We start from the raw sequence: 57671 nt of genomic DNA, 5'->3' as shown, positions 1-57671 counted from the left end.
TCCTTACCGAATGTGAACGAACCGCCATCGCTGTAAGTAGAAGAAGGGGTGATTACGTTTTCCATCAAACCGATCAATACCGACAATGGCTTCACTGTCGAGCCCATGTAGACCAGGGAAGAAGGATGCTTGTTGCGCTCTTTTTCTGGATAATCAGGATATGAGGTCGTTATAGTGCCATTATTGATAAAAGGCATAATCTGGTTGTATTCTTCCGTGCTCATTCCGCCTGTCCACGTGTTTGTATCATAGTCCGGCATACTGGCCATCGCTACAATCTTACCCGTTTTGACCTCCATTGCTACTGCATAGCCCGAACGTGCATTAGGTGCATAGGCGAAATCGCCTGCTAAACGCCGATTACGAATGAAATTCAAATGATCGGTAATGGCCTGCTGGGTGACCAGCTGTATATTTTTATCAATTGTCAGATGCAGATTGTGTCCTTTTTCCGGTGGTGTGAGCGTGGCAGGGCCAATAATTTTTTGAAGTGCATTGACCGGATACGATTTGACTCCTTTTTGCCCGCGAAGCTCATCCTGATACATCAGCTCCAGCCCGTCAAACCCCACATCCTCCACCTCGAGATATTCGTCTCCCTTATTCTTGTAGAATTCTAGTCCCGAAACGGGATTCCTCGCAGCATTGTACCTTTTCATATAACCGACGAGCTGAGCTGAAATACTTTGCTTGTCATATACACGAATACTGTCCTCGAACACTTCAATGCCACGGAGCTGATCGCGGTGCTCTAATAAATAGGCAATTTCCGTATTGGTCAGATCCGTTTTGATTCTGCGGGGGACGGAATAATAGCTGGGCTCCTTCGTCTTGTTCTTGTCCATATCGAATCCGATATCCATCAGTTTAAGAATGTCGCCGGCACTCAGGCGTTTTTGCTCTGGTTTACCGTAGCGGGCAAAGATATCTTCAAGTTCTTTCGCAAGGCGAATAATATCGTCCTTATCCGTTGCACGGCCCTCTACACGATAATATACGGATTGCATGGATCGGGATTGTGCAATGGGATAACCCGTTCGATCGTAGATGGTACCGCGGATGGGGGCGATAGGACTTTTGCTCTTGGTAATTTCTGTCGTTTCTTCCTTCAGGTACTTGCTATCTACAAACTGTAAAATGGCCAACCGTACAATCAGTACAGTGAAAATCAAAAAGGTAGCGAAAAAGAATATATTCAGCCGAATAGAAAAATGCTTCTGAATTCTGCTCTTTTTCTGATCTGGCGGTTCATCCGTATATCGAGAAAAATGGTTTGCCATCCGTTCACTCTCCATGCCCTATCAGTTAGTTATACTTGCATTTGTTGGTAAAGCTGCCCACAGCACAATCACCCAGAAAAGAATGCCACTCAGCAGTCCCAGCATGAGGTAAACGATAGCCCTTCGCCATTGATAGCCCTTGTGCTGACGGATTTCTGTGTTTCGCATCCATGACTCTCCTTTTTTCTTTATTTTACCACGGGAATGATCGATATAGTGAAAGATTAATTATAAAAAATAGCTTTTATTTTCGACGATTAAGTTTCTCGGCGATTGCATATCGGAATGCCGCAGCGTCCTGCTGATACTCTTATTAAACTTTATAAGATGAACTAAACATCATGACAGCAAAGAGGCGCTGCGAAAGCAGATCCCTCTTCCAATCGCTGTTGCAGCCAGATTCTTTCGATTCTTAGCCCCATAGGGTTAAGAATCCGTCAGCAAAGGCGAACACTTTGTTTCTCCAGAAGGGTCCGCTTTCTCCGCTCGGGCTGTGTGTTTCTTTGGTTCATCTTATATAGCAGGGCAAAGTTTTTCTGATCAAAAAATTGGAAAAGGGAACCTTTTAATCGTTGGTTCGTCCAATTGTCTGAGAGGTGAACAAGGGTGGCCTTTGAATATTTAAAATCGCTCTCCAGCGGCATGGATAAAAATGTCATCTTAGAAGATTTGATGGTGGCTTACGGAGAGGATGTATGGAATTATGCATTTTTTTTGACGAGGCAACCGGAGTTGTCAGACGATATTACACAGGATGTGTTTGTACGGGTATATGAACGCTTATTTTCGTATAGGGGAGAGGCCTCAGTAAAAACCTGGATGCTCACGATTACGCGCAATTTGGTGAGGGATCACTGGCGGTCTGCCTGGTTTCGCAAGGTGATGCCGTTTGGGGCTCCAACGGAAAAAGGAGAGAGCGCACCTTCAGCGGAAACGGAGGCGCTTAAACGACTCGTAAGCGAGGAAGTGTGGCAGGTGGTTCTGTCTCTCCCGATCAAGCTGCGCGAAGTGCTGCTGCTGCATGCCCATCATCAATTGACGCATACCGAGATAGCGCGACTGCTGTCCATATCCGAAGGGACGGTAAAGTCAAGATTGTATCGGGCCCGGGTGAAGGTGGGCAAGCTCATGGAGCTTACGAAGTGAGTTTGCTCCGCAAACCAAGTTAATGCTTACGAAGTAAGTTTGCTATGCAAACCAAGTTGATGCTTACGAAGTAAGTTTGCTATGCAAACCAAGTTAATGCTTACGAAGTGAGTTTGCTCTGCAAACTTTTAGGGGGAGAAGACATGAAGCAAAACGAACCGGAATATTGGGAGAAACAGCTGGCAGATTCACCAATCCCCAAAGGTGAAACGGGCTTTTCCAAGGAGTTAATGCGGAAAATTAAGGAGCGTGTTGAAATGCAGGAACGTCCGAAAAACAGGCGGTGGCTGAGACTCACCCCTTTGCTTGCGATATCTGCTATGCTGGTTTTCGGTTTTTTCCAATGGGAGCATTTAGGTAATATGGTTGGTCCTCTATCCAAGCCCATCATTCCGATAGCCTTGGAGCCTATTGATGCAGAAAAGGAGATGACATTGAAGGTCGCGTATTTTCATGAAAACACGTTCATGATGCATTATGGCAAAGCATACACAATTCGTTACCCGAACGTCGAGGTCAAGGTAATCACGATGGGGGACAATGGATGGAATGGCTATGACGATAAGGAAAAAACCATTGAGATGCTGGAAAAGGAAAAGCCGGACGTCATCTACCTGTCTCCAACTATGTATGGGGAGCTGGCAAAGGAAGGCCGTCTGTATCCGCTTGATGCCGTAATGAAGCAGGACAACTATGATTTGAACAACATATACAGTGGGGTTACGGATGCATTACGAATGGCAGCTGACGGCAAGTTATATGGTCTGTCACCCGAATATGAGATGAACGCGCTTTTTTATAATAAGGATCTGTTTGACAAATATGGTGTACCGTACCCGAAGAGTGGGATGAGCTGGGAGGAGACGCTGCAGCTGGCGGCGCGTTTTCCGGTCAACGAGCAGGGCAACGACCGGATCTATGGCTTGATGCCCCATTATTACGATGATGCCTCACAATTAGCTGAACAAATTGGCAAGACGATGGGCTTGAGCATGACGAATGCGGACGGTAATCAAGTAACGCTGCGGACAGATGCATGGACCAAGACGTGGAGTCTGGCTACGGATGGGTATATCAAAGGCTATGTGTATCAGCCAAAGCAGAGGTCGAATATGCAGGGCAATATCTCAATGGTGGATTTGTATAAAAAGAATCCTTTTATCACCGGCAAGGCAGCGATGGCTTATTACAGCTATTCACTCGCCAGAGACATGGAGATGGCCAAATCGCAGTATAAAATGAATTCGTTTAACTGGGATATCGTCAGTGAGCCTGTCGATCCGTCAAGGTCGAATGAATCCTCATCATTTATGCTGAATGCTGTCTATGCTGTCAATGCCCAGTCCGAGCATCAGCGAGCAGCTTGGGAAATGGTTAAGCTTATTAATAGCGCGGAAATTGTCAAAAAGATGAACCGTTCGGAAGGATGGGGAGGCTTGTCTGTCAGACTTCAATCCATAAAGCCTGAGGATGGGCGCAATTACACGCCGTTTTACAGCATGAAGCCAAGCACGGTAGCGGTAGAATCGGGACTTCATCCCCGTGTACTGCGCAAATTCAAGGAAGCGTACAGCCCATTGGCCGTGCAGCAGGTAAAAGCGGTAGTAGAAGGTCGCTTGAAGCTGGACGAGGCTTTGAAACAGCTGCAGGAAGAAGCACAAAAGGGTCTGATCTCGGCGCTGCTGGACAGTAGGAACTAACACCTGAGCCATCATTATATTAAAAAATATTAGATAAGGAGGAATCGAATATGAAAACAGTTGACACTGGCAGGAAGAAATCAGCACGAATCTCGGGATGGCAATGGGTTGCATTATCCATCGCAGTTTTTGTTCTTGTGCTTAGCGGCTGTGATAAACAGGAAGAGGCAGCCGCATCTCCCAAAGGTGTTCTTCGCATTGCCATAGGCAATAAGACAACCTTTGACTATATGTACGCCGATTATTTTGCCGCCAAGTTTCCTGAGCTGGATGTACAGATTATACCGACTGAAGGTACGTATGGTCCCGGCAAAAAACCGTTGCAGGAGCTAACGAAGCTGATTGATGAGGAGAAACCCGATCTGTTGTTCACGAGTTCTTTTGATTATGAAAAGCTGGCTTCACAGGGCAAACTGTACAACCTGTCTGGGCTGATTGAGAAGGACCGATTTGATCTGAACAATTTGCTGCCGGCCGCTGTAGATTATTTGCGGATCAAAGGACAAGGGAATATTTATGGATTAGCCCCGAAATTCACAAACTCTGTATTGTTTTATAATAAAGAGCTGTTTGATCGCAATCACATCCCCTACCCGAAAGAACGGATGACTTGGGAGGATTTATTCCGTTTGGCTGGGCGTTTTCCGGCAGAGGGTGGTAAAGGAGAAAGGGTATATGGTTTTCATATGGGCTATATGAGCTCTCCACAGGATTTGGCCGATTACATAGGACAAGCTGAGGGACTCGGAATGATGGATGCCGAAGGCAAAAAGCTGCAGATGCAGACCGATTCGTGGAAGCGGATCTACCAGCTCGTTGTTGAGGGCTATCGAAGCGGAGTGCTGCAGTGGAAGTATTCGCCAGGCAAAACCCGTTACGATAAAGAAGATGTAGAAGCAGAGGATTTATTCAGCGCCGGCCGTACAGCGATGACGATTTCCAATGAAGGCCAGCTCAATGCTCTTCGGCAGCGGGGAGCCACGTTCGAGTGGGCAATGGTAGAGACACCGTCGGCAGATCCGGGACATACGCGGAATCCGAATTTTTATTTATCTCCGATTTACAGCATTAACGCTCAGGCCGATAATGTAATGAATGCATGGAAGGTCGTTAAATATTTTAACGGAGCTGAGGCTGCGAGGATTGAAGCCAAAACTTCGAATGATCTGCCAGTTCGCAAAGCGTTCGCCCAAGAGATGGACGGGCATAGTATGGAACCTTTTTATCCGGGGAAATATGAGGAAACCGCACAGAGCAGCTATAATGAAAATGTTCCGAGTACTTTTATTGATCAGTATCGGTCTGTCGCCAAGCAGCAGGTCGATGCCATGCTTAATGGAGAAGTTACCGTCGAGCAGGGCTTGCAGCGAATTCAGGAGCAAGGTCAACAAGCATTGGATGCGGCCTATGCGGCTGAAGTAAAGTAGTTGGCTTGATGAAATCAATAAGGTTAACATCCCTCAGCATAGCTGAGGGTCTTTGTAGTGCCTGCACATGCATTGGACTATCATTATAAATATTGAAATCAGTTGAAAAATAGTTTTTTAGTTATATTTACAGATGACAAATAGTTGATTATTATTTTATTATAGTAGAGTGGTAAAGTGTTAAAGATTTGTAAATAGATTTTGTAAATAGATAATGATCAAAGCTTTATTTTTTAATTTTTATGGTACGATAGTGGTTGAGGCTGCTGATCGCATCATCGATCTTCGCCAATCCTCATGAATTTCCTATTTATTCCTGAAACCTGCAGTATCTTCAGACAATGGAGCTTGTGACCTCCGATAACGATGCCTCTATCCTTTAGGAAAACCAAGGGGTATGTGCAGTAACGATGTTGTGCTGGAGCGCCCCAATAGATTTTTTACATGGGATGATTGAATAATTGAATAATTGTATATGGCATCGTAAATAAGCAAGCATATGAATAGGGGGTTCTTTTATGATTAAGGCGGTTGTATTTGATTTTGACGGACTGATTATTGATACAGAAACCGTATGGTTTGAAGCTTATAATGAAGTGCTGCGAACGTACAATGTTGAATATCCTTTAGAGGAATTTGTGAAGGTTATCGGTACTCACGATGCGCTGCTGAATCAATTTATCGAGGCTAAGGTTGGCTTGGCTGAAACGGCGGTCGTTCGAAAGCTGGCCAAAGAAAGTTATTTATTGAAAATACAATCGACGGAAATTCGGGACGGAGTCAAGGACTATCTGGATTCAGCTCAGGAGCTCGGTTTGAAAATCGGACTTGCCTCGAGCTCTAACCGAGCTTGGGTGGAAGGTTATTTAAAAGAGCTTGGGATCTTCGATTATTTTCAGGTTATTAAAACAGGTGATCAGGTTGAGAAGGTAAAGCCAGACCCCGCGTTATATATAAAAGCCATAGAGGAGCTTGGGGTAGCGGCAGAAGAAGCGATCGCTTTTGAGGACTCATCCAATGGTGCAAAGGCAGCCAAAGCAGCGGGTTTACATTGTGTCATTGTGCCTAATGAAGTAACCAAGTCGATTATTTTTGATCAATATGATTTAAGGATTCATTCCATGAGTGAAATGAGCTTGCAGGAAGTTATCGACGATTTAGAGAAAATTTGTGATTAAGGGGCAGTCTGTCTCAATAGGACTTGTTTTTGCCTACCAAAATGTCCTAAAATAAATTTACATGTATAAACGCGTTATTGACCGTTTATTTTAACCAAATCCATATAAGGAAAGGCCAACATAATGAATGAGACGAGCGCTTTATATCAAGATGCGATGGATGTATTGGCTGAAACCAGCCGAACTTTCTTTATACCGATCAGCCGTCTTGTACCTGGATTGCAGGAGGCTGTAGCTTCTGCTTACCTATGCATGCGAGCAATTGATGAGATTGAGGATGACCCTTCTCTAGCGGTTGAGATCAAGATTACACTATTAAAGGCGATCAGTGAAATTCTCCATCAACCGACCTATGACGAAGCTTTGGCAGCACTGTTAAACCCGTATAAATCGGTTTTGCCTGAGGTTACATTACGCTTGGCGGATTGGGTCCGATTCTGCCCATTGTCGGCGAGCGAAGTGGTGCGGGAATCAACTTCAACCATGGCCAGAGAAATGGCAGACTGGGTTGAAAGGGACTGGCAGGTTCATACCAAAGAGGATTTGGACAGCTATACCTATTGTGTAGCAGGTGCGGTGGGTGTGCTGCTGTCTGAGTTATGGCTATGGCACGACGGCACTGAATCGGATTATACGGAGGCTGTAGCTTTTGGCCGCGGCTTACAGGCTGTTAACATTCTTCGTAATCGTAAAGAGGATCTGGAACGGGGCGTCGATTATTTCCCCGATCAGTGGGGTACGGATGAAATGTTTGCCTACACTCGCGGCAATCTAGCTTTAGCTGACAGGTATGTGGCTAATTTGAAGCCTGGTCCTGTGTTTGATTTCTGCAAATTGCCGTTAGCTCTGGCTCATGGCACACTCTCAGCTCTGGAAGCTGGAGAAGAAAAGCTCAATCGTGCTGCTGTTATTGAAATAGTCAAGCAGGCAACAGCAGAATGATAGTATACCCATCGCATGAATGAAGAGGCTGTCCCGAAGTCATTGACTTGTGGGACAGCCTCTTTGTGTTGGGTGATTTTGATCAAAAGCTCTGATTGTTTCTCTTATAAGCCCATTCGGGTCAGCGCGCCCTCAAATGAGGTGTCAATCTTGTCATCACCGCATAAGAAACGCCAAAACTTGGCGGTTTGGATCTGATTGACACGAGCTTCGTCACCGCACCAAGGGTGGTACGCTTTTTTGAACACATCACGAACCTCATCGCTGTTGTAGCCATCGGTATTGAACAGACTGCGCTGCTCTTGTCCAGGGCGCAGCCGAAGCTTGAACACATAGCGGGTTTCATCTGTATGGTTCGGCTGTGCGCAATGCCAAATACCATGATGGAGAAAACCGATTGTACCGGCTTTGGCTACCATCCGTTTTTGTCCTACGATATTTTTATATCGGCCAATGCTGCCGTTGCTGACCTTACGCAGATGCGAGCCAGGGAGCACAAGGGTGGGGCCCATTTCATCCGGCGCGTCATGGGAGAAATAGAATGCTTGAATATCGTAACCGAATGGGCGTGTATCGATCACGGAATCGGCATGGTAGCCTTGTCCTTTAAGATGCTTGGCGCGAACAATATGCATAAACGAATGGTCATAGATAGGGTATTGACCGACAAAGCTTTGAAGAGCTCCCTTCACCTGCGGCAGATTAAAGATATCCTGAATCACCTTGGATTCATTCCAATAGGTCGAGCCATTACCCTGAAATTCGCGTTGCTCCTTATATGCGGCTTCATTCAGTTCTTGCGGTACAATTTCATCCAGTCTGAGAAAGCCATTAACGGCAAATTCGGCCATTTGCTTGGCGGTCAGTAAATGCTGCTTTTCAATGTTACTCATCGATGGTCACCTTCTTTTCCAATACAGTTTCATAAGGCAGATGTCCTTGTTCATGTTCAAAGCCAGTACGGAAGATCGGCATCGTTGGCAGCTGGATTACGTTCCAGCCGTCGCGCATAGCGTCAAGCACGGAACCGTAGATGGGCTCATTGGAATCGCCCGTGTTCATCTGCAGCTGCCCCTTGGGAATGGTGCTGTCATAGAGCGCCCAGGCTACGGTACGGCTCTCAAGATCGGGTTCACTGGAATGGAGTATCAAAATCTTTTGTCTGGTTGAGCTCATGGATAGTCCTCCTTAAAGTTTGCGAAACCAACTGGCTTCGTAAGCAATCGCTTAGAGATTTGGTGGAAAACTAGCTTCGTAAGCAATATCTTTGAAGTCCGGTGAATACGTCCCGCTGCGCGGCCAAATATCCTTCCGATCACTGTTGAAATCGTGAAATTGGATGAGATTAATAGGTTTATTCACGATTTCAAAGGCGACCGCTGACGCTTCTCCAGGATCATTTGGCAGCGCCGCTCATTATTTACCGTACTTCTAGAGTTTACGGAGCACAATTCTTCTTGGCATTCGCTTAGAATTGGCGAAGCCAACTTTCTCACTAATTGCTGCTGAGTCTTATTTCAGCAAAGTACACTTCATCAACACTGTATTGAAGTTAGCATCAGCACCTTGGCCTCGTATGTGGCATCAAGCTTGTGCGTGAGCAGCTTATGTATGTATTGTAGTATGCAAAAGGCATTCTGAGGATGTATGATAGTAGTATAAATTTACACAATACTAAGGAGTTATCAGTCTATTGGAGGCTAATATGGATCAGGAAAAGCTGCAGCTGCAATTAATACGAAGTTATTTGGAAAATGCGCAAATCATGATGCAGATGGCTCATTATACGAAGGTTGGACCGAGCTGGAGGGATTCATATCGGCTGACGGATGTGAACCGGCTCTATTTTATACGTGAAGGCAGCGGCTGGATACATATTCGCGGGAAAGATTATTATCCTAAGCCGGGTCAGCTGTATCTGCTGCCAGCCGGGATGAAAATGGCCTATGCGCGAGATGATGAGGATCCCCTGGGCAAATATTGGTGTCATTTTTCGGCTACGGTAGGAGATGTGAATTTGTTTCAAATGCTGGAGCAGCCTCATTGGATTCAGGTTCAGGATGAAGCGCGGCTGGAGCAGCAATTTCAGCAATTGGTTGAGCTGCATCGCAGTAACACTGTGACAGCACCGCTAAGGATCAAATCCATCCTGCTGGAGATTATTTCCGAATATATCGAGCAGTCCACCGAGCAGCCGCATTTGGCCGCAACTACAAGCGCATCGAAAATTCACAGCGTGCTGTCTTACATTGAGAGCCACTTGTCCGAGCAGATGACGGTGGATGAGCTGGCCAAGCTGGTGCACTTCCACCCCAATTATTTTATGCACTATTTCAAAACCATGATGGGCCTTTCGCCGATCGTGTATATTAACAAAAAACGTCTGGACATAGCACGCAGGCTACTCACTACAACCGAGCACACGATCTCTGCCATAGCTGATGAAATCGGAATGGAGCTGTATTATTTTTCGCGAATATTTAAAAAACAGACGGGTATGTCACCCTCAGAGTACCGCAAAGCTTCCGGGAAGACCCACTTTGCCGAAGAGGAATCAGAGCAGGAACCAAGCGGAATTTTCCCCCATTAAACAGAGGTAGGTTGTCAGTTATTCCGTGCAGCTGTATGAAAATTTTACTAATAATGGAATTGGGGATTTAAAAATGATTCTCAATTGATTATGATGGGACAGAGAACAATTTTATTCGGATACAGAGAAAGGAAAGTGATTGAGATGATTCGCCGCTTTTTTTCTTATTACCGGCCTTATAAAGGGCTTTTTATTCTCGATTTTGCTTGCGCGGTATTTGCGGCTTTACTGGAGCTCGGGTTCCCCTTGGCCGTTAATCAGGTGGTGGACAAATTGCTCCCAAGCAAAAATTGGACACTGATTTTATGGGCGTGCGTAGGACTCTTAGTGATTTATGTATTCAATATGTGCATGCAATTTGTAATCAACTATTGGGGGCACAAGCTCGGGATCAATATTGAAACGGACATGCGGCGCAAGCTGTTTGAGCATGTACAGAAGCTGTCGTTCCGTTTTTTTGACAACAATAAAACGGGCCATCTTGTTTCCCGCATGACCAACGATTTGATGGAAATTGGCGAGGTTGCGCATCATGGGCCCGAGGATTTGTTCATTGCCATTATGACGCTGCTTGGAGCGTTTGCCATTATGCTGTCGATCAACGTGAAGCTGGCGATTCTTACATTTGCAATGGTACCGTTCCTTATTTTCTTTTCGATCTATTTCAACAAAAAAATGACAGCTGCGTTCCGACGCATGTTTGCCGATATTGCCGACTTTAATGCACGCGTGGAGGACAATGTAGGCGGTATTCGCGTGGTACAGGCTTTTTCGAATGAAGAATTTGAAAAGTCGCTGTTTGCCGTGAACAACGGGCGCTACCGGCTAACCAAGCTGCTTGCCTACAAAATTATGGCTTGGAATTCGTCGATCAGCTACCTGCTGATGCGCTCGGTCTCACTTATTGTGCTCATTAGCGGAACTTGGTTTGTGCTGAATGAGTCGATGAGCTATGGATCGTTTATTGGGTTTGTGCTGCTGACCAATGTCTTTTTGCAGCCCATTCAGAAGATCAATACGGTTATTGAGAGCTATCCGAAAGGGATTGCTGGTTTTAAAAGATACACGGAGCTGCTGGAGACAGCCCCGGATATTGACGATGTTCCAGATGCGGTAGATGTAGGTCCGCTTCGCGGAGATATTCGCTATCGCGGAGTTTCATTCGGCTATGAAGAGCAGTCTCATGTGCTGCACAACATCGATTTGACTATCCATCAAGGGGAAACGATCGCGTTTGTCGGTCCGTCCGGTGCCGGCAAATCCACAATTTGCAGCCTGCTGCCTCGTTTCTATGAGGTACAGGAAGGAAGCATCAAAATTGACGGGATCGACATTCGCCAAATGAAGCTGGCTTCGCTTCGTAGGCAAATCGGTATTGTCCAGCAGGATGTATTTTTGTTCACCGGAACCTTGCGGGAAAATATCGCCTATGGCAAGCTGGGCGCAAGCGAAGAGGAAATATGGGAAGCTGCCCGACGTGCGCGGCTGGAGGAGTTTATCCGTTCGCAGGAGCTTGGCATGGATACGATCATCGGCGAGCGTGGCGTGAAGTTGTCAGGTGGGCAAAAGCAGCGGCTTGCAATTGCCAGAATGTTTTTGAAAAACCCGCCGATTCTGATCCTTGATGAAGCGACCTCGGCGCTGGATACAGAAACCGAAGCGGCTATTCAGCAGTCGCTGACCGAGCTGTCCAAAGGACGTACGACGCTCATTATCGCACATCGGCTGGCTACCATTAAGAATGCCGATCGGATCATTGTCGTTACCGAGGATGGCATATCCGAGCAGGGCCGACACGGTGAGTTGATAGCTGCAGGTGGTGTATACAGCCGGCTGCATCAGGCACAATTTGGTTCGTAAGGTGCGATGGATGTACACCAATTAATAGCTTGATATGGAAATAAATGTTTGACACAATAAAACAAGAACATAAGTTCTTATTTTATTATGATCCACCTACTTATCCAGTAAGTCTCTATGGAAAAAGAGTCATCTCTTTGGTATGCTGTTTGAACATCAATAGTTCGGGAGGTTAATCTGATGAGCGACCTGATATTGCAGCAAATTTTAACAGAATTGAAGGAAATTAAGGTTGAGCAAGTCAACACTACGCAACGTTTTGATCGGTTGGAGAACAGGTTTGATGCATTGGAAATAAGGTTTGACACTTTGGAGAACAGATTCGATGCATTGGAAGGTAGATTTGACGGTTTGGAGCAGAAAGTTGAAAGCAACTCCAAAGATATCTCGGATATCAAGGTTATCATGGCCACGCTGGCTACCAAGGAAGATGTCAAAGAGATTCCATTCATCCGTCAAGCTGTTCTGGAGATCAATGAGCGGCTGAAGCAAAATGAAACAGGAATAGGAAATCATGCAGAAGCTATCATCGACCACGGGCATCAATTTAACATTGTTAACAAGCGTATTTTCGCATTGGAGTCAGACGTCGATCGTTTGAAAAACAAGTAAATCAGAGTTAGATTCTTTACTGTGCTTACAACTTCTTTCAGCATCAGGCAGAGATCGTATCATTCCGTCCCAATGGATAGAATGGTGCGATTTTTTTGATATAAGTAAGCTCAAACGTGTCTAAATTCTATGTTTTCTGTGATTAATAGGGCAGATCAATTTTTGTCTTACCTGTGTAAAAGATGCGCTTGCTTGCGATTATTTTCTCCCTTTTTACGATAAATGAAGGAGTAGACAGTGCTAAGGCTTCCTTGGGATAACAGGTACATAGTATTACCTCCAACAGTGCAAAAAGTGTCTGTTCAGCGCCGCGCAGATCCGTGGTAACATGGGGCCAGTCTTCATAGTTGTTGATCACGCAAGTTATTTTGCACAAGTCATGTTATTGAGGGAGGACAATTCATTGAAGCTGATATACAATCATCGCGATGCTGTTATTCAATTTGGCGTGGAGCAGCTGAAAAATGCTTTGCAGCTTAAAGGTGTTTATTTTATCGAGCAGTTTGAGGGACATGGAACGGTAGTGCTGCCTGAAAACGGTATCCTGATTCGTAAAATCCAGACAGTACGAAACCAGGCTCCTTTATATGCTCAAGAAGCCTTTCGCATTTATAAAAGCGGAAACAGGGTACACATTGAAGGTTCGGATTCCCGAGGCGTCATGTATGGCTGCTTGGAATGGGCAGAAAGGATTGGACGCGGTGCGGATTTGAAGCCGCAGGAGGAAATCAGACGACAGCCTGCGCTTGGGATTCGTGGTATCAAGTACAACCTTCCTTATGTTCCGTTTGATGATGGAGACCCATTCGTTCACAATACGGCTACTTGTATGGATATCGACTTTTGGCGTGCTTATATCGATATGCTAGCGTTGAATCGCTACAATTGTCTCAGTCTATGGTCGGAGCACCCTTTTCATCTGATGGTCGTCTCATCAAAATTCAGGGAAACGAATCCATATAGCGATGTGCAAATTGACCGCAATATTCGTTTTTTCCGTGAGCTGTTTCGTCATGCTACTAATCGTGGCATCGATATTTATTTATTTACCTGGAATATCAGGCTGACGCCGGAAGTGGCACGCGGATTAGGACTTCCCGAAAATGTTGGCGATTATGGTGATATGTATGATGAATTGATTCATCGGGTGGGGCTGCCGCTAAATCGCTTCCGCGGACAATCCGAGGTGATTCGCGACTACATTCGTGAGATGGTGCTGCAGGTGCTATTAACCTATCCGGAGCTTAAAGGTCTGGGGACATCGGCAAGCGAATGGATGGATGGCAGTGGACATGAACGTGAGCAGTGGATCGTGGAAACGTACGTGGATGCAATCAAGCAGTCGGGACGGACGATTCCGTTCATTCACCGCACGAATATGCAGAGCGCAGGCAAGGAAATCAAGGAGCTGGTTCAGCCATTATTCGATCCAGAACAGTTCTATATCAGCTGGAAATATTCGAATGCACACGCCTATTCACACCCGGAGCCGCAGTTCGAGAAGCTGTGGGATGCTTGGGATGGGATTGATTTGTCATCAACCCAGATTCTTTATACAGTGCGTAATGATGATGTATTTACCCATCGCTGGGGAGATCCCGATTATGTGAGAGCGTATGTGAAGGGTATGATCAAGCCCTACATTAAAGGGTTTTATTGGGGCTCGGACGGCTATTTGTGGGGCAGAGATTTTCAACATATCGACCATGGGCATAAAACGTGGAAGTACGATTTTGAACGTCATTTGCTGCAGTTCCAGCTGTGGGGGCGGCTCGCCTATGATCCGGAAACCGATGATACGACTTGGACACAGCTTCTGGAAAAGCCATATGGACCGCAGCATGCTCCAGACTTTTTGCAGGGCTTGAGAGTTGCCTCACGAGTGATTCCTGCAGTAAATCGCTTGTTCTGGATCGATTACGATTTTCAGTGGCATGCGGAGAGCTGCTTGTCTCAGGTAAGCGGGTTCAAGACCATTCTGGATTTTGTCGACGGTGTTCCGATGCCAGGTGTTGGTGTAATGGGTGTGGCTGAGTATGCCCAAGCAGAACACAAGGGACAATTAGATAAATTACAAGCGCAGTACACGGAGACGCCTGTCGATATTATAAGCATTCTTGATGAGTCGGCTCAAGCAACAGAGCTGATGGCTGCACATTTGGATACAAAGCTTGGTGAATACAAAGGAAGTCATGCAGAATGCACATTGCTGGATTTAAAAGCCTACGCGTCGATGGGACATTATTACCGCTGCAAGTTTGCCGCTGCCCTGGAGCTGAATCGGTATCGTCTAAACGGGGAAACATCGCATAAAGAGCAAGCTGTCGTTCTTCTCGAGGAAGCCTGCGGACATTGGGAGCGGCTTGGATTTTTCTGGAGCCAGCATAACAAGCCTTACTTTATGGCGCGGGTGAAGCGAACCTTTGGTTATACCTATTATGCGGAGGATGTTCGCAGTGACGTGGAGCTTGCCAGGTTGTTTGAGCGGTAAGGAATGATGGGTTCCGGTCCCACTGAGCTCGTCTGTCAACGAGTGAATTCGATTCATGGTATACTGTAGAAAAAACGGAGCTCTGGAAGAGCGATTCGGCTCGCTACCCAAGCGGCTATACATGACTCATAATTGAATTCGGGATGGAGGCTTAGCGATGGAATGGAATTATTATAATACGTTCATTACGGTTGCCCCGGATTGTCCTGCTGCGAATGGCATCATACCAACAGATAAGAAGGCGGGCAAAACGAAGCCAGGCATCGAATTTGATTTAGTGTCACAGGCTCCTTATGTGTATACCCAGGAGGAACTGCTATACGAGGTGCATATTCGGCACAAGGAAATACCTGAAGAGGAATTATCAGCCAGAGGAACGCAAATCAGGGATGAATTTTTCCGAAAACCGACGGCCTGTCTAAGGGCGTCGATGCTGCCCAAGAAATACGGATGGGGGATTCATTTTAATGCAGAGGGTAAAATGGCTCTCGTCCCAATGGAGTCTGCCGAGTATCAGCATTTTATGGATGGAAATATAAAAGAAGTAAAGCTGGTTCCCGCCATGCGCAATCGTAAGCCAAAGTAACGTAAATAAAGAGCGATAGATGAAATACAAGGACGCATGGACAACCTGCTTCGGAGTTTTTTTCGTAAATATAGAGTGGAAATTATGAATCCGACCATCCATGGTCATGGATTCAGACTACTACTCTATAAATCTAATAAGCTAAGACCAAACAGCGTATCATCTGTCGGGTCTTGGCTTTTCTCATTTCTGAACCCCGAATTCGTTTATCAAATTCAAGTTGATACCGCAGGAACTCAGCTGTGCAATTAAGAAGAAGGGCGATGTCTAAATCGTACGGGACTAGCAAGCCATTATTACGCTCGAGTGGCTGCTATGGTCTACATGCCGTTTTTGATCGTCTCTGTTAGAGCTGGAGATGCCATATCCCTGCGCATTCAGGCAGTCGGATTAGATTGTGTTCGATGACCTTTTCAGCCAGAGCGTCTCCGAAGAAAAACCGCGTTAGCCGTTCTGCCTGCTGCAAATGATCAAACGTATAGTCGGTTCTAATCCATTGGCGAGAGAAGCCATATTCCTTTTCCAGCATGGCATAATACGGCTGCAGGAAATCAGGAGCGGTCGGTGTCTCATAACCTGTGCCTAACGTTTCGAAAATAATGGCGGTTCCATCGGGACGAAGGACACGTCGAATCTCGCTCATGACCTGATGAATATTTTGCTGCCAGTTCGAAACGTTGGTACTTCCCAAGTAACAAATGCTCCAGCCGGAGACGATCAAATCGACGCTTTGATCCTCCAGTGGAAGCCTGCGATGGTCAGCGGCTTGTGTGCGCCAATTCGTTAATCCAGCTCGTTCCAGTTTGTCAGCTGTAATGCGCAGCATGGCTTCCGATTCGTCAAGAGCTATGATCGACTTCGCTTTTGCTGCCAGCGCTGTTGTAAACCTTCCTGTTCCTGCACCGAGGTCTACAATATCCAGACCGCAGCAGGATCGCAATTCTTGAATCCTTCCCGTTAGATCAGCTTGCTTGGAAATAAGTTCGTGGTAGGTGAGGGCTTCTTTTTCATAAATGGTAGTATGGTCGGGCATGGCTGTTTCCTCCTCTTGTATCGATTGAATGATCGTGAACAATTCCATCGTACAAGTTGACGTAACGTTAAGGTCAAGACCTTTCCGTACATTAGTGAAATTTAGATTCGTCAATTGATGCGTATCTATGTGTAAGCAGGGATCGTACTTTTAAGAACCCGCAGAACGTTTAAACCGATAGGGGCTCATGCCTACGTGCTTTTTAAACAGCTGACAAAAATAAGGGAAATTGCCGAGACCAATCATGAGTCCAATTTCCTGCACGCTCAAATCGCTTGTTTGCAGCAGCCAGCAAGCCTGACGAATACGACGCGCAGTTAAATATTCGGTGATGGTCGTGCCAATCGTTTGTCTGAACACAGCAGAGGCATGATTAGGTGACAAGTGAACCGCTTTGGCTAATGCCTTCAGCTGAAACTCTTCCATATAATGTTCCTCAACCCATTCCATAATCTGCTCCGATGCCGTTGATTTAGGTCGGATCACAGGCTCTTTAAGCCGATCAGGCACCGCATGTCCCTTCAAACAATGCAGCAAGGCTACCAGAAAAAACATTTGTTCCTCCAGCAGCAGCTCTCCTTGGGCAGTATGCGCAATTCGATTTCGATGCTGATGAAGCAGAGGCAGAATCGTTTGCTGAGGAAGTCCGGTAAATATTTGCGGCTCCAGCAGGTCCTTCCATAAACGTTGAAAATACATTTGCAGACTTGCAAACGGACTTAAGTAAGAATCCAATACGGAGGGTTCGAATACAAACAGTGAACGTATATATGGAGCCTCGGGTTGAATATCCATTTGGATACGATGCAGCTGAAAAGGCCGGAAGCACATCAGACTGCCTGGTGCCAGCTCGATAATTTGTTGATTGACAATGACGCGTCCATGTCCCTCGTGAACATACAGAAGCTCCATGCCTTGATGAGCATGATAAATATCGACAAATTCGTGAGTTCGATCTTTGGCAAAAGATAATTGAACCGGATACTGGTTCAGATTCATATAGTTCATGATTTTCATGGCGTAGGCTCCTAGAGTATTCGTGAAAAACATATGCTGCGAATTCGCAGAGAACATATTTTACATCATTCATCGTAAGAATCAATCGTAATATAACAACATTTTATCATAAGGCTGCCAAACATTCCGATGCTATTTTTTGTTAAGCTCTTAAGTAGAAGCACAACGTACTTGAGCATAAATATAACCCTTAGGAGTGGATGGCTTGATTAAGCATCGATTGATTGACAATTGGCAGCATCACCGCGGAAGTCTAGGAGGTCCATGGGAAGTATGGAGACAGGACAAGCTGCAAAATCACTATAATGTACCTTGGCAGCAAGTCGAGCTGCCGCATACCTACAATGGTCTGGACGTGCTGGATCCCGATGGAAAATACTATCAAGGACAAGGCTGGTACAGGACACTGTTGAAGCTCGACAATCCGTACCCGCAGGGACGCACCTTGCTGCATTTTGAAGGGGCAGGACAACGCTCGGATGTTTATGTATATACGAAAAAAGTAGGCTCTCATCTGGGTGGCTATGATGAATTCACCGTCGATATAACCGAGGCTGCTGAGGAAGCGCTTGAGCTTGAGCGTTATCATGGGGCTACACCAATCGCTATCGCTTGCGATAACAGCCGTGATCTGGAAACAATACCTTCAGATGCGAGCGATTTTAACCTGTATGGAGGTATTTACCGCTATCTGAATGTAGTTTATGTGCCCGCAATTTCATTGGAGCGTCTACATGTCGAGACCGCGCTATCGGCAGATTTGGGCAGCTGTCAGGTTAAGGTTCGAGCTTCCTTGTACAATCCGCTTCAACGGGATGAAGAGCTGGAGCTTGTGATTCGCTTGCATGGACCTGACGGAAAAGACATCGCTGAATTTGCCGTAAATACACAAGCATGGGAAGGCATGAAGCAGCTTGCTGCCTATGAATTGAGCGAGCCTTCCCTATGGAAGCCTTCGGAGCCTCATTTGTACAGCTGTACGATTGAGTTAAAGAATGCCCAACAATCCAGTCCAAGCAGTCCAAACAATGCGAGCAATCAGACCAGCATCACGGAACGTTTTGGCGTTCGCAGCTTTGAATTTGTGAAGCAGGGACCGTTCAAGCTTAATGGCGAGCGTCTGCTGCTGCGCGGTACACATCGTCATGAGGACCATGCCGGGATCGGACCTGCTATGACGGAGGCTATGATCCGTATTGAAATGCAGCTGATCAAGGATATGGGAGCTAACTTTATCCGGCTTGGGCATTACCAGCAATCACGGATTGTACTCGATTTGTGCGACGAGCTGGGTATTCTGGTATGGGAAGAAATCCCGTGGTGCCGGGGTGGTCTGGGTGGCGAGCAATACCGTCAGCAATGTCGGGATATGCTGAGCGCGATGATCGAGCAGCATTACAATCACCCTTCCGTTATTTTATGGGGGCTTGGCAATGAGAACGACTGGGAGTGCGACTTTGATTATTTTGATCAGGAGGAAATTCGCAGGTTTATGCAAGAGCTTCACGATCTATCACATAAGCTGGACCCGAGCCGTCTGACGGCGATTCGCCGCTGTGAATTTTGCAAAGATATTATTGATGTGTATTCCCCTTCAATATGGGCGGGATGGTATCGCGGAATTTATACGGATTATGAAGAAAGCAGCAGACAGGCTTTTGAAAACGTCGATGCATTTTTCCATATGGAATGGGGTGCTGACAATCTGGCGACGCGCCATGTGGAGAAAACGTTCACCGGCTTCGAGTTTATTGGACAGGGTGGCGGGAATACCGATGAGCGCGACGGCGACTATTTGCTGACGGGGGGAGAACCCCGTGTATCGCGTGATGGTGACTGGTCGGAAACGTATTTTTGCGAAATGATTGATTGGTATTTGAAATCGCAGGAGCATATGGACTGGCTTACAGGTACTGCACAGTGGTCGTTCAAGGATTTTGCTACACCGGTGCGTCCGGATTCACCGATTCCTTATTTGAATATGAAAGGTATCGTTGAGCGGGATTTTACAAAAAAAGACGCCTATTATGTCTACCAATCGTATTGGACCGATCAGCCGATGGTTCGAATCGAAGGTCATACAATGCCGGTTCGCTGGGGCAGCCTCAATGAAATCAAGCGGATCAAGGTCTACTCCAATTGCTCGGAAGCAGAGCTGTTCCTGAACGGTGTGAGCCTTGGGATCAAGCAGCGCGATTCGCGTAATTTCCCTGCTGCCGGTCTTCGCTGGGATACGGTGCTGCAGCCGGGTATCAATCATGTGAAGGTGGTAGGGACGAAGAACGACATTACCGTCACAGATGAGCTGTCATTTGAGTACCAGACGGAAAGCTGGGGAAGTCCGGTGGAGCTAAGGTTAAACGCACAGGTTCAAAAGGACGGACTCGTGCTTGCCGAGGTTCTGGCTTATGATGCTCAAGGTGTGCTATGTTTGGACGCTACTAACTTTATCCGGTTCGGGCTGACAGGAGACGGAAAGCTGATCGATCATCAGGGCACAGTCCGCGGCTCCAGCTTGATACAGCTCGCCAACGGCCGAGCACGAATCTTGATCGATCCGATTGGCGGAGCAGGCGCCAGTATACAGGTTACCGGATTTGTTTCGGCGAGCGGACCTGCTTCCGGGGGAGCAGGCACAGCAACCGTTACTGCAGCAAATGGAACCAATGATGGTATAATAAATGATAATCAGGCACAAGAAACGATAGCTTCGGTCAGCAAAGCTGCATCAATCGTAAGTGCGGCAAGCGTAGGGATGCCTACCGTATTTATCTCCATTTAATAAGTCCTGCCGTGCTTTAACGGCTGCGATATCGAACTAATAAACCAATATCAGGAGGATGAACAGGATGACATCACCAGAATCAAGAACTTTTATGCAGGCTGATACTTTAGAGGAAGCACTGCCTCAATTATGGGAAGCACTGCAGAATAAGGTTGACCGGATGATTGTACAGATTGGCAGCAAGTCACCACATGTTGCGACCCGGGATGCGGGTATTTATGACGATATGCGTCACGACTGGTGGACGTCCGGCTTTTGGCCGGGAATTCTGTGGATTATGCACGAAATGACAGGCAAGGAGCATTACAAGCAAGCGGCTTGGGGATGGGATGAGAAGTTTGAGCAGAAATCGGTTCAGGAGAGCAACTTTCATCATGATGTAGGCTTTCAATATTTGCCGACTGCTGTTATCAAGTACAAGCTGACCGGGGATCAAGATGGCAAACGCAGAGGTTTGGCGGCTGCGAATTTCCTGGCAGGCCGTTTCAATATCGCAGGCAATTTCCTGCGGGCATGGAATCAGGACAAAACCGGCTGGTCGATTGTCGACTCCTCGATGAATCTGTCGATTTTGTTCTGGGCTGCGGAGGAGATTGCTGACCCTCGGTTTACGCATATTGCCAAGGCACATGCGGACACCGTTGCGAATCACTTTATCCGTCCCGACGGTTCAGTAAACCATATTGTCAGCTTCAATCCGCTGACAGGGGAAGTCATCGAGTCGCTCGGCGGCCAAGGCGCCGGTCCCGACTCGGCTTGGAGCCGCGGCGCCGCATGGGCGCTGCACGGCATGGCTAACACGTATCGCTATACAGGCGATACGAAGTATTTGCACGCGGCACAGCGCGTCGCGCATTACTTCCTTGCCATGCTGCCGGACGACCACGTCGCGCATTGGGACTTCCGCGCGGCCGAGTCGCTCGACGCTGAGCCGCGTGACACCTCGGCGGCATCCTGCGCCGCCTCAGGCCTGCTTGAGCTGGCCGCTGCGCTGCCTCCGGTACAGGGGAACCCGTACCGCAAGGCCGCTGAGCGCATCCTGCTCTCGCTGACGCAAAACTACGCCACATGGGATCGTCCCGATCACGAGGCGATTCTGCTGGCCGGCACCGGCCACAAGCCGGCCAACTCCAATGTCGATGTCTCCCTCATCTATGGAGACTACTATTACGTCGAAGCGCTCGCCAAGCTGCTTGGCTGGAAAACACGGATATTCTAATATCGCGTGGACATATAAAATAAATTTGTACAGAGCAATCGAATGCCCCGCCCCTTCCAACACAGAAGAGGCGGTTTTTTCATATACGCAGCGTTTCTCGGGCTAACCCAATCATTTCCATCAGCTTGTAACCTGCTGGAAAAATCGTTAAAATATATAATGATTATCATTATCATGTCGGCTTTCCGATCTTCATCTTGGGAGCGTAAGAAAGGAGATGTCTATTACTATGCGGCAGCCTGAACTGAACGGTCCTATGACCTTAACCTACAAGAGCACTGAAGAACTCAAAATCGCCAAAGGCCAGCCACTTATCCTACATACAGCAGCCGAGTATGGCTTTGCTTTTGTGATGCAGCACAAAGTGAAGGCGACGCTGCGAACCTCCCGTAAGCAAATGTCCGGTAATGCGCTCAGTGGAGAGATTTTTCTGATTCCTGCCCATTGCCAGTGCAAGCTGGAACAAATAGCGAGTCAGATGGTCACGGTCATCGTCATCCGGTTTACCCAAGATACAACTAAGGCGCACGGTAAAGGAGAAGCTACCCACGAGACCTTGGACTTGCTGCTCTCAGATGACTTCCACCCATTCCGGACGCCGCAGGTCCGCAGTTGGATTCATGATTTTATGAGCGAAAATGAGTACGTGGAAACATCGCTGTACTACCAGCTCCAATCCCATTTATATGCGATTGCGGCCTGTTATCTGGAATCTGTGCAAAAGCCGAAGGAGACGCATACGGATCTGATCATTTTTGTCGAACAGGCGCGACAACTCATGCTGGATCAATACAATCATCCTTTGGACATCGAAGAGCTTGCCAAATCCTCGGGTTCAAGTCCCAGTCGATTTTATATGGCATTCAAAGAGCAGACTGGACTTAGCCCGCACAAATATATGACCAAAATCCGTATGGACGCTTCCCTTCACTTGCTGGCAGGGGGGACCTCATCGATTGTAGAGGCAGCTCATGCTGTCGGTTATCTCGATGAATACTATTTTAGCCGTTTGTTCAAAAAGCACATGGGGATGACACCTACCGAATATACCGCTCGCGCCAAGAAAAAAATAGCTAATCTAAACGGTGTTTTTGCAGGAGATTTGTCGGTTCTGGGCATTTCCTCCTATATATCGTTCGAGCGGAGCTGGCGGGAAAATAATCCGGAGCTTGTACTTGAGCAGCTCGCTATTGCACAGCCGGAACTGATCCTGAGTGGACCGACCACGACCGAGTATTATGAGAAGCTTTCAGAAATTGCTCCGGTTGTTGTGCTCCGTTGGAAAGAATATTCATGGAAAGAGCGGCTGCTGGAAATTAGCGAGCTGTTAGGACTGACATCGATCGCAGAGTGGTGGCTTTCCTATTATGAGTTGAAGGTGGAAAATGCCCGCCGTCATGTGAAAAATGTGCTTGGTAATGAGCCGTTTCTTGTCGTCCATGTGGTAGAAGGCGGGTTTTATTTGTTTGGAATGAAGTCCAGGAAGCTGAGAGGAATTTTCTACGAGGATTTACAGGTGACTCCACCGACTCCAGCCGAGCAGATCAGCCTGCTGAAGGTCGATAAGCTTGAAGAAATTGCCGAGCTGGATTGCGAAAATGTATTGTTTCTTATGCATTCCTCGACAACAGAGGCCTTATGCGTGGAGCTTGAGCAGCAGTGGTGTATCCTTAAGCCAAGCCGTCTCAAAAAACGGTGTCTGTTTCTCCGCGAATACGATTCGCCGCTCTACAATCCGGTAGTCAACGAGAGTCTGGTAGAGCAGATGGTGAAGCAATTGCTCGTCAGAGTCGACTAAAATACCATATAGACACCGATGCACGAACTTTTTACAAATAGGAATATCCAAGCCTGTTACAGAAAAGTCCATTCTCAGTAGAGGATGGCTGTTTTATGATATCGAAGTGAGAATGATTATTACTATCACGATTTTTTATCAACCACTCTTTTAGGGGTTTAGCTTATTAGCAATTCAATCTGATCTTGACTATATGCTGGGGGAAGAAATATGAATTTAGCACAGCTTTTAAAAGAAAGACGGTCCGTTCACAGATTTCAAAGCCGTGAAGTTCCCGTTGAGCTTGTTACCGAGCTGCTAGACACTGCGGTATGGGTGCCAAACCATAAGATGACACAGCCTTGGCGGTTTGTGATTGTCCGTGGAGAAGGGCGCAAGCGTATCGCCGAAATCAGCCGTAACAATGTGGGAAAAAGAGAGAGAGACCCGGAAAAAGCTAAGGAGCTCGGACAAAAATTTTATGATAAATTTATGGCGGTCCCGACGTTCGTTGTCGTTGTGATGAAGGAAAATCCAGCGATTAGCGTTCGTGAAGAGGATTATGCCTCTACAAGCTGTCTGATTCATAATTTTAGCCTGTTAGCTTGGGAACAGGGGATTGGCTTGGTATGGGAGAGCTACCCACTGCTGTCTGACAACGCCTTCCGCGAAGCCTTGGGCATCGAGCCGGGGGAAAGAGCGATAGGCAGCTTGCATGTAGGATATCCGGAGCAAATTCCGAATGCACAACCGAGAATTCCCGCAGCTGAACGCATTACGGTTATCGATCAAGCCTTATGAAACAAAGATATTTAGTCATTGCGATCGTGATTTTATCCTTTTGTTCAGTGTTTATTGGTGTAAAGGATATCAGTCCGCTGCATCTATTCAAATTGACAGAGGATCAATGGGAGATCCTGTTTATCAGCCGCTTCCCACGTTTAATCAGTCTGATTATTGCCGGTGTCAGCATGAGTGTGATCGGTCTCATTATGCAGCAGCTAACCCGTAATAAATTCGTTTCGCCGACAACGGCAGGGACCGAGGATTCGGCGCGATTCGGAATATTGGTTTCCTTAATGGTGTTTACTACCGCCAGCCCGATGCAAATGATGCTTGTTTCCTGTGCTTTTGCCTTGCTGGGGACGTTCATTTTCATGAAAATATTAGACAAGGTTAAGTATAAGGATGTCATTTTCATCCCATTGGTAGGACTGATGTTCGGACAAATCGTCAGCTCGTCGACGACGTTTTTTGCTTACAAGCATGATTTGATTCAAAGTATTTCGGCTTGGCTGCATGGGGATTTTTCGATGATCATGAAAGGCCGCTATGAAATGCTGTATATCAGTATTCCGCTAGTGATTCTTGCCTATATGTTTGCTAACAAGTTTACTGTAGCAGGGATGGGTGAGGAGTTCTCAATCAATCTCGGGCTGAATTACAAGCAGGTGGTCAACATCGGGCTGGTTATTGTGGCCTTGGTCACCTCCGTTGTTATTATTACCGTCGGTATGATTCCGTTTCTCGGGCTGATCATTCCCAATATCGTCACGCTGTATCAAGGCGACCATCTCAAAAAAAGCTTGAGTCATACCGCCTTATTGGGCGCAGCCTTCGTGTTGTTTTGTGACATTTTCGGTCGGGTCATCATTTATCCGTATGAGATTTCGATAGGCCTTACGGTTGGTGTTATAGGGAGCGGGATTTTTCTGTACCTGCTGTTGAGGAGAAAGGCTTATGCATAATAAAGTCAAAATCACGATTTTGGCCGTGGTCGCACTGTCACTCATCATTACGTTTATGTTTATTCAATCCGGCACTAACTGGGGTTATGTGCTGCCCAGACGAGGAATCAAAATTCTAGCAATCGTACTGACGGCTGCTGCCATCGCGTTTTCTACGATGGTGTTCCAGACAATTACGAACAACCGGATTTTGACGCCAAGTATACTTGGACTGGATTCGCTGTATATGCTTTTCCAAACGTTTATCGTCTATTTCTTTGGTTCTGCAGCACTGTCACTGATGAGCAAGCATATGCATTTTGCGGCTTCTGTAGGTTTGATGGTTGTGTTCTCAGGGGTGCTGTATAAGGTCATTTTCAAGAGAGATGGTCAAAACATCTATTTCCTGCTGCTGATCGGCATCATAATGGGCACCTTGTTCCAAAGTGTTTCGTCTTTTATGCAGGTAATGATCGACCCGAACGAGTTTTTGCATGTGCAGGATAAAATGTTTGCCAGCTTTAATCGGATCGGCTCTGATCTGCTTACGGTTTCCTTTATTGTTGTGCTCGGCGTAGCGGTCTATTTCTGGAAATTCGCCAAGTACCTGGATGTGCTGTCGCTGGGGAAGGAGCATGCGATTAATCTCGGCATCAATTACGATCATGTAGTCAAAAGATTGCTGATCCTTGTTGCCATTCTCATTTCCATATCGACTGCCCTGGTCGGTCCGATTACCTTCCTTGGACTGCTGGTAGCGAATGTGGCCCATCAGATGTTCAGGACGTACCGGCACAGCATATTAATTCCCGGATCGATTCTGATCAGTATCGTTGCTTTGGTTGGCGGGCAGTTAATCGTCGAGCGGGTATTTACGTTCACAACGACCGTCAGCGTAGTGATCAATTTGATCGGCGGTATTTACTTTATTTACTTGCTGTTAAAGGAGAATAAATCGTGGTAGATGTAAGACGGGTATCCAAACGATACGGTAACAAAAATGTCGTCGATGATGTATCGGTCCAGATTGCCAAGGGCAAGATCACCTCATTCATTGGTCCGAACGGAGCTGGCAAAAGCACGCTTTTGTCTATCATCAGCCGGCTGATCACCAAGGATAGCGGAGAGGTGCTCATCGAGGATAAGGAGATTGGCAAGTGGAAGAGCAATGATATGGCCCGAAAAATATCGATTCTCAAGCAATCCAATCATATCAATATTCGTCTGACGATCAAGGAATTGGTCAGCTTTGGACGGTTTCCCTACTCTCAAGGTAGATTAACTCCAGAGGATTGGAAGTATGTGGATGAGGCGATTGTTTATATGGACCTGGAGGATATCCAGGACAAATATCTGGATCAATTAAGCGGCGGTCAGCGGCAAAGGGCTTACATCGCCATGGTGGTCGCGCAGAATACGGAATACATATTGCTGGATGAGCCGCTCAATAACCTGGATATGAAGCATTCCGTGCAAATTATGAAGGTGCTGCAAAGAATGGTCAGCGAGCTGGGCAAAACGATCGTTCTCGTGCTGCATGACATCAATTTTGCTTCCTGTTATTCCGACTATATCGTAGCACTCAAGGATGGAAAGGTCGTCAAAGAGGGCACAACTGACGAGATCATCAACTCCGAGGTATTGAAGGAAGTATACGATATGGACATTCAGATTGAAACGATTAACGGTAATAAAATATGTGTTTATTTCTCATAATCAAACGTTGGCTCAGTTAACTAACGTTTGTGCATGAGTACAAATAAAAAAAATTATAGAGGTGAACAGAGTGAAAAGAAATTTATTTATGTTAGTATGTATGCTTATGCTTGCTCTTGTTGCTGCTGCCTGCGGTTCGACCGCTTCCAATGAAACTGCCAAAGCTCCGGCTGCATCGACGCCAGCACCTGCTGCGTCCACAACGGCTCCAGCAGCTACGCCTGCCGCTCCGACTGAGCTTACAATTAAGCATCAATTAGGAGAAACCAAGGTCAAAACAAATCCGAAAAAAGTCGTTGTGTTTGACTACGGTATGCTCGATACTTTGGATAAATTAGGAATTGAAGTCACAGGGGTAGCACAATCGAGTCTTCCTCCATATCTGGCTAAATACAAAGATGCCAAATATAAAAATATCGGAACCCTGCAAGAGCCGGATTTTGAAAAGATCAGTGCGATGAGTCCTGACTTGATCCTGATTTCAGGCAGACAGAATGCTTCTTATGCAGAGCTGAGTAAAATTGCACCGACTGTATTCGTAGGCGTGGATGCGAAACGTTATATGGATTCATTCACGGAAAACTCCAAAATCATAGGCAAGCTGTTTGGTAAAGAAGCAGCAGTTGATGCAGAATTGGCAAAAATCAATGAAACAATCAAGAAAGTTAACGCCAAAGCCGCAGCCCCTGACAAAAAAGCTCTGATTACCTTGGTTAGCGGAGGCAAAGTAACGGCTTATGGACCTGGCTCTCGCTTCGGGATTATCCATGATGTACTGAATGTGGTTCCTGCTGAGAAAAACATTGAAGTGTCGACACACGGTCAATCGATCTCTTTTGAATATATTGTTGAAAAAAATCCGGATTACCTGTTTGTTGTTGACCGTGAAACGGCTGTAGGCGAAAGCAAAACAACAGCTAAACAAGTCATCGAAAACGAATTGGTCAAGAAAACGAATGCTTACAAAAACGGCAACATTGTTTATCTGGATGCGAACTACTGGTATTTATCCGGCGGCGGCTTGATTTCCGTTGCTGCGATGATCGATGAAGTCGATAAAGGTTTGAAATAGGTAAACAGGCGTGGAATAAATAAACAATCATAATAAACACCAAACAGGAGCAAGCGGCGAGTAAGAGGCTGCATGGCTCCTGTTTTGTTGTTTACAGGGTTTCTGGTTTATGACCTATTTAGTTTTTTTAGGGGATTCGTTATTGTTTTTGTTGTCTTTAGTGTCTTTGTTATTTTTGCTGTTGACCGCTTCATTTTTATCTTTGTTCTTGTCATTCGCGTCTTTGGACACGGCAGTAGTTTTCTGATCCTTACCAGCTGCGGATTTATCGCTGCTGACACTGCTCTTAGTACTTGTATCTTTCTTGGGTTCATTTGCTGCCGTTTGCGTTTTATTCTTATCTGCATTAGATGGAACAGGGGTCTGCTTGCCGTTGTCCTTTTTCGTGTCTGAAGATTTTTCTTTGCTTGCTCCCGCCTTGACAGCGAGTGCTGCAGCTTTGTCGGCCTCGGCTTTGGCCAGCTTGGCTTGCTTCAGGGCTTCTTCCTTATCTCTGGCTGCTTTCTCAGCAGCTGCTGCGGCAAGCAGGATTGCTTCTTGTTCTCCATTGATTCTTTTGCTGCCTCCTCGAACAAAGGCATACGCTTCAGGCTCTTCGAAATCAACTACAGGAGCATCCTGCAGAGCGCGGCTGACGACCTCCTTAAACAAAGCTGCGGGGTATCGGCCACCTGTCGTTGACAGGTAATGCTCTTTATTCGTTTTATCGTAGCCGAGCCAAACGGCTGCAACAAGCTCGGGCGTATAACCGACAAACCAGGCATCCTTGGTGCCATCGATTTGGTTGCCGTATTTATCCTTGAACTCCGGAATATCGGGAAGCTGGGTCGTACCGGTTTTGCCGGCAACAGGACGATCCATCTGAGCGTTTTGTCCGGTTCCCTCATTGACAACCTTTTCGAGCATTTTGGTCATGGTGTAGGCGGAGCTTGGGTCAAGCAGCGGTTCCAGAACGGGAACAGACTCCGAACCGACCAATTGCCCGTTTCTATCAACGATCTTCGTAATTGCATAAGCTTTAGCTAAGTTCCCATTGTTGGCGAATAAGGTATAGGCTTGAGCCATCGCGAGTGGAGAGGTCCCTCTGCTCATTCCGCCTAAGGCGATTCCCAGGGTTCGATCCTCTGGCAGCAAGGGTAGTCCTGCTTTGCTGGCAAAATCCAACCCCTGATCGATCCCGATTTCCTTTAACAAAGCTACAGCCGGAATATTGTAGGATTGAACCAATGCTTCTTCTAATGTGACCCAGCCGTGAATCTGCCGCATATAATTCATCGGTGTATAGGCACCCCCAAAGTCGGTTTCCGCATCAAAGATTTTATCCCTTGGTCCAAACCCATCACTTAGCGCTGGCGCATAGACAAGAATAGGCTTGATGGTTGAACCAGGCTGACGTTCATTTTGAGTAGCATAATTGAACTCACGGAACTCTTGCTTCGAATTGCGGGAGCCTACAATGCCAAGAACAGCACCGGTTTGCGGCTGCATCAGAGCGATCCCGCTTTGCAATCCGCCTGCATCCTCAGGGAAATAGGAAGGATCTTTGTATACTTCCTCCGCTGCATTTTGGACAGTAGGCGCCATCGTCGTGTAAATATGGTAGCCGGAGGATAAAATCTGCTGTTCGGTTAAGCCGTATTTGTCTATGGCCTCGTTGATGACATGATCGATAAAAGAAGGATGTTTGGCAACCTTCGGTTCAGTTCGAAGGGAAAGCTTGATATCTTCATTGCGGGCACGATCCCGATCTGCCTGCGTAATTCGCCCTTGCTCAGCCATCAGATTCAACACCAGATTCCGCCGTTCCTTGGACTGTTCGGGCTTTTTTACGGGTGAGTAGTTGGTGGGGGACTTTGGAATGGCTGCCAATAAGGCACTTTCCGCTAATGTTAAATCCAGCGCCTTTTTGCCAAAATACGATTGGGAAGCCCGCTCCAGCCCCCATGAGCCTTCACCAAAATAAATATAATTTAAGTAGAGCTCTAATATTTGATCCTTGGAATATTCATTTTCTATTTTGATGGATGCGACAGCTTCATTGATTTTGCGGGAATAGGTCTGCTCGGGTGAGAACAGCAAGGTTTTGGCAAGCTGCTGTGTGATGGTGCTGCCCCCTTGAACAGTCTCCCCAGACTTCCAGTTATGATAAAGAGCCCGAGCAATTCCACTGAAATCGATACCTTGATGCTCGCGGAACCGCGCATCCTCAACGGCAATAACAGCTTCCTGCACCGACTTCGGGAATTGGTCGAGAGTCATGTATTCCATCCGGGAATTTGTGAGCTCGGTGATGACTTCTCCATTGCTGTCATAAAAAACCGTGGATCGCGGAGGCTCTTTACTTAGCGCTGAGATATCAATAGCCCGATATATATTCATATACGAATTCCAGCACCATGCCACACTGACTGTTCCAAGTCCAGCTATCACGATGAGAAAAAGAAAGGACATTACTGCGATTTTTAGTTTGATTTGAATAGTCATCTGCTGTTCCCCCATATCATGTTGTACTAGGGTTTTTACCACTGGAGGGGAAGAGCCAAACATGAAGGTTGATTTAGAAGGGGAATTTGGTGCTGTTGGAAGAACAAATATGGCTTGCACGAAGCGCAAGCCTAGTCATTCCTTATACTGTTCGTAAAACCAAGACTATTTAGAGGTGTAGCAGGGGGCAATTGGATCAAATTTAGGATTCGAGTTTCATACGCAGCTTGAATTCCTTCGGGGAACAGTGATTATGGCGTTTAAACAGCTTATAAAATTGCGCCATATTTGGAATGCCTACAGCTTGGCCTACCTCCACAATACTGACATCTTGGGTAAGAAGCAGTCGCTCGGCTTTTTTGATGCGCTTGTAATTTACATAATCGACGAAGGATAAGCCCATTACCTTTTTAAAATATTTGATAAAATAATGGTAGCTCAGATTGAGTACTGAGCATGCCTGCTCAATAGTAATTTTCTCAGCCATATGCTGCTCTACGTAATCGAGTGCCGGCTGCAGTCGTGTCAGTTCATCACTTTCCGATCCATGCAGCACACCGTTTGTATCGTTCCGCAGTAGTAGCAGGAGCAAGCGCCGGATGGAGGCTGTAATGGCTAACTCGCAGCCTTTTTGCTTAGTTTGTGATTCCGTGAAAATGTCCATAATGATAGCGCAAGCCTGTTTCTGTACATCGGAATGCTCACTGAATATATAATTGAGAAGTCCTAACGGACGGCGGATTTCACTGAAATAATGCAAATAAGGCATCGTGCTCTCGTCAAAATGCTGCGCCAAATCAAACTGGCACACGATGTAATTGAGAGTCTCGCTCTCCTGCTTGGTGCGATGAAGCTGAGAGTTGCCCAACACATGGACATCCCCGCTCTGCAGCATGCGTGTATCATGCTTGGTCTGGACACTGAGCGAACCTTCAATAATAGCAATGAATTCGACTTCCTTATGATAATGCCAGCGGAATTTGGAGGGCGTAGCGACAACAGGGGATTTCATATCGTCACTTGTAATTCGCCATATTTTCAAACGAAGTAACGGATTTTGATAATCGACAAGCTCATTGTGAACCTCTGCTTCTTGCTCCGGCACTGTGAACATTTTGACGTCTACCTCCAGGCTTCAACCAATCATTAATACCAGTATTGGATACTCGCTTTGGTTGTGTATATCGACTAGTATAGCACGGTTTTGCGAGGATATGACGTTTTTGAATAAAGAACACACAGTTTTGAGAATATCATTTTATGGGTATATTCCTTTATAATACAGGTTATATTACAAACCAATCGATATGGAGGTTATAATCAATATGAGTAAAAAGCTGCGCGTTATCGTATGGAATGAATTTCGTCATGAACAAGAAAGTGAAGAGATCCGAGCTGTTTACCCGAACGGTATTCATCAAGTTATCGGGGAGGGTCTGGGAACGGAGTTGGATGTGTCCTATGCGACACTCGATGAGCCTGAGCATGGTTTGACCGAGGAGCGCTTAAATAACACGGACGTACTGATCTGGTGGGGACACAAGGCGCATGGTGATGTGCAGGATGAGATCGTAAATCGTGTACATAATCGGGTTCTGCAAGGAATGGGCCTGATCGTACTGCATTCCGGGCATTTCTCCAAAATTTTCAAAAAATTAATGGGCACGTCCTGCGATCTGAAATGGAGAGAAGCAGGCGAGAAGGAACGTCTCTGGGTCGTATCTCCAGGGCATCCGATCGTTGAAGGCATCGGCTCCTACATCGAATTGGAATCCGAGGAAATGTACGGTGAGCACTTCGATATTCCGGCTCCGGACGAGCTGATTCTGGTTAGTTGGTTTGAGGGTGGAGAAGTGTTCCGCAGCGGCTGCACCTTCCATCGTGGACAAGGCAAGATTTTTTACTTCCGCCCAGGTCATGAATCATATCCGACTTACTATAATGAGCAGGTGCGCCGTGTTATCCGTAATGGTGTTTACTGGGCTGCTCCAACAACGCGTGAATATCCGTACTATGGCAACAGCCAGCCTTTGGAACCGATTAAGGCGAAAGAGTAAGAGTAAATGACTCCACAACAGACCAGCTGCGCCGGATTTTAACATCGGCGCAGCTGGTCTGTTGTTTACATGCATGTTCACGGATGCTTCATTGAGCAGAAACGGGTAACGACATGGACGGTTCTTGGCCATTAAGGCTGTCACCTGCTAGACTAACGGGACGTTCGCCGTTTGCTGCGGCTGTTACTCGTCTTCTTGCTTTTGGTGCGTTTGCGTCGACGGCGGCGTGTCGGGGCATCGCCATCTTTTTTCTTTTTGCCGAAGGAGCCCATCAGCACTTTAACTAGCGGTGCCATCTGTTGTACGCTTTGGACCATCTTTTGCACCTTGCCCATGGTATCCATGATTCCATCGATGCCCCCAAGACGATCAAATATCTGCTTCATTTGAGCGATATTGATGGGGCTGGAGCTTGATCCAGTTCCTGTACTGGCCGCACTGCCCCCGCTGAAGAAAGAAGCCAGCTTACTGAGTCCCCCGCCCCCTCCGCTTGCTGGTGGAGTTGGTGGAGTTGGTGCTGCTTGCAGAAGCTGTGTCGTATACTGCGGTTGTGGTGTGAAGGAGTTGGTGCCGATCCCCGGATACGGATTGGGAAACTGTGTTCCCGCAGAATAGGATGGAGGTGCTTGCGTAAAGCTGCGGGTATTCACGCCTCGATTTCCTATAGTTGGCCTTTGTATGCTCACCGGATTCACATTCCTTTTATGGTTTGGTTATAGACGATTGCCCTTATGCAGTTTATGTGGTAGGCGAATGGATGGATTGGACTCCTATCACGGGTTTTCGGTTTTTTTATCAATTTAGCCAATTAACGCATAAAAATAGTAACGTATTGCTAACCTAAAGGAAGGATTTTTACAGGGCATGTCGAATACATTTACAATAGGATTTTAGAAGACCATCAAGGGGTTGAATGAATATGCAATTGAAAAAGCTAAACGACAAAGCAATCGATCAGCTGTTTGAGTCGATTTTGACTTTAAAAGATGTGGAAGAGTGTTACGTTTTTTTTGATGACTTGTGTACCGTAAATGAAATTCAATCCTTGTCCCAGCGGCTTGAGGTCGCCAGAATGCTGCGTAAGGGCAACACATATAACCAGATTGAAGCGGAGACCGGGGCCAGCACTGCAACCATTTCCCGTGTCAAGCGGTGTCTGAACTATGGTAACGACGGTTATAAGCTGACACTAGAGCGAATTGGGCGCTGAACCAAGACGGATTGCTTGAACACGGCTAGAAGCAGAAATAAGCTAACCATTTGCACGAATAGAACGCTCAAAACAGGACAGATTGCTTGATTATCGGTAGGGGCTTGATAAGTCTAGCTTACACGCGGATTGGACGCTGGAAGCAGACCAGGTCGTTTGGCCACAGGATAGGGAGCTGCTGAGGCAGGCTCCTTTTTTTGGTGAGTAGAGAAGTTTTCATACCGCATCATACACACCGTTATATCCGCAAGGAGAGCGGTTGCTATACACCAACGAATCCTATTGAATGATTTTCGATGAGGGATAGATTTTCTAATGTTTCATTGTGGTCCATCGTTGTAGACTGTCCACATGTTTACCTATTTGGGATGGGTGGATTTATGCTATAATGGAAGAAACAGCGGTAAAATTAACGGAGGGGCACCGAAGCGCTTCTTTTTTGGCACGAGAGAGGGGAAGGCCTTTGGTCACATATGGTGTATTGGTTATTAGCCATGGCTCACGCAATGAGCATTGGGTTCAACTGGTAGACGAGGCCGTCAATGCGGTGCAGGTACCGAAGGGAATACCCGTATATTCCAGCTTTTTAGAAATTGTCGAGGGTCGGCTCATTCAGGATGGAATTACGCATTTGGAGTCGCTGGGTGTGACGGATATTATTGTGGTGCCTTTATTTATTTCCTCGGGAAGCACACATATTGACGAAATCAGCTACGCGCTTGGCGTTAAGCCTGAACCGATTCTTCCGACGGATATGACACCCTTTGTCATTCGGGCCGTCATTCATTTTACAGCTCCGATTGATGATGATCCTGTTATTGCCGAAATTGTGTATGAAAAAATGAAGCCGCTGTCAGTAGATCCCTCAAAGGAGATTGTGCTACTGATCGGGCATGGCAGTATAGAAAGAAATTTTCATCTTCTGTGGCGGAGAGGTTTAGAGAAGCTGGCTTCACGGTTAAAAGATTGTGGAGGTTTTGACGAGGTGGATGTGGCGATGCTGCTGCCCAACCAGATTCCTACCAAAATGAATCGTTGGCGCAAGCTGAAACCGCACCATACGGTGCTGGTGGTACCGCTTTTTCTTAGTGAGGGGTATTTTACTAATGAGGTCATCCCCGAGAGGCTGCAGGGGTATACGTATCAATATAATGGGAGGTCGTTGCTTCCTCATCCGTTGTTGTCACGCTGGATAGAGCAGCAAACGGCTCCCTTCATGGAAACGTAAGGATGGTATTAGCAATATATGTGAACGGGTGATTAGGAAATGGCCAAACGTGCAAGATTAATATATAATCCATCCTCTGGCAGAGAGGAAATGAAGAAGCGTCTGCCGGAAATTTTGCAGCAGCTCGAACGCGGCGGGATCGAGACTTCTACCCATGCGACGATCGGAGAGGGCGATGCTACGCTGGCTGCGGCTGATGCAGTCGAACGTGGCTTTGATATCATTATCGCAGCGGGCGGAGACGGTACCCTATACGAAGTTATAAATGGCGTAGCCGAGAAGGCATACCGCCCTCCCATCGGTATTATCCCACTGGGAACAACTAATGATTTTGCCCGGGCGCTCAATATTCCGCGCAGCTGGGAGGGTGCCGTTGACGTTATCCTTCAGCAGCATGCGCAATATATTGACGTCGGTAAAATGGATCAACGTTATTTTATCAACATTGCGGGCGGCGGCTCCCTGACGGAGCTGACCTATGAAGTACCCAGCAAGCTGAAAACCATGATCGGCCAAATGGCTTATTATATGAAGGGGCTGGAAAAGCTGCCTCGCTTAAGCCCGATTGAGCTTTATATTCGTACAGATGATAATGAATTTCATGAAGAGGTCATGCTCTTCCTCATTTCTAACAGCAATTCAGTCGGTGGCTTCGAGCGGCTGGCTCCGGATGCTTCCCTAAATGATGGATTATTCGATGTACTGATTCTCAAAAAGTGTAATCTCGCCGAGTTCATTCGCGTCGTGTCGTTAGCGCTGCGTGGTGAGCATTTGGGAGATCCTAATATTATTTACCTGCAAACGCGTTCGATCCAAGTCAGTTCTCCGGACTACGTACAGATTAATTTGGACGGCGAATTCGGCGGAACGCTGCCGTGTACCTTTACTAACCTTCCCTCCCATGTACAGATTTTCGTGGATAAGAGTGGACTATCCGTATATAAATAGGGCTTAAGTTCGCGTGTGAAACGGATATGACAGGATTAAATAGTCGAACGGAATATTGTCGGCTTTGAGTGGGGAATAAAGAATATAAGCAAGTGCGAGTGGTCATAACGAATATTGAGAGCTTGGATTGTCAATTATGACAAGGTCGACGTTAATAACGAATAAAGAATTGATTCCGCATCAGGAGTCTGTCCAATGGGTTGGTAAGGGTGAGCATGTTTCACCGGTTTACTTTCAATGGACAGGCTCTTGCCGTGCTGATTTGGAAATACAAACATGGAGTGAACGGATATGAGCAAGAAGAACAACAAAGGTAACTATAAGAAGAATAGCTCCGGCACCTTATCTAAAGGTGGGAATAAAGCTCGCGGATTGAATGCAGGCGCTAGCAAGGATGTGAATAAAGTGGGCAGCTCTAGCGCCCATTTGAATTCGAATCGTGGATTAAAGAGCAAAACTGCGCCAAGTTTGGATACAGCGAATTTGCCAGTTGCTCGAAACGAAGAGGTTGAGGCCGAGATTGTTGGCATCGGGCATGAAGGTGAAGGGGTAGGCCGTGTGAATGGCTTCACTCTTTTTGTTAAGGGCGCGCTTCCGGGAGAGCGGGCGCTTGTTAAGGTGATGAAGCTGAAGAAGCAGTACGGCTATGCGAAGCTGCTGCGAATTGTGAAGTCCAGCCCTGACCGCATCAAGGCACCCTGTCCTATCTATGTGCAGTGTGGCGGCTGCCAGCTGCAGCACTTAAGCTACGAGGCGCAGCTGCGTTTCAAGCGTCAGCTTGTCGTGGACAATCTGGAACGAATCGGCAAATTAAAGGTAGCTGCAGGTGAGAATAGCTCCCTTATGGAAGTGAAAGCAGCAGCTTCCGATAGTGCTGACGACTCATTCTCCTCCGATGCATTGTCTGGCACGCCATCCAATCATTTTGAGAGAGAAGCGGGTGGAGGCATCATCGTTCATCCAGTGATGGGTATGAACGATCCTTGGCGGTATCGGAATAAAGCACAGGTGCCTATTGGACAAGCTGTCGCTCAACCGGCTTCGGATTTGAGCAGCAGTGATGATACTGTTCCGACAATGATGGAAGGCGGATTAGTAGGCGGCTTTTATGCACAAGGTACCCACCGCATTATCGATATGGAGGCTTGTCTGATCCAACAGGAAAATAATGACCGCGTCGTGTCCGAGGTTAAGCGAATCGTCCGCGAACTGGGTATCCGTCCGTATCATGAAGAGACTCATAAAGGCTTGCTGCGTCATGTGGTAGCCCGCTACGGCTTTAATACGGGTGATATCATGGTTGTTTTGATAACAAATGGTCATGACATCCCGCATAAGGATGAACTCGTGGGTCTGCTTCGTACAGCGATTCCCGGTATCAAGAGCATTTGCCAAAACGTTAACAGAGAACAGACCAACGTTATCTTCGGCGAACAGACGAAAGTGCTTTGGGGCGACGATGTGATCTACGATACCATCGGGGATATCCGATTCGCGATATCAGCGAGATCGTTCTTTCAAGTGAATCCCGTACAGACGGAGGTTCTGTACGGCAAGGCGCTTGAATTCGCCGGCTTGAGCGGCGAAGAAACGGTTATCGATGCCTACTGCGGCATCGGTACGATCTCGCTCTTCCTGGCGCAGCGTGCTCGCCAGGTGTACGGCGTCGAAATCGTCGAGGAAGCTATCGACGATGCGCGGCGCAATGCGCTGCTGAACGGCATCCGCAACGTTCAGTTTGAGGCTGGCCCAGCCGAGGTCGTCATTCCCGAGTGGCGGCGGCAGGGCATCAGCCCCGACGTCATCGTGGTCGACCCGCCGCGCAAGGGCTGCGATACGGCGCTGCTATCGACGATTCTGGAGATGCAGCCGAAGCGCGTGGTGTACGTGTCATGTAATCCGTCAACTCTGGCGAGGGATTTAAGAGTGCTGGAGGATGGCGGGTATAGGACGGTGGAAGTGCAGCCGGTTGATATGTTTCCGCATACCGTTCATGTGGAGTGTGTAGTGTCAACATATAGAAAAGACCTTTTATAGAAGACGATTAGGAATATTGATCATCGTCTCCTATAAATAATTTGTTTAGACGGTGAAATTGTAAATAATTTTTACATCACCGTCTTCTTTAATCTCAATTCGTTTTACAAGCATGAGCAGAAGCTCTCGATCTAGATTTTCAAATGATGTTAGCTTCGCTATGTCAGGAAGTTTCGGCTTACTAACTTCTTCTTCCTTAGAAAGATCGGCAATTTTTTGGCGACATTCAAAGATTTCCCCGTCATATCGTTCCAGAAATTCATGGTACTTTTCTTTGGTCATTTCTCCATCTAACCATTTATCTTCAGCATTATTTTTTCGTTTTACAATCTGTTCGATACTCTTATTGAGATTCAAAATTTCTTTGACATTTGACCGTTTCCCACGATCAGATTCCTTTTGTAACTTTTTTGTAAAGGTCTTAGTGTCAATATGTTCTCCCATTAAAATTCTGATATCGCTCAGAATGAGTTCCTCTAGATGAGATTCATAGACAGAATGTCGAGAACAGTAGTTCTTTCCCCTAAGTTTGTAATTTCCGCACATGTAATGAGTTTTCCCATACGAGCGTTTGACACAGTGCATACCAGAACCGCAGTCGGCACAGTAAAGTAGATGTGTGAAGAGGTTGGGCATGCCGCATGTTTTCTTGCGTCCTCTCCGATACAGTAAGTCCTGCACGATACGAAATTGCTCTCTAGAGATAAGAAGTGAATGGTTGTTTTCATTTATAACTTGATCTTCTTTGTCTTTCTTTTTGCGTCTCGTACTTCCTAGAGTGGCAGCTTGTTCTTTTTGCGCCACCAGATCCCCTATATATACCGGGTTTCTTAAAATGTACTCAATTGTACTTTGGCACCAGTACTCGCTAGCATTCTTCCGACCTTGAGTTTGCCCTGGTGTAGGAATGTTCTCGTCGTTCAAGAGATTGGCGATAGCTTGCATACCAAGAATACCTTCTTGATACTGATCAAAGATCCGTTGCACTATACCAGGGGTATTGTCGTCTGCAAGCACAAGCTTTTTATCAACTTTTTGATAACCGTATGGGGTGAATGAACCTGTAAACTCACCACGGCGAGCTCTTGTACGTTCAGCTAGTCTAACCCACTCGGAAGTTGTTTGGCTGGACATCTGATAAACCATAGAATACATAGCAATCTTACTCTGCCAATCAAAATTTTCAGTGTCGATACCTTCGGAAGTTGCTATGAAGCGTATCCCTTTTTCAACCAACTTCGGAATGATGGTGTTCAATTCTCCTACACTTCTTCCAAATCTACTTAAAGATTTTACCAAGATGACATCGAATTTCTTTGCCATGGCATCATTTACCAGACGCTTAAACTCGGCTCTCTTTTTGAAGCTGGATTCTCTTTCACTATATGGTTCATACAAGACCCAACCATCGTTTTTACGAATGTAATCGATCAACCCCTCTGCTTGATTAATGATTGAGGAATCCTGTTCCTCAAAAACTGTTGAGACACGAACATAAGTGGCTACCTTCACTTCTTTTCCCCCGTTCGAGGGAACGCCTAAACCATTGTTACCAAGCACATTATAGCTCATTTCTGTTCACCATCCATCTGTTTTTTTAACCATTGAAATAGAATCGACTCTAGTTTTTGTTCCCCTGCAAATTGCCTATCAACTATCCGAACAACTAGCTCTTCTTTCTCTTCATTCATGCGAATCACTCCAATTCTGCAAATGTGGAGTTGAAACTCCGAATACTTTGGAGAATCTCTTGATTCATGTGCATAAATCTTTTTGTGCATAACCCAGTAGTTCATCTCCTGAAAAACAAAAAAAAAGTCGCACCTAAGATTCGGGCGACCACTATTCAATCAAATATATTTTCAATATCTTAGGAAATCCTGTCCAATATCCAACTTGTTTATTGATCTAATTTACAGTACTTAAGGAATTACATTCCTAAGTTGATTATGGTCAAAGTAAATGGTGCATTGATAATAGAAAATACCGACTTTTAACTTGATTCTAATCAAGGTAGAGTACTGAAAATGATCTACTAAAGGAGGGCTATAGAAAATGTGGAATTTGAGGTGAATGTAGAGTATATTGCCTATTGTAGTAAGTCGGATATTTAAACGGTAGTTCACTTTTATTGAGTGAGAGTGTGTACTTAGATATTCATGGGAAAGGTGATGAAACCAGTGTTGGATATAACGGGGTATTGGGCACAAAATGTAATCTTTCATGCTGATTACGAGGAAGAAGGAATTGTTTTTGTGTCAGACGGAACAGGCTTCTTATTCTGGAATAACCTATTCGTTGAGACTATTGATTATTTTAGATGGTCTTTAGATGATGACAAAATCTCAATGACTGGCGTGAAGCAATTTACATTTAGAGAAGATAAACTTTCCGAAGTTAAACTGTCTAAAGTGAACGTTAAAGATGTCGAAGTCAAACGAGTAAAACGGAAGAATCTTAACGATGAGGAAGTGGATGCAATTGAGTTCTCTGAATCTTTGACCATGTTTTCCGATAGTAGGTATGGTTTCGTGCGTAAAGATGTCTGGGAGATTGATCATTATAGAAACTTGAAAGAATTAATATTGAATGCAAGTGTGACCAATGATGTCGGAACTTGAAGAGCAAATATTCATTCTTTATCCTTGGGCAAAGCCAATTGTGTTGCCAAATGATCACCAATTTACACTCCAAGTGTGGAGATGAAGAACCAAAGTAGGTGGATTAAAAAATATTTAGAAGGGACATGATTGTAATGCTAAGAGCAGATTTACAGGACAAGCTATTAGAAAGGTTCCCTTGGGCGGAATCGAAAAACCCTGATGGAACAGGTCGTGGTTATTTAGCACCTTGTTGGTGCGGAGACGGATGGTTTCAAATTATTTGGGATATGTTCGAGGAACTTGAAAGCTTATATGAATCTATGAATGTGCCGATTAATTTGCGTGTTAACAAGATTAAAGAAAAGTATGCTCGAATGAGAGTGTATATTTCGGGTGACGATTACTCCGAAGTTTTATCAGAAGTTGACGATATCATTGGTAAGTATGAAAGGTTATCTGAAGCAACGTGCGATTTATGCGGAGAAGCTGGAATAATCAGGGGTAATTGTAGATATGTTAAAGTCTATTGCGATTCCTGTTATGAGATAAATGTCGATAGTAAGCCAGTATTTAAGTATTATGATGCTAACAAGAATCTGTATATAGATGGATGTTTGTATGATCTGCAAGCTTTATTTTTCAGATACCTCGATGTCAATGGAAATAAGCGAGTAGGGAAGGGGAATACTATTTATGGAGGTTCATTGTTCTGTGGAATTATTGATCCCAATGTAGACGTTATGGCGAGATTCAAATCAATGGGATACTTCGATGCATACGGTAAAGCATATTTCTGGGGAGCTTCAGGTACTCAGTTAGTACCGTTCAAGTATTATGACAATCTAGGAAACGAGTTTATTATCTCACCAGTTGATGGTCAACCAATTCTTCTGCGGGGGTTCAACTATCAAGGCATTATTAATCCATATGAATCATAAAGGTAGCTTGAAATTACCAAGCTGCCTTTATTTTTTGGACTTTCATTCATTGATATGAGTAATGGGGCGATATTTATTTTAGTAAATATGAAATTCCCAAGAAACTTTAGGAAAAATCTTTCAAGCTAGATTATAGTACAAGCTAAGATACTCTGATTATAGAGGGAGGAAATTCTAATGGGTAATAAAACAAGGGAATCATTTGTAAATACTGATACAATGGTTCATATGACTACGGTTTACACCAAAAGAGGTAGCGGTAAGTTAACAAAACGTTCGTTTAGTTTTGTAGTTAAAGGTATGTTAATCAGTTCGATATTACTTGGCGCTCTAGCAGTATGGTCGGTTAACACTTATGCAGCAACCGATCCATCTATCCCCCCAACCTCGCTCGCTACTCAACAGCTTAAAGCTAATTATGAAGATGAAGACGCTATAATAATGAATCTGAAATCGGCGGTAAAAGTGATAAAGGAAAGTGGTTGGAGCGTAAAGGCATTGACTTCTTTAATGGATCAGTTAACCCTAATAGAAAAAGAAATATTTGATGGTAATGGTTTTAAGTCAACAGGGGTATTAAAGACTGCGATCCTAGAGACTGAGGCAGTAGTTGTAAGTTATGGTGGTGATGGATTAATGACTCTAAAAGGAAATGACAATTCGATTCTAGAGTCCCTTAGGAGAATTAAAGCCAAACTTGGAATATCAACTACGTTGAATAATCCCCCATCGCCAGTTACTAAAAAAGGCGAGGTAACCATCGCTTCAGCCACTGATAGCACTGTCACCGTTTTCATAGATGGGGTTAAGCAGATATTCCCTCAATCTGCATTGATAATTGATGGTAGCACTATGGTTCCAATGAGATCGATATTCGAGAAACTGGGAGCTGAAATATCTTGGAATGGGGAAACTAGAACAGTTACAGCAATCAAGGGCGATACTATAATTAAATTAACCATTAACAGCGGTCAAGCCTTCATTAATGGGAAGTCAGTTAAGTTAACCTCTAAGGTACAGTCTGTCAATGGCAACACTATGGTTCCTCTCCGTTTCGTTAGTGAATCATTGGGTGGAGCGGTAAAATGGGATGGCAACACAAGTACAGCGTATATTACAAGTGCAATAGGAACCGAAATACAATCAGGTAATCCCCAGGTCGTTAACGGAATAAAAGTTAAGTTTGGTAAACATGATTATGCTTCGAAGTCTCAGAAAGAATATGATACCGTTTTACGGATTGTGAATGAAGCCTTAACCAAATATGATGAGTCCGATTTTGGTGGTGAGTATCAATCATATTATTATGAGTTCATAGACGGTGCCAGATGGTCTGGTGATACAAAGGATCGGTCAGATCGAAATAGGGGGCTTAAGTCTGCCGAGGGAAGTATTGGTGATTTGGTAAAAGCAGGCGTCAGCAAAGAGGAAATCGTAAAAGTAAGAACTTTAGCTTCGATAGCCTATAATTTACTGAGAGGAGTCACTGATCCGAAAGATGGCTCACCGAAATCGGCTTATGATGCACTTGCAGCATCCATACGCAAAACAGATTGCGATTCGGATGCAGAAGTCTTTTCACTAGTGTTTGATGCGATGAATTACAACACTATGATTGGTTCTAGTCCAAATCATGCTCAGATGTATGTAGAGATTGATGGAAATTGGTATTCAATAATAGCAGGTTCATTCTCCAATGCAGGTAGTAGTGCTGATATATACAAATTCCTAAGAGAAAATCCCGATCGGGGTATTCATACTCAACCAACCTTCGGGTCAGTGATCGGTAAATAGTCAATCCATAACAGGGACGGTGTCTATATGGCATCGTCTTTTTATTTTGTAACTGAAAATCAAGAGAAACGTTCAACTTTTACACATGGTTTACCAGATACCTTACAAGAACAAGCAACGACTGCTATTACAGCAGTTAAGCAAACCAAGATTAGCACAAGGGAGGAAGTAAGGAATGAAGAGGTTATTTAGCATGATAGTATTACTCGTCCTATTTGTATCTATGTATTCTGCTTCAGCATTTGCTAGTGAAGTCGAGAATAAAGGAACTCAAGAAACTCAAGAAATCCTTCAGGAAGTCCAAAGCCTAAATCAATCAACTGAGACCGAGCAACCCGCACAGACCACTCTACCCACTCAAGGAGGTGAAGTAGAAGCTAACCAATCTACAATTAATGAAGCCATTCAAATGACTGACAATTCTGAGAGGACTGTAACAGACGGTCTGCATGTAGATGTCTACTACTCAGCAGATAAAGGCATTTACATCCCCGAGTTCACATTAGAACTTTGGAACGTAGCAGCTAACAAACTGATCAGTTCCAATGTAGGCAACAGTCAGAATTTCAAAAATGGTAAGTACAGCCTGATCTTTAATCACCCAGGCTACAAGCTCGGGGATGAGTTTGCATTGGTATTAAAGAAGACTGACGGTATCATAGAGCAAATTGAATTCAATGGTATCAACGTTAAGGTAAACACCCACACCAAGTTCAGCATTGAATTCTTTGATTATTATGAAGGGTTCGAAGACGAGAAGGCTTTTCGAGATTTGACAGCCACCAAGCTCCACCCGATAGCTGCGATTTTGCAGACTAACCCGAATAAAGTCGGCTTACAGCTTCAATCTGAATCTGGCACTCCATTAAAGCATACTCCAATCGGTATCAAGCTACTAGAAGGAAAAGGTTCACTCCAAGCCACTTCTGACGACAAAGGTATGGTCTGGATTGATAGTAGCAAGCTAACGTGGAAGTTCCAAGTATCATCTAAAGGGAAGATTGCCAAGGATGGTATCAACGGTAAAGCCGAAGTAGTACTCCCGTCATCAGTAATAACAGGCTCCCAAAAGTCAGCTCTAAGCTTGCCAATCGTATTCTCAAATGAAGCATCGACTGGCAGTGTGAAAGTAAATCTCTCAACTGATGTTAACACAGACTTGAGTAAGTCGTGGGCAGAAGTAGATGTTTCCCTCTCGTCTGGATCAGGGGTCTCGAGCACTCATACCGTAAATCTCGACAGTACTACGATCTCTATCCCAGAAGGTAAATACCAAGTAGCAATAGTTAACGCCAAGTATGCCGAAGGCAAGGTCAAGTCCTCGACCGTAGTTGTAGCAGGAGGTATAGGGGGCATCGCTTCTGCAGATGTTTCTATAAAACCGAAGCACCAACTCGAAGTAAGCAAAGACGGCAAGCTCTACAACTTCTCCGTCATTAACGTGGACAAGGTTGCCCCCAAGCAGTACAAAGGTACTCAACCAATCAGATTTGCCGTAACACCAGGTGAGTCGTTCATGATTAAAGACAATGAGACTGGCAAAGTAGATACGGTAGCCATCGATGCCAACTCCCCGATTACGCGAGTAGTCTTAGGTGCAGGTGTGGTATTCGGAGGTTCGGCAAGCACTCCGCATACCGGGGATAATATTATCATGCTAGTCATCCTGTTCTTGTTATCTTTTATGGGAGGGGTTGTAAGCTTCATGATCTATAACAAAAAGCGAAAAATTTCATCACCTAAGATGTCAATGATGAGTATTTTATTGGCGGTTGCACTGATAGTCCCGCTTTTCGTTCCTTCAGGGGTTCAGGCAGCTCAGTCTGACGCAAACGTAGGAGGTACGGCACCTGCATCAGGCAACGCCAATTCATCGACAGCAGCAGGAACATTCCAGACCTCAGACAAAGTAGCGTTACTCCAATTCGGTTTCATCCCAAACAAGGTAAAGTCCAATGGTGATGGGGTATTAAGCCCTGGTTCGACGAAGGTTGATCTTGAAGATCCATTCAAATTCGATTTGGAAGATCTTATGTTCTACATGGCACCAAATAAGACTTCGGACAATTTATTCCGTAAGTCTGGTTCAGGCGTAATCACATTCGAGCGGGCTGGTACGAGCAGCAAGGTAAAGACGCTCTATGGAAATAACCCACTCTACCCAGACAGTCCACAAAGTAAAAGCCATGCTGAGCTGATGAAGCGTACCCTAAACTATGCTGATAAAGCTGCAAACGAAAGCACCAACTATTTCGAACAAATTATTGCTGATGTTCTTTACAACATAGCTCCAAACGATCCGAACAGATCACTTTCTGGTGAAGGCAACAAGAAAGTCATCGGAGACTCTTTAAAGGATATGATAGAGGATTACATCCTCCGTCATGGTAGTGGAGATAAGTGGGAGAAGTTGAATGCTGAAATTATTGGTAGTATGGTGTTCTCGGGGTATATGGATCTTATCAAGTCTCGAGGTATCTTGAAAGGTGAAGCATACACTGCATTTGAGCAAATGATGCGGGAAAAGTTCAAGAAGAACCAGTTAATCTTTTTTGCACAAACAGTAGTTGGAATCAGCGTCAAAGATAACCAAAGTGCTTACGAGCGGAACTACGCCTTCATGCCGATGCACGATGCAACTGATTGGTATTTATGGACAAGACAAGTGGCTCGTCCAACCGATACTGTTATAATGGGGTTGACAGCAAATCGGGAGTTCGAAGCCGTGTCTAAGGGAGGTTCAACAACTGCTGAGCAAGGTACCCAATCTCCATACAAAGAGAACGGTAACCTTCCCAATACGTTCCGTACCTATGCTAGAGATTACTATGCAAGAACATTAAAACCAGTAACTTCAAAAGTTCCAATGTCATCTGACGCTTCAGTCAACGGATTCGGGGGTTGGGGTTTTCAACCTTGGGGTTATGGGGATGGGGAAGCCCAGAAGAAACCTGCGATCACTGCTCAATTGAATGTAACACTTGTAGATAAAAACGGTAACCCAATCGAGAAGCCATTTACAGTACCAATCAACGGCTGGTCAGAAGATAGTCAAAAGTATCTTGGGGTTCTAGATCTTAACAATGAAGCTGACAAGTTGATTAAAGGTGGAATGACAATTGATTATAAAGGAAAGACATACGATATCGTTCCTGACAAAAATGCGAAATTCAAATTGGTGGATAATAAGGACAACGAGAGCATTAACAAGGTAGAGCTAACTAAGGACGCTGTTGGCAAAGATGGAATAATCCCTATTCCAAGCGTAGAGGGTTCGGATACTTGGGAACTTGAGTTGGGTTATGATACACCGTTACCACTCGATCTTCACAAGTATTTGGGAGGAGATGATTCATTAAGCAATTCTGTAACTGAGAACAAGTATGCGAGTACAGATGGTTACTCCAACGCTCAGATCACCTTGTTCGTCAAAGCCAGAGAAGACCTTCCAGGCGAGCCTATCCAATTGATTCATGATGTTCCTCAGTGGAGGCTCTCGAAGTATTGGGGTAACATTTCAGACAAAGGCACTAATAAGGCGAAGTTCAACTTATCCTTACCGATCAGCACGTTTACGAATCCTCAATTGAATCCATCAGGAAACACAACATTTAGTTTAATCGATCCAGATTTGAGTAAAACGCACTGGGCGATAAGTAAAGCGAAGTTGTTTAAAGATTCACCATCTAAAAACTTCTCGGTATTCAATCCTTCTGCTCAGTTTAACTTGGCTGGTAATTTACTAGCGGTCAGGGATAACACTTCGGTAGCAAACATTAAGTTAGCTTCATGGTTAAATAACTTCAACCTATTCGATGGTAGAATTACGTCAACAAGTATGGGTTCTGGCGAGAATAAGCCAGTAGTCACCAAGTCACACGTTATGCAGTATGGGGTAAAAAGCCCTTCAAAGGATTACACATACAGCGAAACAAGATACGATTGGGTTTCAACAGAGTTTGGCGGTTACTATGTGCCATATACATGGTCTGGAGCGGCAGCAAGCAGTTATCAAACGGCAGACTATGAGACAAGCGTGAACTTCAATCGGTACATTCCGAAAGATAGCTCAGCTCAGATGTCATTTGAGGATGTTTCGGACTCATCCAACGGAATGTTTTGGCAAGCTAGACAAGGTAAAGAAACCTTCAAGGTTAATCCAGAAGTTCTATACGCCTATGATGATGCGTCAGGAAATACCTCAGTCGCTTTCACCGCTGGTGATAAGCTTCGTGAAATCAAGCCAGTCAGCTACAATCTGGCTCGCTTTGTAAATGTTGATGTGAAGCCAACGGTAGTAGGGATGTCGGCAGCTACAGATGCATCTGCAAAAGCTTTGGCTAAAAAGTTGAACGCCGGAGATAAACAGGTCATCTACAAGGGCAGTGCTATCACAACCAACTTCGAAGTGAGTGGTGACCTTGAATTAAAGATATTTGCTCTTGATATAGGTTCTAGCTCATTGAAGAATGCTTGGAATCCATCAAGCACCTATTCAACAGATGCCATCAATGACAAATATTTAAGCGAGTACGCTACAAAAGATGCAGCAACTGGTAAATGGCAGGTAACATTAGATGCTAACGGCAATCTGGTCATCAACTCCAAGGACTACGGTGGTCAAACTGTTAAGTTAAAGGCAGACCAGAAGTCAGTGGATGTAAACGAATATACATTGGAGATCAGGGGTGGTAAGTTAATCGGGGTCAATGGCTCTCGAAATCTGAACAGCCTTTCAAATGAACTAAAGGATGCCTTAACTAGGATGAAGATTCTTGGTAACGACAACATTTTTGGTTCCTTCGAGAACGGCAGTGGTGATAAGTTGACTGAAAGTATCGTTGCAAGCCTTGGAAATAATGTTAGGGGTTCAAGCGACCTTGCAGTTGGGAAGGGCTTTTACAATGAGGATACAACTGTGCTAGTTGTTCGCGAGTACACTAACACATTTGCACTCCCGCTCGTGGGGTATGCAGACAAGATTCCTATGCAAATACCAGGACTTGAAGCTAACGGTGATAAAAATTTGTTCTTCAGTAAGGGATTCACTGGTCATACGAAGTTAAGTTTTAAAGTTGCTAATGTTGGTATGACATATGACAGCTCCAAAGGTGACTTTGGAGGTTCGAAGTCCATAGACTTCGTAGTCGGCAACGCTTCTGTACTGGATTCATTCCAATAACGTGATTTTCAAAGCAAATAAGTACTTGCTCTAACTGGAAGATGTCGAGGAAATCGGCATCTTCTTTTTCTTCACTTATTTCTATTCCCAAGTTATAGTTAACCAACATAATTTCTCAGCGATTAGGAAAGGGGTGATTTGAATGTTATCCGAGCAATTGTTGTATGAAGAATATCCTTGGTCTAAGCCTGTGATACCTGATATCAATCCATCTGAGGGGTTCTATGATTCAATACCTTGGGTTTTTAATCAGGCGCAGCTCGAACTGATCGACAAGATGTTCTCTGAAATGGAGGGCTGGTTTTCCGATCGAGGTTTACCAGTTGATATTGCAATCTATGAGGTGAAATTGATTTTTGATGACAGTCTCGAGGTCGAATTCCTCAGCGGCGCACCAGAGATTCGCTTGATTGTGAAAAGATACAAGCAGATTTTTAAGAAACTGGAATAGAGGTATTGATGAGGTGCTGAAAAGTGGCACCTTATTTTTATCCGCAGATTATTTTATAGCTCAAAATAATTTAGAATCTCTTTTTCGAAACTATTTATTGGAGGATTTCTACGATTGGCGAACTGTAAGCTACTTTGTGAGTGGTTCTGAGAGAAACGAAACAATACATAGAAGGATAATGAACAAAACAGAATTACTTCGAAGTCGAGAAAAAATAGATACCCTAAACAGAGATTTCTATCCACATTAGTTCGTCCCCATTGAAGGTTCCCCAATTTCATGTATTAGCTTCCTCCATTCGATCAGTCGAAAAATCTCACATTTAGAAAAATGCTCAATCTAGTTCAACAGTTCGCTAAAAACCACTCTCACCACTAGACCACACCTGACATCCAAATTATTTCTTGTTCAAAGAGAGAGCATTCTGCAGTTTTGATGATCCTTATATGGTATGAAACTTTTCAAGGGGCTATCTTGAGATAATTTTTGGGATATCGGAGCAGTCTGGGGCAATAAGATAAAGTCTCTCCAAACATTTCTTATTTCGAGGGTAAAAGTGATTCAACTTCTGGTATTAGATCAAGAGATGGGCTTATAGAAGAGCAAAGTCAACGTGAATGTTTCAAGTCGCTTGTTTCATTTACGAAGCTTTGACTTCAACTAAGCGAGGCGATTGTAATGAGTGGTAATCAAAGAGATTCTCAACATGACCTTATTTTAATGAAAGATCAAAAGCAAGCAAAACTGAAAGTGGAATGGAAAGCATCGGAGAAAGCTTCTGACAAAGAACTTACTGTTCTCAAGCAAAGTTATGAGGAGTTTTGGAAAGTTACGAACTGTCGTAGTAGGAGTATGGAATATCCTGATGGTGTAATCGTGACTAGTTTCATTTCTATAGAGTCAGATGGGACGTTTGGTGCGACCAAGACTTTTCCACTTCACGAGTTGGAGGATAACAAGACTTTCGGTGAAGTCCTTGCAAAACTGAAGCCATTTGCTCGTTCCATTGACCGCGAAATGTTGTCAGCGATGATCACCTATGCAGTTGAACTAAGAAAACTTGGTCAATTCAGGGAAATCGGTACTGAGGAACTGGATTCCATGCTTGGAGGAGCCTTTAACCAATCGAACGCTACTTCAACCCATCGTCAGTTCGAGAATAGTGTAATAGAAGAATTGAGTAACTATGCTTCTGTGATGAACGGTGGGTATGATCCAAAAATGAGTTTCGGTATCTTGTTAGACACACCAGAGTTGAAAAGGAAATTTGGAGATAATACCATAGGAGTAACGAAATACACGCTCATGGAACTCTTTGTATGGGGTGAAGAGCCGCCTGAGTTACGTAAAGATTACAAAAGTAACAGTTATGACATGAAGCTCAATAAGATTCTACAAGGCTGGAAGAACGCAAATCTACTTGTCAAAAAGACGGAGTACTATCGTCTGAACGAATGGATCAAGAATCCGTGCGATGGTGTTGAAAAGGAGCGTTTCTACATCATTGAGTGCCCTAGAGTTTATGAGTATATTGCCAAAGGTGAAGGTGTTGGTCGTAATGAGTAGTACCTTCATCTATGGGGGTAACAAGGTGAGGCATCTCCTCACCTTTCCTCCCCACAAAAAGGCGATTTCATGGGCTGACATGAATAGATTAATACAATCGGTTATTCCATATCCAGGTGGGAAAGCGGGATTGGTTTCTCGCATTGTACCACTGCTGGAATGGGTGGCAAGGCAGTACAATTTGCTTGGCTACATCGAAGCAACTGGAGGAGCATGTCGTTGTTTGTTGAACATTGATCCTACACTGTTCAAACATCGGATATATTCGGATGTAGATTATCCCTTGGTATGCCTTTGGCATGTGTTAGGTAACGAAGAACTCACAGAAAAGTTGATTAGAAAGCTGTCAAGGCAGAACTACAGCGAAGAAGTATTTAATAAAGCATTGGTTATCAGGAAACGTGACAACGAGTTAGCGAGGCAAGGTAGATTCAGGGAAACGTCTGAATACGTTAATGCAGCAGCTGACACTTTCGTAGTAGCCTGCCAAAGCTATGCTGGGGGTATGAAGTCTTATGCTAGGTCTGTTGTTATTGAAAAGCGCAAACTGTATTTCGAGCGGGTTCTCGGTCTAAGTCAATTTACTCGAATCCTTTCAGGAGTTGAGGTTATGCGTAAGGATTGCAGAAAATTGATAGAGGAATTCAAAACCCGAGAAGATTATTTGATTTATTGTGACCCGCCTTATGATCCTAAGGCAATGAAAGGAAATAAGCACTACGAATTCTCTTGGAACAGAGAGGATCACATCAATTTCCGAGACTTAATTAAGGATACCGATTCTTACATGGTCATCAGTGGTTATGCAAGTGATATCTACGATGAGTTAGAGAATAACGGTTGGCAGAAGGTTTTCTTAAAGAATAAACATATAGGAATGTCAGGGTCAAGTGATAGAGAAGCTGAATATATCTATATAAATTTTGAAATAAGTGATGAGTTAAGAGCTATAATCTCGTCAAGAGAAGAACCTACTTTTAGGCGGTAGATAAGTTTTACAATTACCGCTTGAACCGGTAATACCACAGGACTACTGGTTCTAATAGTACAGTTGGACAAGCATACGTACAAGAAATTGAATTGTAGTCACCCCGAATCGGTAGTTTTCACTCGATTTGGGGTAAACCGCCCTGAAAAGGCTCTTGTAGGCTTAATTCATCGATACTCCCAAGCCAGGAATAGTAACTATAGTACTCAAAACAGTGTCTATAAGCACAAACATGCTTCATTTCATTGGGTTTTGCGATTCTTACTGACAGATAGTTGTCGCAAACCCCTCTACAAACACAAATTAGCCCTATATCAGTCCTCGCAGTCAATTCGAGTATCCGTCAAAAGATGTAACAGTAGCTTCAGTACCTCGTCAAAGAACACTTCGATCCTTATTCCATGCGGGTTCCCTAACCAAAGTGTCGAAACCTGTCAGTAAGATTTCTAATATTGCCTTTTTGCAGCAAGATTCCTACTTCCTTACGAAGGCAGGAATCTTTTTGAGAGTTAAGCACCCTTGGAATGATATTTGGTAGTCTCGCAATTCCATAACTCGTAAATTTCTCGAATGGTAGCCTATTCCATTATTCTCCTGCACTCCCTTCCGGGGTTCGCTCTCGCTCGGCTTTCAAAAATCCCCCAAACAGCCATTCTCCCTATTAGTCGGTTATTCCCTCGTCCTCGCCACTTTCTTGTCTTACGATGGCGTACAGGTTCTTCACGTTATCGGTCGCCCTGTCGGTCTGTGGGGTATCTAATTTCTTTAGGTTTTATAAGGGTTTTCGGGCTTTTTTACTGTTTAAATATACCGTAAAAAAAGGTATTAAGTACTTGATTTATTACCTATACCCAAGGTATACTACCACTATAGTTAAAGCAAATTATTTACAAAAAAGTAAATTAAAAGCTATTGTAGAGAGATGAAATAGAAAGGATGATGACAATGTTAGCAACGTTCATGAGCTTATTTCTTCTGCCAATTATGTTACTGAATCTACCCTTGATGAAGATTGGTTTCGATGATGAGGTTCCAAGTCACCAGCGAATTACCGTTGGGTATGCTTTTCTTGTACAAGCAGGATTGATTGGGATTCTAGCAGTACTATTAAGTCTTTAATTTGCAAGAGTAATCATGAGCTTTCGTAAAGAACACTCTGGAATCAGGGAAGGTGAATTTCATGAAGAGAAAGATCGAAATGTGTTTTGATCCCGATCAAGATCGATGGTATGTAGAGTTGAACGGTCGGAACTTTGGGCTACATTGTGGTGAAGGCTTCGATCTTTATATTGGCGGTGAACCGTTCCCATGCCGACTAGAGATGGATCGTCATTACTACATCATTCTAAAGGATGTCCGTTTCAATCTTCGTAAATCGGACAAGTACATGGTTAATGTATAGGGATAAAGTAAACTAAATGGGAAGGGGGAAAGTTTATGGCTAAGTTGGCTTATATTCGCGCACAACGTAAACAAGAAATTGAACAATTTGAAGTAAGAGCCCAAGCTGATATGTTGTACATTGATTTGTCAGACGGATTTGGAATCACTTTGGGTGATTCACTTGGATCATTGCTCGATCAGCTTGGTAATGGGGACAAAGTTATTATCCGTCAATTAAGTGAAATAGCAGATACGGTATCTGAATTACGTTCATTCCTATCGACTTTGAGAAATAACAATGCAGAACTGGTATTACTGGATTCAGTTAGTAATGGTGTCCTCTCGGAGGAGGGGTATAAAACACTAGCTTTCGTCGAGAATTTCATAAAAGAGAAAGACAAAGTTAAACAAGAAAGAAGAAATATACCAGGTCGACCTGTTCAGACTTACCCACTAAACTTTCTTAACGTGTATACGAGCCACCGTAACATTGAGTTCAACGGATTGGAAGCGGCTAAGAAATTATCGATAAACTACAAGACATACCGTGAACTGGTTAAGGTTTTTGAATCGAAGGTCTAAATGTAGGAGAGAGAGGATGATGGGGGTGATGTTAACTTTTAGTTTAAATCCGACAATGGAGCGCATTACAGCTGCAGGTACTTCCGTAGCAATTGACAAGCCAGTTTATCTGTATACTCAATATGAGCGTGAAGGGATCAGCGAAGGCTTTGTTAAGACAGTTGATGGGAAACAAACAGAGAACAGTGTAAACGTGGGTGGATATGGTTATGCAGTCGAACGTAATACTAAGATGGTAATTGAAAGTCGTGAGGTTAGTATTCTTTCCGTTGAAGAAATAGAGAGTGGCTCTAAAAGCGGGGTTACAGAGACGGTATTTATGACAATTGATTTTGCTAACAATGAAGAATGGCTCGAAGAGTTGGATTTTGATGAAGAGGCTTTCGTTACAATGTTCGAAATGGTAGCCCATCAGATCTCATCAGAAAATGGCGAAGATCTTGTCAGCATCATAAAGCTTGCGCTAACTTCTAACAAAAAAATGATTATTCGTTTATCAGCCTTGAATGATGAGTATAGCCGTTTTGATGATCTAGTGAGTTTGCTTCGGGAAGATAAACCAATGCCATTTAAACTGAGTTTATCGGGACGCAAACGATTAAGATGTCAAAAGAAAGAAATTTCACCTGAGGAAAAAGAATTGATGATTCAAAGACGTTCGGAATCGTTGAGGTCGCTTGTAAAACCAGAGATGCTTAATCGAGTATTAAAATATCTAGAGAATAATGACTTTAAGAGCATGCTTCATACTCTACTGGATTACAAAGAACTGGGATATGCAGTGGGAATTAACGAGGAGTAGGGGTATTTCAGACAGAAATGTTTGAGGCTTGTCAGTAGAAAATATGTGAACACATGATATTAAAAACTGGGAGGGAAAGACAATGAAGAAAAACAATGAACATGTAAACGAAGTGACGTTTAGAGCCACTGGTCTGAGTCTTGGGAAGACAATTGAAATAAAGGATTCTTGGGAACCAAGTCAGAAGAAGATGGCTCAAGCATACAATCAAGCACTTGAAGTATTCCCAGGAGTCGCCCAGACGATATACGGGAACTACACAATATTCGTTCATCCGGAGAGTGGTGAAGCATATTGGTTCAACCATAAACTTTATTTAGCAACATATGAGTTAAATAAACTGACTTTAACTAAGAAGGTAAAACGTTCAACCTCGCTAGTTGTTTATGAAAATGGGGTATTCAAACCAACGGAAGGTGGATTCTTGTTAAATGGATACTCCAAAGCCGGTGGAAAAAACCAATATAACTGCATCAAACTTGGAAACAAACAGCAAGGACATTTTATACCAAGAATACACCAACTGGTTATTGTTATGTGTTTCGGTTCCGACATGGCAATTAATGCTTTAGGTCAAAAGGGTCGGTTGTTCGATATAAACCATATTGACGGAAACCCTAAAAACTGTCGTTTGGATAACCTTGAGATCGGGACGCAATCACATAACAAGGCTCATTATGAGATGTATTTAAGAGAGCGTCCATTATTGGTATTTCGAAATGGAGAAGTTGTATTTGCAGAGTGGTATCTTCGAAATATTGAAGGCGAGCATCTCGGTTCCTAATCGCCTGTAACGAATTGATGGGAAGATAGTTAAATGAAGATCTGGTGGTGTAACAGGATAATGATAAATAAGTGTGCAATATCGGTAACAGTTTAGCGAGACTCGTATCCAGAGATCTCGCTATTTTTCTGCTCATGTGGGTGTAGCTGGGACAATATCAGAAAAAATTGACTTACAGGTACAGCGGCGGATGTTTAATCACTTACTCGAATCGAAATATCGATGTTTTGTAGTCTGGTTCCCGAGTCAGGCTTGTGATGGCATTGACCCGCTGAGAGGGGTATTGCAATTGTTTCGGGTAAGATATTGAGTTTCTTACAATATGCGAACGCATAATTTATTGAAATAGTGAATTCCTTAGCAATGTCGTACGCAAAGTATTACTGAACTTGGAGTAGGTTATACAACCCGAACGCCTTTCTTAGACAATATTAGAGATAGTTATAATCACCGAACAGGCTTAATAAATGGCGTACGCAATGATTATAAAAGGGCGGAGTGTATTAGACAATTCGAACGCCTTATTTATAAATAACCGGAGTGTATTAGCAAGACCGTACGCAATATCTAATCTCCCTCGACTTAATAAAATGATGAGTATGAGTGACCATCGTTATATTTAACAGTATTTGAATTGTAGACCAGAGACTAGTTTTTCTGTCTACCCCTAATTGTGTTGCTTACCCCCGCGTTGATCCACATGTATCGAACTTACACTCTAGATTTAAGAAGCACGTATTTCTACAAATAACTTTAAATATCGCTCGATCAAAAAGCATTAGATCGAATGCCCCGATTTTGTTGATTTACCTCAAGTTGCCTTCATTGACCTACACCACACATTAAGTCAGATAGAGAAATTATGATTCCTGTAAAATGAAATATTTATTATTGAGCGGCTTTGAAATATGTCCTGAGAAATATCAACATACGGAGGAGTAGGGTTCATATTCAGCAGCGGAAACCAAAGTCAAAATTATAGTACTTACAAGTTTACTGTCTTAAAGCTGACCAAATCAGAGTATAACCCTTTTGGCTCAGCTCCTATTTCCCTTGTCCCCTCTAGGGTTTTGCTGAAAATCGGGGAGCCTACTGTTTCACTTACATCAGTGTTCAGCCTTTCTTCTTGTCAATTGATTGATGATTAAGAGTTTGGCAGCTCAACTATGTTAATTTTTGTCGTTTTGTGCCGTTTTAGTTCAAGGTTGAATTGTGAAATTATGAAAGGATTTGATCCAATGGTGAATAAGAGAAATATGCTGTGGTGGCAAATAAAAGATGCTCTGGCTTCTATCGAGGAAAATCTAAAATTCACCGAAAATGACGTGGACGTTAGAGTACTAGAACTCCAAAAGTTGAAAACCGTTGAGACTGTTATCATTTCACTAGGACATCTTAGCGACACAAATGAGATTGCAAAATTGAAGTATCAGTTGTGGTTAAACAAAGGAATTAATCCAAGGCAGACAGCAAATTCGCTGGGCATCTCAGTCGGTGCATTACGAGCGAAGATTCTGCACTTTGATTACAAGTTAAAGAAGAAGGTTGGAGGATTCACCATAGAATCGATAGTTGCCGCAACATCGACAGAAGAACTCGAACAAATAATGAAACAGTTTGTGGAGATCGTCAGTACTGGTAAACCGTTATGAGTTATAACTCGGGTAAAGATAATTAGAGATAGAGAGGATGTTTCAAGATGCGAATCATATTTCCGAAGAAGTTGGCACTTGCAATTAGACAGGTTAAAGAAAGCTTTCCAAAGGACGGGCTAGAGGAGATACAAGTAGAACAGAACAAACTGGATGCTCTCATGGAGATCGTTCGTTATGTAAACAAGATGGACTACATTAAAAGCAATACTGTGAAGGAGAAGTTTTCTTTTTTCCTTCGCAATAAGTACAGCTACAAGTTAACAGCAGATAAATTCAATGAATCCCATGTCAACAATATTGAGGTGATGATATCAAGGGTATCTAAAGATTTGGAGCGTATGGTCGGCAAGGAGATCATTGAGCTAATCCTTGCAGGTAAAGTATCTGAGGCAATGAAAGTATTCAGAGCAGGAACGATGTCTGAGCCCTCAATGTGGTATTTCTTGCCGGAAGTAGTGAAGTATTTACCTGAACCGAAATTTGAGATGTTCACTACAGTAGATGAATGGACCTCAGTCAATAGATTGGACACATAGAATCGAGAAAGTTACACAGTTTTACGGTACGTACGTTCGTACTGATCTGGCGTTAAATAGCCAATAGACGAATGGATTCTTTTGCGGTTGTAGAAGTATTCGATGTATTCAAAAAGTTCACGGTAAGCTTGTTGCCGAGTCTTGAATTTCTCTAAATAAATGAGTTCTTTCTTCAGCACGCTATGAAACGATTCGATACAAGCATTATCGTAACAGTTGCCTTTTCGGCTCATACTCGACTTGATCTCGTACGTTTTCAAACGCTCTTGGTAGTCAACAGAAGCA

At 44.5% G+C, this 57671-nt stretch carries 50 protein-coding genes (1 of these 50 running past the window's edge); 38 read left to right on the top strand and 12 right to left on the bottom strand.

Annotated features, from left to right (window positions below):
* Positions 1 to 1280, bottom strand: partial view of a peptidoglycan D,D-transpeptidase FtsI family protein gene (locus BM210_RS25540; protein ID WP_091174923.1) — the 5' portion only. It extends 772 nt beyond the left edge of the window; only the first 1280 of its 2052 coding nucleotides appear in the window; the start codon lies at positions 1278 to 1280; the stop codon falls past the left edge of the window.
* A 21-nt stretch (positions 1281 to 1301) separates the two neighbouring features.
* Positions 1302 to 1448 (bottom strand): hypothetical protein, encoded by a 147-nt coding sequence (locus BM210_RS34960; RefSeq protein ID WP_177237995.1) that lies wholly within the window; start codon positions 1446 to 1448, stop codon positions 1302 to 1304.
* A 438-nt stretch (positions 1449 to 1886) separates the two neighbouring features.
* On the opposite strand from BM210_RS34960, the gene BM210_RS25535 reads away from it, so the two are divergent.
* The 5 genes from BM210_RS25535 (at position 1887) to BM210_RS25515 (ending at position 7673) form a co-directional block, all read left to right on the top strand.
* Positions 1887 to 2426, top strand: a complete 540-nt coding sequence (locus BM210_RS25535; RefSeq protein WP_091174921.1) for an RNA polymerase sigma factor — start codon at positions 1887 to 1889, stop codon at positions 2424 to 2426.
* A gap of 143 nt (positions 2427 to 2569) precedes the next feature.
* On the top strand, positions 2570 to 4126 hold the full coding sequence (locus BM210_RS25530; RefSeq protein ID WP_091174919.1) for an ABC transporter substrate-binding protein: 1557 nt from the start codon (positions 2570 to 2572) through the stop codon (positions 4124 to 4126).
* Between the two features lie 50 nt (positions 4127 to 4176).
* Positions 4177 to 5553: an ABC transporter substrate-binding protein gene (locus BM210_RS25525; RefSeq protein ID WP_091174917.1), complete on the top strand. Its 1377-nt coding sequence runs from the start codon at positions 4177 to 4179 to the stop codon at positions 5551 to 5553.
* A 518-nt stretch (positions 5554 to 6071) separates the two neighbouring features.
* Positions 6072 to 6731, top strand: a complete 660-nt coding sequence (locus BM210_RS25520) for an HAD family hydrolase (protein WP_091174916.1) — start codon at positions 6072 to 6074, stop codon at positions 6729 to 6731.
* A 123-nt stretch (positions 6732 to 6854) separates the two neighbouring features.
* A complete protein-coding gene (locus BM210_RS25515) occupies positions 6855 to 7673 on the top strand; it encodes a squalene/phytoene synthase family protein (protein ID WP_091174914.1) in 819 nt (272 codons plus the stop codon).
* Positions 7674 to 7777: 104 nt separating this feature from the next.
* Here the strand turns inward: BM210_RS25515 and BM210_RS25510 are convergent, their stop codons facing one another.
* Positions 7778 to 8566, bottom strand: coding sequence for a phytanoyl-CoA dioxygenase family protein (locus tag BM210_RS25510; RefSeq protein WP_091174912.1), 789 nt, complete (start codon positions 8564 to 8566; stop codon positions 7778 to 7780).
* Positions 8559 to 8849, bottom strand: a complete 291-nt coding sequence (locus BM210_RS25505; protein WP_091174910.1) for a hypothetical protein — start codon at positions 8847 to 8849, stop codon at positions 8559 to 8561. Before BM210_RS25505 ends, BM210_RS25510 begins: the two co-directional genes overlap by 8 nt.
* 517 nt (positions 8850 to 9366) lie before the next feature.
* Between BM210_RS25505 and BM210_RS25500 the strand changes: the two genes are divergently transcribed.
* The 5 genes from BM210_RS25500 (at position 9367) to BM210_RS25480 (ending at position 15812) form a co-directional block, all read left to right on the top strand.
* Positions 9367 to 10263, top strand: coding sequence for a helix-turn-helix domain-containing protein (locus BM210_RS25500; RefSeq protein ID WP_256224019.1), 897 nt, complete (start codon positions 9367 to 9369; stop codon positions 10261 to 10263).
* A gap of 144 nt (positions 10264 to 10407) precedes the next feature.
* Positions 10408 to 12123 carry an ABC transporter ATP-binding protein gene (locus tag BM210_RS25495; RefSeq protein ID WP_091174906.1) on the top strand — a complete coding sequence of 572 codons (1716 nt, stop codon included), beginning with the start codon at positions 10408 to 10410 and terminating at the stop codon, positions 12121 to 12123.
* A 180-nt stretch (positions 12124 to 12303) separates the two neighbouring features.
* Positions 12304 to 12735 carry a hypothetical protein gene (locus BM210_RS25490; protein ID WP_091174904.1) on the top strand — a complete coding sequence of 144 codons (432 nt, stop codon included), beginning with the start codon at positions 12304 to 12306 and terminating at the stop codon, positions 12733 to 12735.
* A 403-nt stretch (positions 12736 to 13138) separates the two neighbouring features.
* On the top strand, positions 13139 to 15226 hold the full coding sequence (locus tag BM210_RS25485; protein WP_091174903.1) for a hypothetical protein: 2088 nt from the start codon (positions 13139 to 13141) through the stop codon (positions 15224 to 15226).
* Between the two features lie 157 nt (positions 15227 to 15383).
* Positions 15384 to 15812, top strand: a complete 429-nt coding sequence (locus tag BM210_RS25480) for a DUF6157 family protein (protein WP_091174901.1) — start codon at positions 15384 to 15386, stop codon at positions 15810 to 15812.
* Positions 15813 to 16158: 346 nt separating this feature from the next.
* On the opposite strand, the gene BM210_RS25475 is transcribed toward BM210_RS25480, so the two are convergent.
* Together BM210_RS25475 and BM210_RS25470 are read right to left on the bottom strand one after the other, a co-directional pair.
* Positions 16159 to 16845: a class I SAM-dependent methyltransferase gene (locus tag BM210_RS25475; protein ID WP_091174900.1), complete on the bottom strand. Its 687-nt coding sequence runs from the start codon at positions 16843 to 16845 to the stop codon at positions 16159 to 16161.
* 150 nt (positions 16846 to 16995) lie between these two features.
* Complete coding sequence (locus BM210_RS25470) at positions 16996 to 17862, bottom strand: AraC family transcriptional regulator (RefSeq protein ID WP_091174898.1); 867 nt, start codon at positions 17860 to 17862, stop codon at positions 16996 to 16998.
* A gap of 196 nt (positions 17863 to 18058) precedes the next feature.
* On the opposite strand from BM210_RS25470, the gene BM210_RS25465 reads away from it, so the two are divergent.
* The 8 genes from BM210_RS25465 to BM210_RS25430 all read left to right on the top strand — a co-directional run bounded on the left by BM210_RS25465 (position 18059) and on the right by BM210_RS25430 (position 28158).
* Entirely contained in the window at positions 18059 to 20644 is a 2586-nt protein-coding gene (locus BM210_RS25465; RefSeq protein WP_371263542.1) for a glycoside hydrolase family 2 protein, read from the top strand.
* A gap of 94 nt (positions 20645 to 20738) precedes the next feature.
* Positions 20739 to 21866: a glycoside hydrolase family 88 protein gene (locus BM210_RS25460; RefSeq protein WP_371263545.1), complete on the top strand. Its 1128-nt coding sequence runs from the start codon at positions 20739 to 20741 to the stop codon at positions 21864 to 21866.
* 217 nt (positions 21867 to 22083) lie between these two features.
* Entirely contained in the window at positions 22084 to 23664 is a 1581-nt protein-coding gene (locus tag BM210_RS25455; RefSeq protein WP_091174893.1) for a helix-turn-helix domain-containing protein, read from the top strand.
* A gap of 210 nt (positions 23665 to 23874) precedes the next feature.
* The gene (locus tag BM210_RS25450; RefSeq protein WP_091174891.1) at positions 23875 to 24444 is read left to right on the top strand and encodes a nitroreductase family protein; all 570 of its coding nucleotides are present in this window, start codon (positions 23875 to 23877) and stop codon (positions 24442 to 24444) included.
* The gene (locus tag BM210_RS25445) at positions 24441 to 25391 is read left to right on the top strand and encodes an ABC transporter permease (protein WP_091174890.1); all 951 of its coding nucleotides are present in this window, start codon (positions 24441 to 24443) and stop codon (positions 25389 to 25391) included. Before BM210_RS25450 ends, BM210_RS25445 begins: the two co-directional genes overlap by 4 nt.
* Positions 25384 to 26334: an iron chelate uptake ABC transporter family permease subunit gene (locus BM210_RS25440; RefSeq protein ID WP_091174888.1), complete on the top strand. Its 951-nt coding sequence runs from the start codon at positions 25384 to 25386 to the stop codon at positions 26332 to 26334. Before BM210_RS25445 ends, BM210_RS25440 begins: the two co-directional genes overlap by 8 nt.
* Positions 26328 to 27086, top strand: coding sequence for an iron ABC transporter ATP-binding protein (locus BM210_RS25435; protein WP_091174886.1), 759 nt, complete (start codon positions 26328 to 26330; stop codon positions 27084 to 27086). Before BM210_RS25440 ends, BM210_RS25435 begins: the two co-directional genes overlap by 7 nt.
* An 88-nt stretch (positions 27087 to 27174) precedes the next feature.
* A complete protein-coding gene (locus BM210_RS25430) occupies positions 27175 to 28158 on the top strand; it encodes a siderophore ABC transporter substrate-binding protein (RefSeq protein ID WP_256224038.1) in 984 nt (327 codons plus the stop codon).
* 114 nt (positions 28159 to 28272) lie between these two features.
* Here the strand turns inward: BM210_RS25430 and BM210_RS25425 are convergent, their stop codons facing one another.
* Both BM210_RS25425 and BM210_RS25420 read right to left on the bottom strand, forming a co-directional pair.
* Entirely contained in the window at positions 28273 to 30642 is a 2370-nt protein-coding gene (locus tag BM210_RS25425) for a PBP1A family penicillin-binding protein (protein WP_256224017.1), read from the bottom strand.
* Positions 30643 to 30844: 202 nt separating this feature from the next.
* On the bottom strand, positions 30845 to 31756 hold the full coding sequence (locus BM210_RS25420) for an AraC family transcriptional regulator (RefSeq protein ID WP_091174884.1): 912 nt from the start codon (positions 31754 to 31756) through the stop codon (positions 30845 to 30847).
* A 211-nt stretch (positions 31757 to 31967) separates the two neighbouring features.
* Here BM210_RS25420 and BM210_RS25415 point away from each other — a divergent pair, with 211 nt between their 5' ends.
* Positions 31968 to 32699: a ThuA domain-containing protein gene (locus tag BM210_RS25415; protein ID WP_091174883.1), complete on the top strand. Its 732-nt coding sequence runs from the start codon at positions 31968 to 31970 to the stop codon at positions 32697 to 32699.
* Between the two features lie 152 nt (positions 32700 to 32851).
* Here the strand turns inward: BM210_RS25415 and BM210_RS25410 are convergent, their stop codons facing one another.
* Positions 32852 to 33385 carry a hypothetical protein gene (locus BM210_RS25410; RefSeq protein ID WP_256224016.1) on the bottom strand — a complete coding sequence of 178 codons (534 nt, stop codon included), beginning with the start codon at positions 33383 to 33385 and terminating at the stop codon, positions 32852 to 32854.
* 233 nt (positions 33386 to 33618) lie between these two features.
* Between BM210_RS25410 and BM210_RS25405 the strand changes: the two genes are divergently transcribed.
* From BM210_RS25405 to rlmD, 5 genes are all read left to right on the top strand, one after another.
* The gene (locus tag BM210_RS25405) at positions 33619 to 33909 is read left to right on the top strand and encodes a YerC/YecD family TrpR-related protein (protein ID WP_091174880.1); all 291 of its coding nucleotides are present in this window, start codon (positions 33619 to 33621) and stop codon (positions 33907 to 33909) included.
* Between the two features lie 463 nt (positions 33910 to 34372).
* Positions 34373 to 35137 (top strand): sirohydrochlorin chelatase, encoded by a 765-nt coding sequence (locus BM210_RS25400; protein WP_091175025.1) that lies wholly within the window; start codon positions 34373 to 34375, stop codon positions 35135 to 35137.
* A gap of 39 nt (positions 35138 to 35176) precedes the next feature.
* Positions 35177 to 36085, top strand: a complete 909-nt coding sequence (locus BM210_RS25395; protein ID WP_091174878.1) for a diacylglycerol kinase — start codon at positions 35177 to 35179, stop codon at positions 36083 to 36085.
* A 136-nt stretch (positions 36086 to 36221) separates the two neighbouring features.
* Complete coding sequence (locus tag BM210_RS34955; RefSeq protein ID WP_177237994.1) at positions 36222 to 36380, top strand: hypothetical protein; 159 nt, start codon at positions 36222 to 36224, stop codon at positions 36378 to 36380.
* Positions 36377 to 38122, top strand: coding sequence for a 23S rRNA (uracil(1939)-C(5))-methyltransferase RlmD (gene rlmD, locus BM210_RS25390; protein WP_256224015.1), 1746 nt, complete (start codon positions 36377 to 36379; stop codon positions 38120 to 38122). Before BM210_RS34955 ends, rlmD begins: the two co-directional genes overlap by 4 nt.
* Before the next feature lie 45 nt (positions 38123 to 38167).
* Here rlmD and BM210_RS25385 read toward each other — a convergent pair whose 3' ends face one another.
* Positions 38168 to 39694, bottom strand: a complete 1527-nt coding sequence (locus BM210_RS25385) for a recombinase family protein (RefSeq protein ID WP_091174876.1) — start codon at positions 39692 to 39694, stop codon at positions 38168 to 38170.
* Positions 39691 to 39813, bottom strand: coding sequence for a hypothetical protein (locus tag BM210_RS35795; protein WP_256224013.1), 123 nt, complete (start codon positions 39811 to 39813; stop codon positions 39691 to 39693). The genes BM210_RS25385 and BM210_RS35795 overlap by 4 nt, the downstream gene beginning before the upstream one ends.
* 489 nt (positions 39814 to 40302) lie before the next feature.
* On the opposite strand from BM210_RS35795, the gene BM210_RS25375 reads away from it, so the two are divergent.
* The 14 genes from BM210_RS25375 to BM210_RS25310 all read left to right on the top strand — a co-directional run bounded on the left by BM210_RS25375 (position 40303) and on the right by BM210_RS25310 (position 57386).
* On the top strand, positions 40303 to 40743 hold the full coding sequence (locus tag BM210_RS25375) for a hypothetical protein (protein WP_091174873.1): 441 nt from the start codon (positions 40303 to 40305) through the stop codon (positions 40741 to 40743).
* 134 nt (positions 40744 to 40877) lie between these two features.
* Complete coding sequence (locus BM210_RS25370; RefSeq protein WP_091174871.1) at positions 40878 to 41663, top strand: hypothetical protein; 786 nt, start codon at positions 40878 to 40880, stop codon at positions 41661 to 41663.
* Between the two features lie 177 nt (positions 41664 to 41840).
* On the top strand, positions 41841 to 43457 hold the full coding sequence (locus BM210_RS25365; protein WP_091174869.1) for a stalk domain-containing protein: 1617 nt from the start codon (positions 41841 to 41843) through the stop codon (positions 43455 to 43457).
* Between the two features lie 27 nt (positions 43458 to 43484).
* The gene (locus BM210_RS34950) at positions 43485 to 43649 is read left to right on the top strand and encodes a hypothetical protein (RefSeq protein WP_177237991.1); all 165 of its coding nucleotides are present in this window, start codon (positions 43485 to 43487) and stop codon (positions 43647 to 43649) included.
* Positions 43633 to 48639, top strand: a complete 5007-nt coding sequence (locus BM210_RS25360; RefSeq protein ID WP_091174868.1) for a hypothetical protein — start codon at positions 43633 to 43635, stop codon at positions 48637 to 48639. Before BM210_RS34950 ends, BM210_RS25360 begins: the two co-directional genes overlap by 17 nt.
* A 142-nt stretch (positions 48640 to 48781) precedes the next feature.
* A complete protein-coding gene (locus tag BM210_RS25355; RefSeq protein ID WP_091174866.1) occupies positions 48782 to 49090 on the top strand; it encodes a hypothetical protein in 309 nt (102 codons plus the stop codon).
* Between the two features lie 678 nt (positions 49091 to 49768).
* A complete protein-coding gene (locus BM210_RS25345; protein WP_091174863.1) occupies positions 49769 to 50656 on the top strand; it encodes a hypothetical protein in 888 nt (295 codons plus the stop codon).
* Complete coding sequence (locus BM210_RS25340) at positions 50649 to 51644, top strand: DNA adenine methylase (RefSeq protein ID WP_218184969.1); 996 nt, start codon at positions 50649 to 50651, stop codon at positions 51642 to 51644. Before BM210_RS25345 ends, BM210_RS25340 begins: the two co-directional genes overlap by 8 nt.
* A gap of 1180 nt (positions 51645 to 52824) precedes the next feature.
* Positions 52825 to 53046: a DUF5348 domain-containing protein gene (locus tag BM210_RS25335; RefSeq protein ID WP_091174860.1), complete on the top strand. Its 222-nt coding sequence runs from the start codon at positions 52825 to 52827 to the stop codon at positions 53044 to 53046.
* A gap of 35 nt (positions 53047 to 53081) precedes the next feature.
* Complete coding sequence (locus BM210_RS25330) at positions 53082 to 53609, top strand: hypothetical protein (protein WP_091174858.1); 528 nt, start codon at positions 53082 to 53084, stop codon at positions 53607 to 53609.
* 16 nt (positions 53610 to 53625) lie between these two features.
* Positions 53626 to 54411, top strand: a complete 786-nt coding sequence (locus BM210_RS25325; protein ID WP_143101095.1) for a hypothetical protein — start codon at positions 53626 to 53628, stop codon at positions 54409 to 54411.
* An 82-nt stretch (positions 54412 to 54493) separates the two neighbouring features.
* A complete protein-coding gene (locus BM210_RS25320) occupies positions 54494 to 55195 on the top strand; it encodes an HNH endonuclease (protein ID WP_091174855.1) in 702 nt (233 codons plus the stop codon).
* Positions 55196 to 56415: 1220 nt separating this feature from the next.
* Complete coding sequence (locus BM210_RS25315) at positions 56416 to 56847, top strand: hypothetical protein (RefSeq protein ID WP_143101094.1); 432 nt, start codon at positions 56416 to 56418, stop codon at positions 56845 to 56847.
* Between the two features lie 47 nt (positions 56848 to 56894).
* Positions 56895 to 57386 (top strand): hypothetical protein, encoded by a 492-nt coding sequence (locus tag BM210_RS25310; RefSeq protein WP_091174853.1) that lies wholly within the window; start codon positions 56895 to 56897, stop codon positions 57384 to 57386.
* Positions 57387 to 57397: 11 nt separating this feature from the next.
* Here BM210_RS25310 and BM210_RS25305 read toward each other — a convergent pair.
* Positions 57398 to 57671, bottom strand: a 274-nt coding sequence (locus BM210_RS25305) for an IS3 family transposase (protein WP_143101093.1), incomplete at its 5' end; no start/stop codon positions are given.

It is taken from the genome of Paenibacillus sp. 1_12 (assembly GCF_900114475.1).
Taxonomy (GTDB): Bacteria; Bacillota; Bacilli; order Paenibacillales; family NBRC-103111; genus Paenibacillus_S.
This window is presented reverse-complemented; position numbering and strand designations above follow the sequence as displayed.

What these genes read in the sequence shown, in the direction of transcription:
- BM210_RS25385 (WP_091174876.1), bottom strand. Translation starts at nt 39,694, where the DNA reads ATGAGCTATAATGTGCTTGGTAACAATGGTTTAGGCGTTCCCTCGAAC.
- BM210_RS34960 (WP_177237995.1), bottom strand. Translation starts at nt 1,448, where the DNA reads ATGCGAAACACAGAAATCCGTCAGCACAAGGGCTATCAATGGCGAAGG.
- BM210_RS25355 (WP_091174866.1), top strand. Translation starts at nt 48,782, where the DNA reads ATGTTATCCGAGCAATTGTTGTATGAAGAATATCCTTGGTCTAAGCCT.
- BM210_RS34955 (WP_177237994.1), top strand. Translation starts at nt 36,222, where the DNA reads ATGACAAGGTCGACGTTAATAACGAATAAAGAATTGATTCCGCATCAG.
- BM210_RS25310 (WP_091174853.1), top strand. Translation starts at nt 56,895, where the DNA reads ATGCGAATCATATTTCCGAAGAAGTTGGCACTTGCAATTAGACAGGTT.
- BM210_RS25360 (WP_091174868.1), top strand. Translation starts at nt 43,633, where the DNA reads ATGAAGAGGTTATTTAGCATGATAGTATTACTCGTCCTATTTGTATCT.
- BM210_RS25335 (WP_091174860.1), top strand. Translation starts at nt 52,825, where the DNA reads ATGAAGAGAAAGATCGAAATGTGTTTTGATCCCGATCAAGATCGATGG.
- BM210_RS25415 (WP_091174883.1), top strand. Translation starts at nt 31,968, where the DNA reads ATGAGTAAAAAGCTGCGCGTTATCGTATGGAATGAATTTCGTCATGAA.
- BM210_RS25345 (WP_091174863.1), top strand. Translation starts at nt 49,769, where the DNA reads ATGAGTGGTAATCAAAGAGATTCTCAACATGACCTTATTTTAATGAAA.
- BM210_RS25460 (WP_371263545.1), top strand. Translation starts at nt 20,739, where the DNA reads ATGCAGGCTGATACTTTAGAGGAAGCACTGCCTCAATTATGGGAAGCA.
- BM210_RS25445 (WP_091174890.1), top strand. Translation starts at nt 24,441, where the DNA reads ATGAAACAAAGATATTTAGTCATTGCGATCGTGATTTTATCCTTTTGT.
- BM210_RS25505 (WP_091174910.1), bottom strand. Translation starts at nt 8,849, where the DNA reads ATGAGCTCAACCAGACAAAAGATTTTGATACTCCATTCCAGTGAACCC.
- BM210_RS25525 (WP_091174917.1), top strand. Translation starts at nt 4,177, where the DNA reads ATGAAAACAGTTGACACTGGCAGGAAGAAATCAGCACGAATCTCGGGA.
- BM210_RS25395 (WP_091174878.1), top strand. Translation starts at nt 35,177, where the DNA reads ATGGCCAAACGTGCAAGATTAATATATAATCCATCCTCTGGCAGAGAG.
- BM210_RS25530 (WP_091174919.1), top strand. Translation starts at nt 2,570, where the DNA reads ATGAAGCAAAACGAACCGGAATATTGGGAGAAACAGCTGGCAGATTCA.
- BM210_RS25470 (WP_091174898.1), bottom strand. Translation starts at nt 17,862, where the DNA reads ATGAAAATCATGAACTATATGAATCTGAACCAGTATCCGGTTCAATTA.
- BM210_RS25420 (WP_091174884.1), bottom strand. Translation starts at nt 31,756, where the DNA reads ATGTTCACAGTGCCGGAGCAAGAAGCAGAGGTTCACAATGAGCTTGTC.
- BM210_RS34950 (WP_177237991.1), top strand. Translation starts at nt 43,485, where the DNA reads ATGGCATCGTCTTTTTATTTTGTAACTGAAAATCAAGAGAAACGTTCA.
- BM210_RS25405 (WP_091174880.1), top strand. Translation starts at nt 33,619, where the DNA reads ATGCAATTGAAAAAGCTAAACGACAAAGCAATCGATCAGCTGTTTGAG.
- BM210_RS25430 (WP_256224038.1), top strand. Translation starts at nt 27,175, where the DNA reads ATGTTAGTATGTATGCTTATGCTTGCTCTTGTTGCTGCTGCCTGCGGT.
- BM210_RS25365 (WP_091174869.1), top strand. Translation starts at nt 41,841, where the DNA reads ATGGGTAATAAAACAAGGGAATCATTTGTAAATACTGATACAATGGTT.
- BM210_RS25495 (WP_091174906.1), top strand. Translation starts at nt 10,408, where the DNA reads ATGATTCGCCGCTTTTTTTCTTATTACCGGCCTTATAAAGGGCTTTTT.
- BM210_RS25425 (WP_256224017.1), bottom strand. Translation starts at nt 30,642, where the DNA reads ATGACTATTCAAATCAAACTAAAAATCGCAGTAATGTCCTTTCTTTTT.
- BM210_RS25440 (WP_091174888.1), top strand. Translation starts at nt 25,384, where the DNA reads ATGCATAATAAAGTCAAAATCACGATTTTGGCCGTGGTCGCACTGTCA.
- BM210_RS25340 (WP_218184969.1), top strand. Translation starts at nt 50,649, where the DNA reads ATGAGTAGTACCTTCATCTATGGGGGTAACAAGGTGAGGCATCTCCTC.
- BM210_RS25455 (WP_091174893.1), top strand. Translation starts at nt 22,084, where the DNA reads ATGTCTATTACTATGCGGCAGCCTGAACTGAACGGTCCTATGACCTTA.
- BM210_RS25480 (WP_091174901.1), top strand. Translation starts at nt 15,384, where the DNA reads ATGGAATGGAATTATTATAATACGTTCATTACGGTTGCCCCGGATTGT.
- BM210_RS25370 (WP_091174871.1), top strand. Translation starts at nt 40,878, where the DNA reads ATGCTAAGAGCAGATTTACAGGACAAGCTATTAGAAAGGTTCCCTTGG.
- BM210_RS25330 (WP_091174858.1), top strand. Translation starts at nt 53,082, where the DNA reads ATGGCTAAGTTGGCTTATATTCGCGCACAACGTAAACAAGAAATTGAA.
- BM210_RS25510 (WP_091174912.1), bottom strand. Translation starts at nt 8,566, where the DNA reads ATGAGTAACATTGAAAAGCAGCATTTACTGACCGCCAAGCAAATGGCC.
- BM210_RS25475 (WP_091174900.1), bottom strand. Translation starts at nt 16,845, where the DNA reads ATGCCCGACCATACTACCATTTATGAAAAAGAAGCCCTCACCTACCAC.
- BM210_RS25515 (WP_091174914.1), top strand. Translation starts at nt 6,855, where the DNA reads ATGAATGAGACGAGCGCTTTATATCAAGATGCGATGGATGTATTGGCT.
- BM210_RS25320 (WP_091174855.1), top strand. Translation starts at nt 54,494, where the DNA reads ATGAAGAAAAACAATGAACATGTAAACGAAGTGACGTTTAGAGCCACT.
- BM210_RS25450 (WP_091174891.1), top strand. Translation starts at nt 23,875, where the DNA reads ATGAATTTAGCACAGCTTTTAAAAGAAAGACGGTCCGTTCACAGATTT.
- BM210_RS25520 (WP_091174916.1), top strand. Translation starts at nt 6,072, where the DNA reads ATGATTAAGGCGGTTGTATTTGATTTTGACGGACTGATTATTGATACA.
- BM210_RS35795 (WP_256224013.1), bottom strand. Translation starts at nt 39,813, where the DNA reads ATGAATGAAGAGAAAGAAGAGCTAGTTGTTCGGATAGTTGATAGGCAA.
- BM210_RS25315 (WP_143101094.1), top strand. Translation starts at nt 56,416, where the DNA reads ATGAAAGGATTTGATCCAATGGTGAATAAGAGAAATATGCTGTGGTGG.
- BM210_RS25490 (WP_091174904.1), top strand. Translation starts at nt 12,304, where the DNA reads ATGAGCGACCTGATATTGCAGCAAATTTTAACAGAATTGAAGGAAATT.
- rlmD (WP_256224015.1), top strand. Translation starts at nt 36,377, where the DNA reads ATGAGCAAGAAGAACAACAAAGGTAACTATAAGAAGAATAGCTCCGGC.
- BM210_RS25325 (WP_143101095.1), top strand. Translation starts at nt 53,626, where the DNA reads ATGATGGGGGTGATGTTAACTTTTAGTTTAAATCCGACAATGGAGCGC.